At 66.8% G+C, this 55,128-nt stretch carries 55 protein-coding genes and 3 tRNA genes (2 of these 58 running past the window's edge); 25 read left to right on the top strand and 33 right to left on the bottom strand.

All coding sequences use genetic code 11. The features are described from left to right. The 3 genes in view from F627_RS0106585 to egtC are tightly spaced (at most 15 nt apart) and all read right to left on the bottom strand, a layout consistent with a single transcriptional unit that may run on beyond the window. A protein-coding gene (locus tag F627_RS0106585) for an SIMPL domain-containing protein (protein WP_019583612.1) crosses the window boundary here: on the bottom strand, positions 1–45 show its 5' end (the start). Its footprint begins 708 nt before the window's first position; 45 of the gene's 753 nt are visible here — the first part of the coding sequence; it begins with the start codon at positions 43–45; its stop codon lies off the left edge, out of view. A gap of 10 nt (positions 46–55) precedes the next feature. Beyond that, positions 56–1,240, bottom strand: coding sequence for an SUMF1/EgtB/PvdO family nonheme iron enzyme (locus F627_RS0106590; RefSeq protein WP_026332045.1), 1,185 nt, complete (start codon positions 1,238–1,240; stop codon positions 56–58). A gap of 15 nt (positions 1,241–1,255) precedes the next feature. Then, positions 1,256–2,038, bottom strand: a complete 783-nt coding sequence (gene egtC / locus F627_RS0106595) for an ergothioneine biosynthesis protein EgtC (protein ID WP_018867345.1) — start codon at positions 2,036–2,038, stop codon at positions 1,256–1,258. An 83-nt stretch (positions 2,039–2,121) separates the two neighbouring features. Here egtC and egtD point away from each other — a divergent pair, with 83 nt between their 5' ends. The 4 genes from egtD (at position 2,122) to F627_RS0106615 (ending at position 6,051) form a co-directional block, all read left to right on the top strand. Then, positions 2,122–3,144, top strand: coding sequence for an L-histidine N(alpha)-methyltransferase (gene egtD / locus F627_RS0106600; RefSeq protein WP_019583615.1), 1,023 nt, complete (start codon positions 2,122–2,124; stop codon positions 3,142–3,144). A gap of 5 nt (positions 3,145–3,149) precedes the next feature. After that, positions 3,150–3,662, top strand: coding sequence for a histidine phosphatase family protein (locus F627_RS0106605; RefSeq protein ID WP_019583616.1), 513 nt, complete (start codon positions 3,150–3,152; stop codon positions 3,660–3,662). Between the two features lie 2 nt (positions 3,663–3,664). Beyond that, a complete protein-coding gene (gene ppx, locus F627_RS0106610; protein ID WP_019583617.1) occupies positions 3,665–5,164 on the top strand; it encodes an exopolyphosphatase in 1,500 nt (499 codons plus the stop codon). A 380-nt stretch (positions 5,165–5,544) separates the two neighbouring features. Then, positions 5,545–6,051, top strand: a complete 507-nt coding sequence (locus F627_RS0106615) for a hypothetical protein (protein ID WP_019583618.1) — start codon at positions 5,545–5,547, stop codon at positions 6,049–6,051. Positions 6,052–6,335: 284 nt separating this feature from the next. Here F627_RS0106615 and F627_RS0106620 read toward each other — a convergent pair whose 3' ends face one another. Together F627_RS0106620 and ppk1 are read right to left on the bottom strand one after the other, a co-directional pair. After that, positions 6,336–7,547, bottom strand: coding sequence for a response regulator (locus F627_RS0106620; protein WP_019583619.1), 1,212 nt, complete (start codon positions 7,545–7,547; stop codon positions 6,336–6,338). A gap of 128 nt (positions 7,548–7,675) precedes the next feature. Further along, the gene (ppk1, locus tag F627_RS0106625; protein WP_019583620.1) at positions 7,676–9,760 is read right to left on the bottom strand and encodes a polyphosphate kinase 1; all 2,085 of its coding nucleotides are present in this window, start codon (positions 9,758–9,760) and stop codon (positions 7,676–7,678) included. A 465-nt stretch (positions 9,761–10,225) separates the two neighbouring features. Here ppk1 and F627_RS0106630 point away from each other — a divergent pair, with 465 nt between their 5' ends. Further along, a complete protein-coding gene (locus F627_RS0106630; protein ID WP_018867352.1) occupies positions 10,226–10,843 on the top strand; it encodes a hypothetical protein in 618 nt (205 codons plus the stop codon). A 48-nt stretch (positions 10,844–10,891) separates the two neighbouring features. After that, positions 10,892–11,212, top strand: coding sequence for a DUF2007 domain-containing protein (locus F627_RS0106635; protein ID WP_081618338.1), 321 nt, complete (start codon positions 10,892–10,894; stop codon positions 11,210–11,212). 1 nt (position 11,213) lies between these two features. Here F627_RS0106635 and F627_RS0106640 read toward each other — a convergent pair whose 3' ends face one another. After that, entirely contained in the window at positions 11,214–11,933 is a 720-nt protein-coding gene (locus F627_RS0106640; RefSeq protein ID WP_018875338.1) for a lytic transglycosylase domain-containing protein, read from the bottom strand. 140 nt (positions 11,934–12,073) lie between these two features. Here F627_RS0106640 and F627_RS0106645 point away from each other — a divergent pair, with 140 nt between their 5' ends. The 3 genes from F627_RS0106645 to F627_RS0106655 are packed head-to-tail and all read left to right on the top strand — an operon-like array spanning position 12,074 to position 13,852. Further along, positions 12,074–12,880: a biotin--[acetyl-CoA-carboxylase] ligase gene (locus F627_RS0106645; protein WP_019583621.1), complete on the top strand. Its 807-nt coding sequence runs from the start codon at positions 12,074–12,076 to the stop codon at positions 12,878–12,880. Then, positions 12,873–13,652 carry a type III pantothenate kinase gene (locus tag F627_RS0106650; RefSeq protein ID WP_019583622.1) on the top strand — a complete coding sequence of 260 codons (780 nt, stop codon included), beginning with the start codon at positions 12,873–12,875 and terminating at the stop codon, positions 13,650–13,652. The genes F627_RS0106645 and F627_RS0106650 overlap by 8 nt, the downstream gene beginning before the upstream one ends. Then, positions 13,640–13,852, top strand: coding sequence for a hypothetical protein (locus tag F627_RS0106655; RefSeq protein ID WP_018867357.1), 213 nt, complete (start codon positions 13,640–13,642; stop codon positions 13,850–13,852). Before F627_RS0106650 ends, F627_RS0106655 begins: the two co-directional genes overlap by 13 nt. A 6-nt stretch (positions 13,853–13,858) precedes the next feature. Here the strand turns inward: F627_RS0106655 and F627_RS0106660 are convergent, their stop codons facing one another. The 12 genes from F627_RS0106660 to F627_RS0106715 all read right to left on the bottom strand — a co-directional run bounded on the left by F627_RS0106660 (position 13,859) and on the right by F627_RS0106715 (position 25,494). Continuing rightward, a complete protein-coding gene (locus tag F627_RS0106660) occupies positions 13,859–14,386 on the bottom strand; it encodes a DUF2062 domain-containing protein (protein WP_019583623.1) in 528 nt (175 codons plus the stop codon). Positions 14,387–14,399: 13 nt separating this feature from the next. Continuing rightward, entirely contained in the window at positions 14,400–14,753 is a 354-nt protein-coding gene (locus F627_RS0106665; protein WP_019583624.1) for an arsenate reductase, read from the bottom strand. Then, complete coding sequence (dapD, locus tag F627_RS0106670; RefSeq protein WP_018867360.1) at positions 14,746–15,567, bottom strand: 2,3,4,5-tetrahydropyridine-2,6-dicarboxylate N-succinyltransferase; 822 nt, start codon at positions 15,565–15,567, stop codon at positions 14,746–14,748. The genes F627_RS0106665 and dapD overlap by 8 nt, the downstream gene beginning before the upstream one ends. 20 nt (positions 15,568–15,587) lie before the next feature. Further along, a complete protein-coding gene (gene dapC / locus F627_RS0106675) occupies positions 15,588–16,793 on the bottom strand; it encodes a succinyldiaminopimelate transaminase (RefSeq protein ID WP_019583625.1) in 1,206 nt (401 codons plus the stop codon). An 84-nt stretch (positions 16,794–16,877) separates the two neighbouring features. Beyond that, on the bottom strand, positions 16,878–17,612 hold the full coding sequence (locus F627_RS0106680) for a glycosyltransferase (RefSeq protein WP_018867362.1): 735 nt from the start codon (positions 17,610–17,612) through the stop codon (positions 16,878–16,880). A 22-nt stretch (positions 17,613–17,634) separates the two neighbouring features. Next, the gene (locus F627_RS0106685; RefSeq protein WP_018867363.1) at positions 17,635–17,955 is read right to left on the bottom strand and encodes a rhodanese-like domain-containing protein; all 321 of its coding nucleotides are present in this window, start codon (positions 17,953–17,955) and stop codon (positions 17,635–17,637) included. Between the two features lie 165 nt (positions 17,956–18,120). After that, the gene (locus F627_RS0106690) at positions 18,121–18,447 is read right to left on the bottom strand and encodes a P-II family nitrogen regulator (RefSeq protein ID WP_018867364.1); all 327 of its coding nucleotides are present in this window, start codon (positions 18,445–18,447) and stop codon (positions 18,121–18,123) included. Continuing rightward, the gene (locus F627_RS0106695; protein WP_019583626.1) at positions 18,444–21,581 is read right to left on the bottom strand and encodes a DUF2309 domain-containing protein; all 3,138 of its coding nucleotides are present in this window, start codon (positions 21,579–21,581) and stop codon (positions 18,444–18,446) included. The genes F627_RS0106690 and F627_RS0106695 overlap by 4 nt, the downstream gene beginning before the upstream one ends. Further along, a complete protein-coding gene (locus F627_RS0106700; protein ID WP_026280431.1) occupies positions 21,578–22,327 on the bottom strand; it encodes a hypothetical protein in 750 nt (249 codons plus the stop codon). Before F627_RS0106700 ends, F627_RS0106695 begins: the two co-directional genes overlap by 4 nt. A gap of 1 nt (position 22,328) precedes the next feature. After that, entirely contained in the window at positions 22,329–24,011 is a 1,683-nt protein-coding gene (locus F627_RS0106705) for an NADH-quinone oxidoreductase subunit L (RefSeq protein ID WP_019583627.1), read from the bottom strand. A 617-nt stretch (positions 24,012–24,628) separates the two neighbouring features. Then, positions 24,629–24,705, bottom strand: a tRNA-Arg gene (locus F627_RS0106710). Positions 24,706–24,786: 81 nt separating this feature from the next. Next, a complete protein-coding gene (locus tag F627_RS0106715; protein WP_019583628.1) occupies positions 24,787–25,494 on the bottom strand; it encodes an MBL fold metallo-hydrolase in 708 nt (235 codons plus the stop codon). A gap of 72 nt (positions 25,495–25,566) precedes the next feature. Here F627_RS0106715 and F627_RS0106720 point away from each other — a divergent pair, with 72 nt between their 5' ends. Together F627_RS0106720 and F627_RS0106725 are read left to right on the top strand one after the other, a co-directional pair. Further along, complete coding sequence (locus F627_RS0106720; protein WP_018867369.1) at positions 25,567–26,187, top strand: methyltransferase domain-containing protein; 621 nt, start codon at positions 25,567–25,569, stop codon at positions 26,185–26,187. A gap of 159 nt (positions 26,188–26,346) precedes the next feature. Beyond that, on the top strand, positions 26,347–26,865 hold the full coding sequence (locus tag F627_RS0106725) for a DUF302 domain-containing protein (protein ID WP_018875348.1): 519 nt from the start codon (positions 26,347–26,349) through the stop codon (positions 26,863–26,865). Positions 26,866–26,951: 86 nt separating this feature from the next. Here F627_RS0106725 and F627_RS0106730 read toward each other — a convergent pair whose 3' ends face one another. Further along, positions 26,952–28,907, bottom strand: coding sequence for a DEAD/DEAH box helicase (locus F627_RS0106730; protein WP_019583629.1), 1,956 nt, complete (start codon positions 28,905–28,907; stop codon positions 26,952–26,954). Positions 28,908–29,366: 459 nt separating this feature from the next. On the opposite strand from F627_RS0106730, the gene F627_RS0106735 reads away from it, so the two are divergent. The 4 genes from F627_RS0106735 to F627_RS0106750 all read left to right on the top strand — a co-directional run bounded on the left by F627_RS0106735 (position 29,367) and on the right by F627_RS0106750 (position 32,885). After that, entirely contained in the window at positions 29,367–30,377 is a 1,011-nt protein-coding gene (locus F627_RS0106735; protein ID WP_018875350.1) for a multicopper oxidase domain-containing protein, read from the top strand. A 44-nt stretch (positions 30,378–30,421) separates the two neighbouring features. Continuing rightward, positions 30,422–31,480: a multicopper oxidase domain-containing protein gene (locus F627_RS0106740; protein WP_231366570.1), complete on the top strand. Its 1,059-nt coding sequence runs from the start codon at positions 30,422–30,424 to the stop codon at positions 31,478–31,480. Between the two features lie 86 nt (positions 31,481–31,566). Next, a complete protein-coding gene (locus tag F627_RS0106745; RefSeq protein WP_018875352.1) occupies positions 31,567–32,352 on the top strand; it encodes an ankyrin repeat domain-containing protein in 786 nt (261 codons plus the stop codon). Between the two features lie 179 nt (positions 32,353–32,531). Further along, positions 32,532–32,885 (top strand): metalloregulator ArsR/SmtB family transcription factor, encoded by a 354-nt coding sequence (locus F627_RS0106750; RefSeq protein ID WP_018875353.1) that lies wholly within the window; start codon positions 32,532–32,534, stop codon positions 32,883–32,885. 96 nt (positions 32,886–32,981) lie between these two features. Here the strand turns inward: F627_RS0106750 and F627_RS0106755 are convergent, their stop codons facing one another. Continuing rightward, on the bottom strand, positions 32,982–34,061 hold the full coding sequence (locus tag F627_RS0106755; protein ID WP_019583630.1) for a lipoate--protein ligase: 1,080 nt from the start codon (positions 34,059–34,061) through the stop codon (positions 32,982–32,984). A gap of 34 nt (positions 34,062–34,095) precedes the next feature. Beyond that, complete coding sequence (locus F627_RS0106760) at positions 34,096–36,222, bottom strand: TonB-dependent siderophore receptor (RefSeq protein WP_019583631.1); 2,127 nt, start codon at positions 36,220–36,222, stop codon at positions 34,096–34,098. Between the two features lie 144 nt (positions 36,223–36,366). On the opposite strand from F627_RS0106760, the gene F627_RS0106765 reads away from it, so the two are divergent. Next, the gene (locus tag F627_RS0106765; RefSeq protein WP_018867375.1) at positions 36,367–36,999 is read left to right on the top strand and encodes a MarC family protein; all 633 of its coding nucleotides are present in this window, start codon (positions 36,367–36,369) and stop codon (positions 36,997–36,999) included. Between the two features lie 66 nt (positions 37,000–37,065). Here the strand turns inward: F627_RS0106765 and F627_RS0106770 are convergent, their stop codons facing one another. After that, on the bottom strand, positions 37,066–37,566 hold the full coding sequence (locus F627_RS0106770) for a heme-binding protein (protein WP_018867376.1): 501 nt from the start codon (positions 37,564–37,566) through the stop codon (positions 37,066–37,068). A gap of 194 nt (positions 37,567–37,760) precedes the next feature. Next, positions 37,761–38,531 carry a hypothetical protein gene (locus F627_RS0106775; RefSeq protein ID WP_019557975.1) on the bottom strand — a complete coding sequence of 257 codons (771 nt, stop codon included), beginning with the start codon at positions 38,529–38,531 and terminating at the stop codon, positions 37,761–37,763. A 165-nt stretch (positions 38,532–38,696) separates the two neighbouring features. On the opposite strand from F627_RS0106775, the gene F627_RS0106780 reads away from it, so the two are divergent. After that, positions 38,697–39,752, top strand: coding sequence for an NAD(P)-dependent alcohol dehydrogenase (locus tag F627_RS0106780; protein ID WP_026332047.1), 1,056 nt, complete (start codon positions 38,697–38,699; stop codon positions 39,750–39,752). Here F627_RS0106780 and F627_RS0106785 read toward each other — a convergent pair. The 6 genes from F627_RS0106785 to F627_RS0106810 form a co-directional block, all read right to left on the bottom strand. Beyond that, complete coding sequence (locus tag F627_RS0106785) at positions 39,742–40,389, bottom strand: dienelactone hydrolase family protein (RefSeq protein WP_026332048.1); 648 nt, start codon at positions 40,387–40,389, stop codon at positions 39,742–39,744. The genes F627_RS0106780 and F627_RS0106785 overlap by 11 nt on opposite strands. Beyond that, complete coding sequence (locus tag F627_RS0106790) at positions 40,376–41,029, bottom strand: phosphoribosyltransferase (protein WP_026280539.1); 654 nt, start codon at positions 41,027–41,029, stop codon at positions 40,376–40,378. Before F627_RS0106790 ends, F627_RS0106785 begins: the two co-directional genes overlap by 14 nt. Positions 41,030–41,159: 130 nt before the next feature. Beyond that, positions 41,160–41,363 carry a DUF2892 domain-containing protein gene (locus F627_RS0106795; RefSeq protein ID WP_018867381.1) on the bottom strand — a complete coding sequence of 68 codons (204 nt, stop codon included), beginning with the start codon at positions 41,361–41,363 and terminating at the stop codon, positions 41,160–41,162. Positions 41,364–41,486: 123 nt separating this feature from the next. Further along, complete coding sequence (locus F627_RS0106800) at positions 41,487–41,690, bottom strand: DUF2892 domain-containing protein (RefSeq protein WP_018867382.1); 204 nt, start codon at positions 41,688–41,690, stop codon at positions 41,487–41,489. 206 nt (positions 41,691–41,896) lie between these two features. Further along, positions 41,897–41,972: transfer RNA gene (locus F627_RS0106805), tRNA-Thr, on the bottom strand. A 58-nt stretch (positions 41,973–42,030) separates the two neighbouring features. After that, positions 42,031–42,117 (bottom strand) — tRNA-Leu (locus F627_RS0106810). A gap of 258 nt (positions 42,118–42,375) precedes the next feature. Here F627_RS0106810 and queA point away from each other — a divergent pair. The 5 genes from queA to secF all read left to right on the top strand — a co-directional run bounded on the left by queA (position 42,376) and on the right by secF (position 47,829). Then, positions 42,376–43,452 (top strand): tRNA preQ1(34) S-adenosylmethionine ribosyltransferase-isomerase QueA, encoded by a 1,077-nt coding sequence (gene queA, locus F627_RS0106815; RefSeq protein ID WP_019583634.1) that lies wholly within the window; start codon positions 42,376–42,378, stop codon positions 43,450–43,452. Beyond that, positions 43,442–44,557 (top strand): tRNA guanosine(34) transglycosylase Tgt, encoded by a 1,116-nt coding sequence (gene tgt, locus F627_RS0106820; RefSeq protein WP_019583635.1) that lies wholly within the window; start codon positions 43,442–43,444, stop codon positions 44,555–44,557. Before queA ends, tgt begins: the two co-directional genes overlap by 11 nt. An 84-nt stretch (positions 44,558–44,641) precedes the next feature. Further along, positions 44,642–44,971, top strand: a complete 330-nt coding sequence (yajC, locus tag F627_RS0106825; RefSeq protein WP_018867385.1) for a preprotein translocase subunit YajC — start codon at positions 44,642–44,644, stop codon at positions 44,969–44,971. A 25-nt stretch (positions 44,972–44,996) separates the two neighbouring features. Next, on the top strand, positions 44,997–46,865 hold the full coding sequence (gene secD / locus F627_RS0106830) for a protein translocase subunit SecD (protein WP_019583636.1): 1,869 nt from the start codon (positions 44,997–44,999) through the stop codon (positions 46,863–46,865). 16 nt (positions 46,866–46,881) lie between these two features. Next, the gene (gene secF / locus F627_RS0106835) at positions 46,882–47,829 is read left to right on the top strand and encodes a protein translocase subunit SecF (protein WP_018867387.1); all 948 of its coding nucleotides are present in this window, start codon (positions 46,882–46,884) and stop codon (positions 47,827–47,829) included. Between the two features lie 97 nt (positions 47,830–47,926). On the opposite strand, the gene F627_RS0106840 is transcribed toward secF, so the two are convergent. The 4 genes from F627_RS0106840 to F627_RS0106855 all read right to left on the bottom strand — a co-directional run bounded on the left by F627_RS0106840 (position 47,927) and on the right by F627_RS0106855 (position 51,516). Then, entirely contained in the window at positions 47,927–48,454 is a 528-nt protein-coding gene (locus F627_RS0106840) for a DUF302 domain-containing protein (RefSeq protein WP_038035762.1), read from the bottom strand. Positions 48,455–48,559: 105 nt separating this feature from the next. After that, positions 48,560–49,114 (bottom strand): C40 family peptidase, encoded by a 555-nt coding sequence (locus F627_RS0106845; RefSeq protein ID WP_019583637.1) that lies wholly within the window; start codon positions 49,112–49,114, stop codon positions 48,560–48,562. Further along, positions 49,092–49,892, bottom strand: coding sequence for a hypothetical protein (locus tag F627_RS0106850; RefSeq protein WP_019557980.1), 801 nt, complete (start codon positions 49,890–49,892; stop codon positions 49,092–49,094). Before F627_RS0106850 ends, F627_RS0106845 begins: the two co-directional genes overlap by 23 nt. A 61-nt stretch (positions 49,893–49,953) precedes the next feature. Continuing rightward, complete coding sequence (locus tag F627_RS0106855; protein WP_019583638.1) at positions 49,954–51,516, bottom strand: bifunctional aminoglycoside phosphotransferase/ATP-binding protein; 1,563 nt, start codon at positions 51,514–51,516, stop codon at positions 49,954–49,956. 140 nt (positions 51,517–51,656) lie between these two features. Here F627_RS0106855 and mrcB point away from each other — a divergent pair, with 140 nt between their 5' ends. The 3 genes in view from mrcB to F627_RS0106870 are tightly spaced (at most 41 nt apart) and all read left to right on the top strand, a layout consistent with a single transcriptional unit that may run on beyond the window. Beyond that, positions 51,657–54,011 carry a penicillin-binding protein 1B gene (gene mrcB / locus F627_RS0106860; protein ID WP_081630728.1) on the top strand — a complete coding sequence of 785 codons (2,355 nt, stop codon included), beginning with the start codon at positions 51,657–51,659 and terminating at the stop codon, positions 54,009–54,011. A 41-nt stretch (positions 54,012–54,052) separates the two neighbouring features. Next, a complete protein-coding gene (locus F627_RS0106865) occupies positions 54,053–54,577 on the top strand; it encodes a tetratricopeptide repeat protein (protein ID WP_018867393.1) in 525 nt (174 codons plus the stop codon). Then, positions 54,570–55,128: the 5' portion of an ATP-dependent DNA helicase gene (locus tag F627_RS0106870; protein WP_018879024.1), read on the top strand. The gene runs 1,418 nt beyond the window's last position; 559 of the gene's 1,977 nt are visible here — the first part of the coding sequence; its start codon is at positions 54,570–54,572; its stop codon lies off the right edge, out of view. Before F627_RS0106865 ends, F627_RS0106870 begins: the two co-directional genes overlap by 8 nt.

The following is a 55,128-nucleotide window of genomic DNA, read 5'->3' on the forward strand; positions in this document are numbered from 1 at the left end:
GAGCCAGGATGTCCGGTGGGCAAGCGGGATGTGGTTCGGTCGCATGGGTGTTTCCTTAGAGGTCGCGGGCCAGGCGGATGCCGGCGAATACGTGGCGTTTATCGGGAGTGAAGAAATTGCGCAGGGTCGTCCGGGTGAGCAGCGGGTCGCTCCAGGCACTGCCGCCGCGCAGGACGTAGTGCTTCCCGTCGAACCAGGGCAGGGAGTATTCATCATAGGGGTAGGGCCGGAAACCCGGGTAGGGTTGAAAGGGGTTCGCACACCATTCCCAGACCTGCCCTGTACCGGATAGGCAGCGGGCCTGCGCGGCATGCTCCCACTCGTGTTCGTGGGGCAGGCGGGCGCCGACCCAGCGCGCGTAGGCCGTGGCCTCGAACCAGGAGAGGCCGACGGCGGGTGCCCGGGGCTCGAGCCGCTGGGTGCCGCCCGGCAGGGTCTGGACTCGTGTGCCGTCGGGCCGGCGCCCCCAGCCCAGCGGGGCAGTGACCCCCGTCTGTTCCAGCCACGCCCGGCCGGATTCGTCCCAGTGAGGGCCGGGGTGATACCCGTCGGCCTCGATGAAGGCCGCGACCTCGGCGTTGGTGACGGGGTGTGCACGGATGGCGTGGGGCGCGAGCCGCACGGTGTGTCGGCCGCGCTCGTTGTCGAAGGCGGTGATGGAATCGCTGCCGGCGATGTGTTCGCCCCCCGGGCACTCGATCCAGTCGTTGCAAGGCCGGTGCGCGGTCTCGGAGGTTTGTACAGGGCCGGCTTCGGGGTGTTGCAGGCGGGCAAACCAGCGCACCTGTTCGAGACTCTCCAGATGCATCGCGTGGTGCTGCGCGAGGAAACCGGTCAGGTAGTCGTTTTCAAGCAGGGGATGGCGGCGCACCTCCGGGTGGGCGCGCAAAAGCTCCAGGTGGTGCTGCTGACACGCCCGGCCCCACTCGAGCAGCGAGTGGCGGGGTGGGAGGCGCCCGCCGCGGCGCCATTTCGGGCTTTGCTCCGGGAAATACAGGTCGTGCCAATCCCGCCGTGCGAGCGGCGGCTCACCCAAAATCCGTTCGTGCAGCCAGACTGCCTCGATGAAATGGCAATGGGCGTAATGCCAACCTATGGGGCTGAGGTCCGGGTGGTACTGATTGCGCCACTCGTGTTCCGGGGTGGCGAGAAGCGCCGCGTTCAGGCGGTCGTGCTGGACGGACAGGCACTCCACGAGGTCCGGTTCGGACGCGTTCGATAGCGGATGGACGGCGTTCATATCCGGTGGAGCGCGTTACAAGGCCAGGAGTTCCGGCGGTTCGTCGGGATCCAGGATCAGCAGGTGGCCGGATGGCACCGGGCGCCAGCGCTCGCGATCCGTCAGCGGTTCCGATGCCACGACCACGCTGTCTTCGGGGAACGTCTCGTCATCGGTGGTGTAGTAGAGGCTGGGGCAGGGCGCGTTGATCGCGTGGCGGCTGGCGATGATGCGGCGTCCGTCGGACAGGATCACGTTCAGCAGGGCGGTATCCGTGCCCAGCCAGGCCTCGATGGTCGAGAACGCCTCGCCGAGGGCGCCTTCCAGCGTGGCGTTCTCGTCATCGGCCAGGTACTGCCGCACCAGCGCGAACAGGTGTTCCGAGTCGGTTGTGCCCTCGATGCTGGCTTCGATCTCGTGGCTGAGGATGTTCTGGATCTGGCGCCGCACATCCGGCCGGAAGCGGCTGATCAGGCCGTTGTGGCTGTACAGCAGGCCGTCCCGAGCGAACGGCTGGGCATTAACCGAGTCGCCCCCGAAGCCGGGGGTTGCGCTGCGGATGGCCGCAATCCAGAGGGGCTGGGTCATGTCGCTGGCCAGATCTTCCAGATTGGGATCCTGCCAGAGCGGGTCGGCTCGGCGGTAATGGCGCGCCATGCCCCCGGCCCCGAACCAGCCGAAGCCGAAGCCATCGGCATTGACCCGCGCGTACACCAGTTCCTGGGGCGCCATGGCCTGTTCGATCAGGTTGTGGGGGGGATCCAGGATCAGGCTGCGCAGCGTGATCGGAGGACCCAGATAAGCGAGGTGTCGGCACATTGATCCGGGCTTCCCTGGGGGCAGTTGGGACGTCGGTGGTTTCATGCTAGCGTGCCGCAAACCCTCTTGATACGGAAGCCCGCATGTCCGCCGACGCCTGCGCTGTACCCGTTTCCTCCCGTTACAGCCGCCGGGTGGTGGAAGAACGCGATGCCCACGCCGAGTTACTGGCCGATTTCCGCGCGGGGATGCTCGAGCCACCGCGATCCCTGCCGCCGAAGTACTTCTACGATGCACGGGGTTCGCAGCTGTTCGATGCGATTTGCGACACGCCGGAATACTACCCGACCAGCCTGGAGGCCGAGCTCCTGGAGCGTCATGCCGATGCGATCGTGGACGCATCCGGCGCCCGGACGCTGTTCGAGCTGGGCAGCGGGACCTCGCGCAAGACCGAATACCTGCTGGCCGCCCTGGAGCGGCGCCTGGCGGCGCCCCATTACGTCGCCAATGACGTGTGTAGCGAGATCCTGGACGAGGCGGGCGAGCGGCTCTTGCAGCGCTTCGATCAACTGCGGGTGGACAGTCTGTGCGGCGACTATGCGGCGGCCCTGGGCCACCTGGGCGAGGTCTCCGGCGCGCGCGGCGACGGTCCCCGACTGTTCGCCTTTCTCGGCAGCAGTCTGGGGAATTTCGAGGACCCAGAGGCCGCCGCCCTGCTGACCCGGATCCGCGCGACCATGAATGCGGAGGATCGCCTGTTGCTGGGGCTGGACCGGGTCAAGCCGCGTCCGGTGCTGGAGGCGGCCTACAACGATGCGGCGGGGGTCACCGCGGCGTTCAATCTGAATCTGCTGTCGGTGCTGAATACCGAGCTGGGGGCGGATTTCGACCCCGAGGGGTTCGATCACCGCGCGCCCTTCGTGGAAGAGCATTCGCGGATCGAGATGCACCTGGTGGCGCGTCGCGACCAGGTCGTGCAGGTCTCGGAGCCCGAGGCTCGCCTGGAGATCGCGGCAGGCGAGATTATCCGCACCGAGATATCGCGCAAGTTCAGCCGCGAGGCGGTCGATGGTCTGGTGGCGGCGGCGGGGATGGAACACGAGGCCGAGTGGTCGGCGCCCGAGGCGTGGTACTCCCTGTTTCTGCTGCGGCCCGGGGCGGCCTGATCGGCATGCGGGAACCGCGGCTGGTGCTGGTGCGGCATGCCCAGGCCGGTAATCCCGGCGACTGGGACGGGGCCGATCGTGACCGGCCGCTGACCGCAAAGGGGCAGGTCAGCGCGGTGCGCATGGCCCAGGCGCTGGGCGATCTGCTACCGGCTTCCGTGGAGCTCCTGTGCAGCCCCTATCTGCGCGCCCGACAGACGGCGATCCCCCTTTCCCAGGCGCTGGATGTACCGGTGCGACAGAAGAAATGGCTGGCTCCGGGACAACCCGCCGGGCTGGAGGTCGAAGCCCTGGCCCGGAACCTGCCGACGAATGGCGGGTTGGTGCTGGTGGGCCACGAGCCCGACCTGTCGCTCCTGGCCAGCTGCTTGCTGGGCGCGCCCGGAGGGCGGAGTCTGGTGCATATGGGCAAGGGCGATGCCTGCGGGCTGGCGGGTTCGCTGCCGGGACCGATGCGCCTTGTCTGGCACCTCCCGCGGCGGGTCCTCGAACGGCTGGCCGATGGGGAGGCGCATTAGGCATGCAGGAGGCTCACCATACGGAGACGGTTGCGGCCGTCGATCTGGGATCCAACAGCTTTCACATGATTGTGGCTCGGCGCCAGGATGGCGAGGTCCTGAAGGTGGACCGGCTCAAGGAGATGGTGCGGCTTGCCAGCGGCCTCGACGATCAGGGACAGCTGGATCCGGAGGTCGCCCAGCGGGCTTTGGACTGCCTGGATCGTTTCGGCCAGCGGCTGCGTCAGCTGCCGCGCGGTCATGTGCGGGTCGTTGGGACCAACACGCTGCGCCAGATGCATGACAGCCGGGCCTTTCTGCGGTCGGCGGAGCACGCCCTCGGACATCCGGTGGAGATCATCGCCGGGCGCGAGGAGGCACGGCTGATCTACCTCGGCGTGGCCCACACGCTGGCGGATGACAGTGGCCGGCGCCTGGTGATGGATATCGGCGGCGGCAGCACCGAGTTCATTATCGGGGAACGCTTCGAGCCGGTCCTGGCCGAGAGCCTCGAGATGGGGTGTGTGACCTTTACCCGGCGCTTCTTCGCCGACGGCAAGCTGAGTCGCAAGGCCTTCGATGCCGCCCGACTGCGAGCGGAGCAGGAACTGCAGCCGATTGCCAGCGCCTACCGGGCCGAGGGATGGAATCAGGCACTCGGGGCCTCGGGCACGATCCTCGCGCTGGATCGCATGGTGCAGGAGTCGGGCCTGGACCCGGCGCCGGGCATGGACCGGCAGGCCCTCGAGCGTCTGCGGGACGCACTGATCGAGCAGGGCTCGATCGACGGGCTGGAGTTCCCCGGCCTGGCGGCAGAGCGGGCGCCGGTCATCGCCGGCGGACTGGCGGTCCTGCTGGGCGCGTTCGAGGCGCTGGGCATCGAACGCCTGCATCCCTCCGACGGGGCGCTGCGCGAGGGAGTGGTGCATGACCTGCTGGGTCGCTTCCGGCACGAGGACGTGCGCGGGCGCACCATTCATCATCTGCGCCGGCGCTTTGCGGTGGACCCGGCCCAGGCCGAGCGCGTCCAGGCCACGGTGGCACGCCTGGTCACCGCGGTGCGCGCGGCCTGGGGGCTGGACGGGGACGACGCCGAGCGTCTGGACTGGGCTGCCGAGCTGCACGAGATCGGCCTCGCCCTGGCCCACAGCAAGTACCACAAGCACGGTGAATACATCCTCACATGGGCCGACCTGCCCGGGTTCTCGCAGCCGGAGCAGGCGGAGCTTGCACTGCTGGTGCGCCTGCACCGGCGGAGCCTGAAACCCAAGCTTCTGGGCGATGTGCGTGAGGATCGTGCGGGCGCCTTCCGGTATATGGCGGTGCTGTTGCGCCTGGCCGTGCTGCTGCATCGCTCGCGGGCACCCGATCCGGTGCCGCTGGAGCGTATCGAGGCGACGACGGACGGCCTCGCACTGAGCTTTGCGACGGGATGGCTGGATGCCCATCCCCTGACACGGGCCGACCTCGACGCCGAGCGCGAGGAATGGGCCCGCCACGCACTGCAACTCGAGTACGCCTGACGGCGGATTCGGAAAGGATGGATGCAATGCTGACGCTGGTGGTCTGGATCTAGGGCAACACTGATTAATGTGCACGCTCGCGCTCGAGTCGCTTTTGCGTGCGAACAAGGCGCGGTGACTGCCGTGCAGTCATTCTGCACAAGGGAGCCGCAACGCCGTTCCCGCGCAAAAGCGGCCGAGCCCCTTCGGGGTTGGCACCCCAGGTTCCCCGATCCTGCGTTGCGCCACTTGCGGGTAGAACCACTACCCGCTGCGCGACGCGCCTGGTCTCGGAGAACCTGGGATGCCAACGCGAGCGTGCACATTAATCAGTGTTGCCCTAGGTGCTGTCGGTGCCGTTGTGGATCGGCATCTGGTGGTCGGCTACGGGGTTCCGGTTGATGCGGCACAACCGGTTGCTGGCACTGCCCTTCCTGCTCAGTCTGGTGTATGTGGTCGGAAACGCCCTGCTGGTGGCCATGTTCGGCGGGCTCAGCGAAGCCACCTACGAGGAGGGCCGGTACGTGTTCATCACCGACCGGGCCATGATCGCGGTTCAGGCGCCGGCGAGTGTGCTGATCGTGGCCACCATCGTGTACGGCCTGAGCATACGGCGGGTACCGGTGCACTTTATCCGTTTCATGGTGTATGCATTCGTGGCGTTGCTGGGGGTGATGGCGCCGATCCTGTGGATTCCGGCGCAGGAGGCGGAGTTCTTCTTTGTGCTCCGCCATGTGCAGTCGATCGGACTGAACTTCGGGCTGTTCCTCTGCGTGGCCGGGATCGTGGTGCTGTTGCAGGACCTGCTGCGTCATGGCGACGCCGAGGTCACCCTGCTGGGCGGACTGCATGATGTGCCGCGCTCCGAGCGTCAAAGTGAAGCGGATACAAAAAACCACGGGAGCTGAGGCGCTTACCAGGTGTGTTGTGAACGGGTAGGGAACCCAGCGACCCTCTGCATCGGGAACAAGAGGATTGGGTTCAGGAGCGCCTCGGTTCCGGGAGGGTGCCGCACGCGTGTGCGGCCCGATGGTGTGCGGCGCATGTGCCCCTGTATTCACTCACGTTTGGGGCTTGTACTCCAGGTTCCCCGACCCTGCATTGCGCCCCGAGGGTTTATAGAACGGGGGTGGAGGCGCTAACGGCTGTGTGACCCCTGCCTCGGGGGCTCGGGGTGCCCACGCGAGCGTGTTCACCCATCAGCATTTCTCTGGAGCGAGACCTGCTGAGCGGGTATGCCGCCTGTTGTGTCCTGGTCCGACAGACCAAGGCGCCCCAGTAGCTTCTGGCATTCGGCGGAGTCCGCCGCCCCATTGGTCAGCAAGAAGGCGGTGCGCATGATGGGGAGATGAATGTGGCCGCTGCCCAGACCGAAGCCGTGGGCGGCCCCAATCATCTGCTTTAACGGGAGAGAAAGGCGCAGACGCGATTTCAGCGCTACGGCCATTCGAGCGGGCCAGTCCCCCGCAAGCGCCGTATCCAGGGCGGCTGGGTCGAGGGTGCAGCCCTGAAGGACGCAGCGCTGTGCCGTGGCGATGACCGCGAGCTCGCCCAGGCGATGCATCAGTCCGGCGGTAAAGCAAAGGCTGGCGTCCGCCCGCAGGCTGCGACCCAGGGCCGCGGCCTGGTGGGCCATGCGCTCGCTCTGTTCCTGGTAATGCCGGGCGCGGGTCTGGAGGTTGGGGTCCTGAAGTGTGGTGGTGAGATCGAGGGCCATGGCCATTGCCAGATTCAGGGCGGTGGGGATGCCCAGAACCTGCAGGGCGTCGCGTAGCGAGGTATTGGGGGTGTCGGTGCGCCTCAGAGCACTGCCGTTGGATGCATCGATCAGGCGCGTGACCAGGGATGGAATGTCCTGCCAGGCCTTCTCCAGTTCGGACAGCGAGAGTGTGTCGGCCCGCGCCCTCAATTCCCGCAGTGCGTCAAGATCGATCGGTGTAGGCAGTCTCAGCTCACCGGATTCGGCCTGTTGCAGGGCGTTTTCCAGGGCGGGCGCCTCCGGCTCGCCCTCGGCTTCTTCGCGGGACTCGGCGGTAGTCGCTCCCGTAGCCAGTATCGCTTGCAGACGGTCATGCACCAGTTCCGCCTCGAAGGGCTTGGAGATAAAACCCCGGACGCCGTAGCGAGCGGCGCGCTGGACACTCTTACGGTCCGGGTTCGCGGTGATGATGACGATGGGCGTGACGCGGCCATCGATGGCCGCCCGTCGCAGGAAGTCCAGCCCGTTCCCGTCGGGCAGCGACAGGTCCGACAGCACGAGGTCGTGGTGTTTCTCGCGCCAACGTCGCAGGGCCTCGGTAATGGAGCGCGCGTGGAAGATGTCGGAATCGGGATAAAGGCCGCGAACGAGCGTCTTCAGGAGATCCGCCATGAGATCTTCGTCTTCCAGTATCAGGATCTTCATAGGGGGTCCGGATGCTCGCGCCCACAGGGAGGTTGTGACCTTCAGGTTCGGTTGTCCGAAGGATGGGGTCAAGCGGGGACCGGCGAAGTCCCACGACCGGGTGCCCCGCGCCGGCCATGGGTGTCGCGTCAGCCGGCGGTAGACCCCGCCAGCCGGGCCGCCAGGACCTCCTGTGCGGAGTAGGGGGCCTGGTCGTTTGCGGGCCGAATGCGGGTGTAGCTGCCGTCCGGTTGCAGGGACCAGGCGGTGGCGGTGTCGCGCAGGTAGTTGAACAGGGATTCCTCGGCCACGCGGTCGCGCAGCTCCGGGTCGCGCACCGGGAAAGCCACCTCGACGCGGCGGAAGAAGTTGCGCGGCATCCAGTCGGCGCTGGAAAGGAACACCTCGGGGTTGCCGGCGTTCTCGAAGTAGAACACCCGCGAGTGTTCGAGGAAGCGGCCAAGTACCGAGCGCACCTCGATGGTTTCCGATATGCCGGGGACCCCGGGGCGCAGGCTGCAGATGCCGCGCACGATCAGCTGGATGAGCACACCGGCCTGCGAGGCCTGGTACAGGGCCTGGATGATGGTGGCCTCGTTCAGGGAGTTCATGCGCGCGACGATGCGCGCCGGTTTGCCGGCCCGGTGGTTCTCGATCTCGCGCTCGATCTTCTCCTGCATCGCGTCGTGCAGGCGGAAGGGGGCCTGGATGAGCTGGCGCAGCCGGGTCACCTTGCCGAGCCCGGTCAGCTGGAGAAACACGCGGTGGACGTCCTCGGTCAGCACGGGGTCGGCCGTCAGCAGGCCGAAATCGGTGTAGGCCTTGGCAGTGCCCGAGTGATAGTTGCCGGTGCCGAGGTGGGCGTAGCGGGTAATCTGGTCGCCATCCCGGCGCACCACAAGGGCCAGCTTGGCGTGGGTCTTGTAGCCGACCACGCCGTAGGTCACATGCACCCCGGCATCCTGCATGCGGTTGGCCAGCTCGATGTTGTCGGCCTCGTCGAAGCGCGCCCGCAGCTCGATCACGACGGTGACCTCCTTGCCGGCCTGCGCCGCCTCGATCAGGGTCTCGACCAGGGGCGAGCGGGTGCCCGTGCGGTACAGGGTCTGCTTGATGGCCAGTACCCGCGGGTCGGCCGCGGCCTGGCGCAGGAAATCCACCACCGGCATGAACGACTGGTACGGATGATGCAGCAATAGCTCCTGCTCGCGGATGCAGGCGAAGATGCCGCTGCCGCTGGCGTCCACGCGAGGCAGGGCCGGGACCAGGGGCGGGAACTTGAGGTCCGGGCGGTCGACCAGTTCGTGCACCGCCATCAGCCGGTTCAGGTTCACAAGGCCGGTGACCTGATACAGGTCGTCGGGGTCCAGATGGAACTGCTGCAGGAGGAAATCGGCGACCTCCTGCGGGCAGTTGTCCGCGACCTCCAGCCGCACGCCGGCGCCGTAGTTGCGCTGGGGCAGTTCGCCCTCCAGGGCGTTCAGGAGGTCGTCGATCTCCTCTTCCTGCACGAACAGGTCGGAGTTGCGGGTCAGCCGGAACTGGTAGCAGCCGGTCACCTTCATCCCGCGGAACAGTTCGTCGACATGGGCGTGCAGGATGGACGACAGCAGGACGAAGTCGTTGTCGCCGCTGGCGACCTCCCGCGGGAGGCGCACCAGACGCGGGAGAGAACGCGGTGCCTGCACCACGGCGCGGCCGGACTCGCGGCCGAAGGCGTCCTTGCCCTTCAGCGTGACGATGAAGTTCAGGCTCTTGTTCAGGATGCGCGGAAAGGGATGCGCCGGGTCCAGGCCGATCGGGGTCAGGACCGGCTGCAGCTGTTCGCGGAAATACTGCAGCACCCATTCCTGCTGCGCGGAGCTCCAGTGGGTGCGACGCACGAAGTGGATGCCCTCGGCTGCCAGCGCCGGGATCAGTTCATCGTTCAGGGTGCGGTACTGCTCCTCCACCAGGTCGTGCGCACGCGGGGCGATCTGGCGCAGCTGCTCGGCAGCGGACAGACCATCCGGACCGGGGGCCTGCACGTTCAGTTCGACCTGCTGGCGCAGCGAGCCCACGCGGACCTCGAAGAACTCGTCCAGGTTGGTGGAGGAGATGCTCAGATAGCGCAGGCGTTCGAGCAGCGGGAAGGCGGGGTCCTGGGCGATCGCGAGGACCCGGCGGTTGAATTCCAGCAGGGACAGCTCGCGATTGAGGAACAGATCGGTCTGGGTCACGTCGGCATCCGGCATGCACGACTCGCGGCAGGAATGGACCCGCGAGTCTAGGGGAACACTGGTTAATCTACACGTTCGCGCTCGAGTCGATTTTGCGTGCGAACAAGGCGCGGTGACTGCCGTGCAGTCATTCTGCACAAGGGAACCGCAACGCCGTGCGCGCGCAAAATCGGCCGAGCCCCTGCGTTCAATAGTTTGTGGGGTTGGTGCCCCATGTTCCCCGATGCAGCGTTGCGGCGCTTACCGGTAGCCCCACTACCGGCTGCGCACCGCGCCTTGTCTCGGGAAACATGAGGCACCAACGCGAATGTGTAGATTAACCAGTGTTCCCCTCCGACATTATGTCAGTTCCGTGAATGGGGGGCAGGCGTGGCCGAAGTCCCCGGGCGACGTGCCTGAACTGCGGCGGGTGGGTACAGGCGACTATAATCCGGGCCTTGATCATGCAGCGCGAGTGGCGCTGCCGTAAGGAGAAGTCCGTTGGCCGAATTTACCCTGACACTGCATGCGCGCGACGAATCGCAGCCCGAGCTGCGCAAGGTCTCGCTGGCCGTCGAGGGCGAGCTGCCCGAATACGGCCAGGTCTGGGTGTGGGATATCGTTTACGCCCAGCAGTTGTTCGCCCTGGGCGAGGTGCAGGCGGCCCAGGACCTCAAGGAGACCATGGAACTTTGGGCGGTCAACATGTCCAGCAAGGTGTTCCAGCCGCATGGGCATATCCTGTCCAAGGGGTACCTGGACCTGTCGGAGAACCTGCAGCTGGTGAACGGAGATTCCGTGCCGGCCGCGGCCGACGGGGATCGCCAGGTGGTCGTATCGGTCGACGGCCAGGCCGGGCAGCTCCCGGATGTCCGGGTGTCCCCCGAGAGCCTGACGGCCGACGAGCGCCAGGATCTGGTGCTGGGGCTGGGCCAGTACTTCAACTTCGAAAACCCGATGTTCGCGCGCGAGCTGCCGATTCATGTCCTGGCCATGCGCAAGTACCACGCGGACATCAACCTGCCGCACACCCGTACCGCGCTCGAGGAAGCCCCGTTCTTCGCAATCCAGAAGGCGATGGAATACTTCCAGGCGGCCAATCAGGGCACTGTGCAGTAGGGGTAGGCCCGCTGCGTCGGATTTGCCGCGCGTGCTACGGTCGCGGCCATGAGGACTGTCTATTCCGCCGCCGACCCCGTGATGGCCGGGTTCATCGAGGACCTGCTGAAAGAGGCCGGCATCCCGGCGTACGTGAACCAGGCCGGGCTCATGGGCGCGGCGGGGGAGGTCCCGCCAACCGAGACCTGGGCGCGCATCATGGTGGTGCACGAGGAGCAGGCCGAGGAGGCGCGAGCCCTGATCCTGGAGTACCTGGAGGGCGAGCCGGAACACGACGGCCGGGACTGGAAGTGCCCGCGCTGCGGCGAGGTGATCGAGCCGCAGTTCACCCAGTGCTGGAACTGCGGGCGCGACAAGCCCAAAGACTGATTCAGTTCGGTCGTCCGTTGCCGGTGTACTGCGAGCGGATGCGCTGGATGTAGGTCTGTGTCTCGCGGAATGGCGGGACGCCGCCGTGGCGCTCCACCGCGCCGGGGCCGGCGTTGTAGGCGGCCAGGGCGAGATCCAGATTCCCCTCGAAGCGCTCGAGCATCGCGGCCAGATAGCGTGTGCCGCCGTTGATGTTCTGGGCCGGATCGAAACGGTCGGTGACCCCGAGATCGGCCGCGGTCGCGGGCATCAGCTGCATCAGGCCGTGGGCGCCCACCCGCGAGACCGCCTGCGGATCGAAGCAGGATTCCACGTGAATGACCGACTGGACCAGCGCAGGGTCGAGGCCCTTGCGGGTGGCGGCCGTACGAATCAGGTCCGCGAACTCGCCACCGCCGGTGGCCAGCGCCTGGCGGGCGCGCTCGCCGCAGCGGGCGCGCGCGGTGGGGCGGCCGTAGGTGGCGACCAGTTCCATGCCGCTGTCCTGGCGATGCTGGTTGGTGACCAGGCGTTCACCGCCCGGGCCCTCGAACACGAAGATCTGGCTGGGAGACCAGTCGCCGCCCGTGGACGGGGTCCCCGTGCCCGTGCTCGCGGGCGAGCGGATAGTTTCGTACGGGATACCCTGGGGCCGTTCGTCGGTCAGGACGCGGGCACCGGAGGCATCGCGGTAGCTGTACAGCTCGGCCGCGCTGGTTCCGCCCGCGACCAGCCCTGCCACCAGTACCAGCAGTAGCAGCGCCGTCCGGGCGGAATGCTTACCATGGTGCCTGGCTTTGCTCTGCGTATCCCTGGTATCCAACCCTGTCCCCTGGCCGAGTACCGATCCCGATGACCGAGACTTCGTTCACAGTCTGCATTATGGCGCCGGAAAGTGCATGGCTGAAAGAGCGCGTCGATGGCCTGCTGGCGGGCAGCGACGTCGCCGCACCTTGGGTCGAGGTCCTGGAATCGGTCGATTCGACCAACCGCTATCTCCTGGAGGCGGCTGCCACGGACGATGAGCGACCGCTTGTCTGCGTGGCACGCAGCCAGACCGCGGGTCGCGGCCGGCGGGGTCGGGCCTGGCAGTCGCGGCCCGGCGCCAGCCTCGCCCTGTCGCTGGCGTGGCCCATCGCGCGGGGACCGGTGCCGCCCGCCTATCCGGTGGGGGCGGGGATCGGGGTAATCCAGGCCCTGGAGGGGCTGGGTCTGGAGTCCGTGCGGCTCAAGTGGCCCAATGACCTGATGATCCAGGGCGCCAAGCTCGGCGGAATCCTGATGGAGCAGCGGGCACCCCGTCGGGAGCGGCCGGGCCGGCTGGTGGTCGGGATCGGGATGAATCGCGAGGCCGCGGATACACTGGAACTGGACCGCACGGTTACCGATCTTGCCAGTCATTGTCCGGGTGGGGCGCCGGACGGCCTGGAACTGGCCGCGCGGGTGGTCGACCGGCTTTGCCGCCTGCATCCCGTTATGGTGCGCGAGGGCGTGGCCCCGCTGGAGTCCGAGCTGGAGCGGCTCGATCTGTTGCGGGGGCAGGCCATCGAGCTGCTGGACGATGGAGCGCAGGCCCGGGCGCAGGGGATCGATCCGGCCAGCGGCTGCCTGGTGGCGGCGTTCGCGGACGGATCGGTGCGGTATCTGCACTCGGGCGAGGTTTCGGTACGGAGTCGTGAACATGTCTGACGTTGCGCTGGTGGATATCGGCAGTAGCCGGGTGAAATGGCAGGTGCGCAGCCGGGATGGCGACGTGCTGGGCTCCGGCGCGGCCCGGGAGCCCGCGGGCTGCGCCCGCGCCCTTGCATCCATGACGCAGGACTCGACCATCGACGCCGTATGGGTCTCGCGGGTGGCGGGTGATCGCGGGGCGGCGTTCGCCGAGGAATTGGACAGCGCCGGGCTGGCGGCCTCGGTCCACGCGGTCCGGGTTGCGGCTGCCGGGCCGAACGGCCTGCGGACCGACTACGCAGCCGGCCAGCTGGGGGTGGACCGGTACTGCGCGCTGGTCGCGGCGCGGGCCGTTGGCGATATGCCGGTCATCCTGGTGGATGCCGGAACCGCGGTCACCGTCGACGTGTTGCAGGCGGGCGGGTGTCATGCAGGCGGCTACATACTGCCGGGGCGCCAGCTCGGCTGGGAGGCGCTGCAGCCCCGTCTGGCCGATCGTATCGCGCCGCGCGAGGCGACGCAGTGGCCCGAGGACCTTGACCCGTCGCCCGGGCTGAACAGTGCGGATGCGCTGGAGCGTGGCTGGGGTCTGGGGCTGGCCGGGGCACTGGACGGGCTGATCGCGCGCTCCCGCGACGTGCTGGGCGAGGAGGCCCCCTGCTGGCTGACCGGCGGGGATGCCTACTGGCTGGCGCCGCTGTTGCGCGAGGAATCTCGGATCGTGCCCAACCTGGTTCTGGACGGGCTATGGGCCCTGTCGCTCGCGGAGGATGCCGGATGCGCTGGCTAATCCTGGCGCTCGCGCTGCTGAACCTGGGGTACTTCGTGTGGGTGTGGCACGACGGCCGGCTGGATCCGGACCCCTACGCCGACGTACCGCCCCTGGAGCGCGACCGGGGCACGGTGGAGTTGCTGGATGTCCGGCTGGAATGGCCGGAACCCAGTGGCGCGCCGGCAGGGGAAGGGGTCGCCGAGGAGGCGACCGAGTGACGAGGCTTAGGGGCCGCGGCGCCGGGCCCGCTCGGCGCGCCGCCGGTCCCGGTGGCGCTGCCAGGCGGCGGACAGTTGATGGGAGATCCAGTAGCCGGACATAGCGGTGGGCGTGGCGATCAGCAGACTGCCCAGTAACGTGAAGGTAATCTCGTCGCCGATCCCCTGCAGGTACCAGGCGTCCGGGTCGTGGGTGAGCAGGGGCGTGTAGCGAAAGACTGCCTCGCCCAGCGAGTGGTAGCCCCAGTACAGGGGGGCCGTGGTCAGGGGGTTGCTGACGAACGAGGCCACGAAGGCCGTCGGGAAATTCCCGGCCAGCGCGATGCAGAGGACGATCATCAGCACGGTCTGGAAGCCGACCGTCGGGGTGAGGCCAATGAACAGCCCGATGGCAACCCCGCGGGCCATGGCCTCCGGGCCGCTCTTCATGCTCCCGGCGGCATGCAGGCCGGTGTGCAGTCGGGGATGACGGGCCAGCCAGTGGTGGGCGCGCCAGCGCAACGCCCGCCAGCGAATACCGGCCCGCCTCAGCATGCCGCCGAGGGCCTCAGGCAGCCCCCCAGCGGGCCGCGATGTCGGGGGTCCAGCCAACCGTGATCGCGTCCCCCTGTTCGATCACCGGCCGCTTGATCAGGGCTGGGTGTTCGAGCATCAGGGCGATCGCGCGTTCGCGGTCCAGCCCGTCGCGCTGTTCGGCGGGAAGCTGGCGCCAGGTCGTGCCGCGCCGGTTGACCAGGGCCTCCCAGCCAAGCGCCTCGACCCAGGCGCGCACCCGGGCTTCCTCCAGTCCGTCCTTGCGAACGTCCACGAAGCGAACGCTCACGCCGGCCGCGTCCAGCGCCCGGCGAGCCTTGCGGACGGTATCGCAGTTGGCGATCCCGAAGAGCGCGATCTCAGACATCGCGCAGCAGGGCGTTCAGACCCACCTTGGCCTTGGTCTTCTCGTCCACGCGCTTCACGATCACCGCGCAGTACAGCGAGTACTTGCCGTCCTTGGAGGGCAGGGTGCCGGAGACCACCACGGAGCCGGCCGGTACGCGGCCATAGAGGATCTCGTCGTTCTCGCGATCGTAGATCCGGGTGGACTGGCCGAGATACACGCCCATGGAGATGACCGCGCCTTCCTCGACGATCACGCCCTCGACCACCTCGGATCGGGCACCGATGAAGCAGTTGTCTTCGATGATGGTCGGGGCCGCCTGCAGCGGCTCCAGCACGCCGCCGATCCCGACGCCGCCGGAGAGATGCACATTCTTGCCGATCTGGGCGCAGGAGCCGACCGTGGCCCAGGTATCGACCATCGTGCCTTCATCCACATAGGCACCGATGTTCACGTAGGACGGCATCAGCACCGTGTTGGGGGCGATGAAGCTCCCGCGGCGCGCGGTGGCCGGCGGCACGACGCGCACGCCGGCCTCGCGGAAGTCACGGCTGGAGGTGTCGGCGTACTTGGACGGGACCTTGTCGTAGTAGTTGGTGAAGCCGCCCTTGATGAACTCGTTCTCCGAGATGCGGAACGACAGCAGTACGGCCTTCTTCAGCCATTCGTTCACCACCCATTCGCCGCCCTTCTTCTCGGCGACTCGGGCACGGCCGGTGTCCAGCATCTCCAGCGCCTCGTTCACCGCATCGCGGACATTGGTCTCCACGTTGCGCGGGTTGATCTCGGCGCGGCGTTCAAAGGCGGTTTCGATGGTGCTCTGGATATCGGACATGAGGTTTTCCTTGCAACGTATTAATAGGTAATGGATTCATACAGGCTGGCAATGCGCTCGGCGGCCTCGACACAGGCGGCCGGCTCGGCGACCAGGGCCATGCGGACATGCCCGGCACCGGGGTTGTGCCCGGAGGTCGGGTCGCTGCGCGAGAGGTAGCGCCCGGGCAGCACGGTCACCCCGGCCTCGGCGTACAGGCGGCGGGCAAAGGCCTCGTCGTCGCCATCGGGAACCCGTGGCCAGAGGTAGAAGCCGGCGGCCGGCGTGGTGACCTCGAGAATCGGCTGCAGACGCGGGACGACCGCCGCGAACTTCTGCGCGTACAGGGCGCGATTGTGCTCCACATGGGCCTCGTCCGCCCAGGCCGCGCGACTGACCGCTTGGGTGGGCGGCGGCAGTGTGCAGCCATGATAGGTGCGGTACAGCGCAAAGCGGTCCAGCAGCCCGGCATCGCCGGCCACGAACCCGGAGCGCAGCCCCGGGAGGTTGGAGCGCTTGGACAGGCTGTGGAACACGATGCAGCGCTCGAACCCGGTATTACCCATACGCGCCGCGGCACCCAGCAGGCCGGCGGGTGGGGTGGCCTCCGGGTGATAGATCTCGGAGTAGCACTCGTCGGCCGCAATTACGAAGTCATGGCGTTCGGCCAGACGGATCAGGTCCTGCATCGCCGCCTCGGACATGCAGGCGCCGGCCGGGTTGCCCGGGTTGCAGATGTAGACGAGCTGCACCGCATCCCAGGTGGCGACGTCGATCGTGGAGAAGTCGGGTAGATAGCCGTTCTCCGGCGCCAGGTCGTAGAAGGCCGGTTCTGCCCCGGCCAGCAGGGCCGCACCCTCGTAGATCTGGTAGAAGGGATTCGGCATCAGCACGCGCGCCCCGGGCTTCTCCGCGACGACGGCCTGGCCGATCGCGAACAGGGCCTCGCGGGTACCGCTGACCGGCAGCACCTGGCGCTCGGGCTTAACGGTATCCAAGTTGAACCGGCGTTGCAGCCAGGCGGCGATCGTCTCGCGCAGGGCCGGTTCGCCGCGAGTGGTGGGGTAGTGGTTGTAACCCTGTACGGCGTCGCGCAGGGCGGGTTCGACGAAACTCGGCAGCGCATGGCGCGGTTCGCCGATCGACAGCGCGATGGGCTCCAGCCCTTCCGGCTGGCGCAGGTCCGCGAACAGGGCCCGCAGGCGTTCGAACGGGTAAGGCTGGAGCCGGTCGAGGCGGGGATTCATGGCGTCCGGGGGTTCCTCTGCAGGGCGCGAACCGAAAGACCGCGCAGTATACCGAACCCGACGGGGCGACGGCACCGCGATCGTTCAGTCGCGACTGCCCGGACGGGTATACCAGAACCAGCTGAGGCGGCGGGAGCGCAGGCTCCAGGGGAACAGCAGGACCTGCAACACGACCAGGAGGTGGCGCGCGGGGTTGAACCAGTCCGCCTTGCGCCCGGAGGTCAGGACCGGCGTGTCCAGGATTTCCACGCGCTGGCCGTGTGCCCGGCCCCAGCGGCGCAGGGCGCGGGACAGGAACACCTCTTCCCCGGCGTACACGCGCTCGCTGAACCCGCCCACCGCCGTGAACGCCTCGCGGGTGGAGAAGACGTAGCAGCCCGCGGCCAGCCCCAGGCGCGCGGAGAGCGTATTCCATGTACGCGCGCCCCAGCGGTAGATGCGGTGATTCAGGTGGTCGAACGCCACCCGGGCACCGCCGCCGCAGACGCGGCCGCTGTCCAGTGCTTTCAGGGTAGCCTGCAGCAGGGCGCCATCCGGCCAGGTGTCGGCGTCCACGAACAGCAGGTAGTCCCCGCTGGCGGCCTCCGCGCCGGCATTGCGGGCGCGGCTGATCCTGCGTTCCGGCTCGAAGACGACGCGACAGCCGGCGCGCTGCGCGATCTGCGGGGTCGCGTCCGTGGAGGCGTTGTCCACCACGATGATCTCGCTGGGGCGATCAAGGCCCGACAGGGCCTCCTGGACGGCCGTCAGGGTTCGTGGCAGCCACTCGGCCTCGTTCCAGGCCGGGATGATGAACGACAGGGTGGGTGCGCGTCTCACGCAGCGGCCAGGGGAGCTCTGATCAATAGGTCGCCATGTGGGGATCGACCTCGCGTGCCCAGGCATCAATGCCGCCGGACAGGTTGATCACGTTGTTGAACCCGACCCGCTGCAGAAAGCCGCAGACTTGCTGGCTGCGGACGCCGTGGTGACAGATCACCACGATCTCGTCCTCCGGATTCAGGTCCTGGTACGCCGTCGGGATCTGGCCCATCGGGAGCAGTTGCGAGCCCTCGATGTGGCAGTGCCGGAATTCCCAGGGCTCGCGCACATCCAGCAGCTTCGGCGGGCTCTTTGCCTGCGAGAGATAGTCGTGCAATTCCCGGGGGGACATCTGGCGCATGGTGGTGAACCGTGACTGGGGAGTGACTCAGGCTGGCCTCGGGAGTGGCGCATTGCAAGAGGCGGGATGCACGCCAGGGATTGGCATGTTGCCTGTGAACCGGCCACCCCCGGCCGTCGAACAGCAGGTGTTCCCGGGAGCGCCGCAGCCGCCCGGGGGTGGATTTCAGCCCTTGAATTTCACCAGACGACTGACCTGGATGTCGGAGATGAAGATCACGCCACTGTGCTGGTTGAAGAAGGGGGTGAAGCCCTCGAGGATCGGCTCGACCAGTTCCTCGGGTACGGCGGCGATGATCATGATCAGCACGTCGTCCTCGTTGAACATCAGATGGCCTTCGTGGAAGCCCTGGCTGCCCTTTCCCGAGAGGTTGCCCATGATGGTGTAGCCCTTGACGCCGGCTCGGTCGAGCAGATCGGTGGCAAAGGCCTGGTGTTCGCCCTCGAGAATGATCTCCAGCTTCTTGAGGGGATTCAGGTTCACGTCGTTCATGCGCGGGTCTCCTCCGCAGCCGTTGGATCGGTTTGCCCATGAGCGGCCCCGGGCAGCGGCTCTTCCAGCCACTGGCCGTCCGCGAAGCGATGGATCCGGTGGGTCTCGGGGTCGAGGATCACTACCAGGATCCATCCGTTGGTGACCAGGCTCCGGACCTTGGCGACGCCGTCGATCGCCGCCTGGGCGTGTTCAAAGGGCGCCTCGATGACCGCCAACAGGCGGATCGGGTCATGGTAGGGCCGGCCGTCGCGCAGTACGGTCTGGGCGGGGAGGCCGGTTCGCAGGTCACTGAGGTTGCCGGTGATGACACCGAGGCGGCACGCCACGTTGTGGTAGACCTTGCTGCCGCTGCCATAGTGTTCGTTGTCGACCGTGGAGAAGTAGTGCTCCATGTTGATCCACTGGGCGACCACCAGTGGGCCGGTCAGGATATTCGCGAGCAGACGCCCGCGCGGGTCGAGGCGATAGTCGTAGGAGTGCAGGAAGGTACGGCCCTCGAGGTCGCTGCCCTCGGTCAGGTGGCGGCGCCCGATGATGAAGCCCGCGTTGCGCGCCAGGCCCCATTCGGGCCGCACCTGGGTCCAGTCCACCGTGTTGCGCTGGGCCATCCGCGCGGCCTGGATGGGCTCGAGTTCCGGCCCGCCCTCCGGCGGCAGGGTCTGCAGCCGCTCCGCGGCGGTGCGGCGCCGCGCTGCCTGCAACCCGTTGCGCAGGCGCTCGAGGTAGACGAGATGACTGGCCGGGAGCAGATCCAGGTCGTGCAACTCGATCGCGTCGCTGGTCGTGTTGTGGAATGCCGGCAGGAACCAGGCATCGTCCGGGATGTGGATGCCCTCGTGCCGCAGGCGCCGGCGAACCTCCGGCTTGTTGCCCATATGCGCCAGGACGCGGGCACTGACGAGGCCGTGACTCCCGCCGCAGGCACCGCAGTCGAGGGCGGACTCGTAGGGATTGTTGTGCGACTGGCTGCCGTGCCCCGTCAGGATGACGAAGCGGGAGAACTGTTCCGTGAGCCCGATGGAGCGCAGCGCCTGGGCGACGAAGTAGGTCTGCTCGTCGAGGGAGAAGCCGATGCGCCCAAGGCGTTCGAGTTGCATCTGCGCATACGAGCGATTGATGCGGTAGCGCTGTTGCAGGGTCTGGATAAAATCCGCCTCGGCGCGTTTGCCAAGGGCGAACGCCTGCGCGAAGTGGGTCTGCCCCGTGTGGCGCCCCAGGGCCGCCTCGCGCAGTTCGCGGATGATCGCGTCGGTGATCGATTCGCGCTCGATGCCGAACTCCTTGTGAATCGCCTCCACGATGATGACCCGCTGCAGCGCGCGAACGACCGAGTCCGCCTGTTCGCGGGTGAGCTTGTCGACCAGCAAACGGGTGGACGGCTTGTCCGATTCGATGCGGTGGCGCCAACGATTGTAGAGCCGCGGCGCGAGGGTCTTGCCGACCATGTCGAAACCGAAGAGCAGGCCAATGGCCTCGACCGTGAAGTAGGGCGACAGGACCGAATGCTTCAGGTCGTGCAGCAGGTGTTCCGCCGAGGAATACAGATCCGTCTCCAGTTTCTCGGCGCCGGTCGTCACCTCGAGGACCAGGTTCTTCGGGGTCAGCAGCACGGGACACAGGTGATCCTCGCTGCCCTTGCCCAGCGCGATAAAGCTGACCGGGACACCGAAGAATCCGGCGATCCCGTAGGTCTGGTAGTCGCCAAGCGTCTCGAGCTGGCGGCGAATGCGCTCCGAGCGTACATCGATACAAAACAGCATCTGCGCAAAGGGGCGCTTTTCGCGGGGTGGCGCGGGAGTCGGGTGAAGGCGTGACAGCAGCGCGCGGCGGTAGGTTGTCTCCATGGCCTCCAGCCAGATCATGCCCTCGCGCCGTTCGAATGCCTCCAGTTCCGTCAGCACCTTGGCCAGGCGTTCCGGCGAGAGCTCGCGGAAGGCATTCGGTGTTCCGGCGCGCTCTGCCAGCTCCTTGAGGGCTCGAGCCTGGGTCCCGGCTTCAGCCTGGCGCTTCTCGGGGATGTAAGCCCCGATGAGCCGGGCGATTTCGGCCGGCCGACCGCGCGCCACTGCGTCCTCGACGGACTCGGCCCGAGTGGGCAGCACGGCGCCGGTGAACAGTTCGTGGCGCAGGAAGGATTCCGCCGGGCGCTCGGTAATCCGGGCCTCGAGTTCGAACCGGTTGCGTGGCATCCGACGGCGCCGCGCGTGTTCGCGGACCAGGGACAGTGCCAGCACCAGGCGAATCGCCAGGAAGTCGACCAGGTCCGCTGGATATTCGCGGGCCCAGTGATAGCGAGGCGCCCGTTCGCGCCAGCGGATAAAGCCGGCCCAGCCGTGCAGATGGGTGAGTTCGCGCACGATCAGCCCGGGCCAGGACGACTCGGGGATGCCGAGTTCGTCGAGGACGAAGGCGATGATGCCCTCCGGGGTGTCGCTCTGATCCAGGATGTTCTTGATGTGCAGGCCGCGCAGGAACAGCCGCAGGTTGCGCTGTGCAAGCTGGCTCCAGGCGGCGAACAGGCCCTGTTCGCGCCCGGGCATGGGCCAGGCGGACTGGCCCTCGTCGAAGAAGTCGAGGCAGGTCTTGATCAGGAGCTCGTCCAGGGTCTCGCCGATGCGGGTGTCGTAGAGGTGGTCCAGCGCCTCGTAGAGTGGTCGCTCCGGCGGGAACGCTCGGCGCAGGATGTCCTCGATGCGTTCCACATCCACGCCGTCCCCCGCGGATGGAACACCGCCGGCGAGGATGGCCGCCACGTCCTCCGCCGCGGCCAGCACGCACGGTCGACGGGCCGGTTCGCGACACCGCGTGAGCAGGGTATGGATCAGCGCGTGGCCACCGGTGGCCTGCAGGGCTGGATAGCCACCAAGCGCCCGGTCGATCGCTGTGTCCAGCGCATCCGGGTCGATGCGGCCATCGGCGAGCAGCCACTGGTAGTCGGCGCGGGCCAGGAAGCCGCGCCCGTGGAACAGGGCCCGGCCACGCTCGATCGCCTCGGGGAAGGGGTGGTCCTCCAGCCCGTGCAACGGGTTGTGGTGGATGAAGGTGCGCATGGGCCAGAAGTTGGGGATCGGCTCGGCGGCCATGTGCACCATCGAGCGGATCTTCAGCTGGCGGCCGAGGGAAAGGGTCACAGCGCACCTCCGGTCCAGATGAGCCCGGCGCCTGTCAGGGCCACGACGAGACCGGCGAAGCCCCATGCGCGGGGGGCGGTCAGATCGGCAGCCACGGGTCCGCTGCGCGGACCGAATACCGTGCCCTGCAGCAGACGGGCCCCCGCCCAGCTCCATAGCAGCCAGATCAGCAGGATGCCAATGGCGAAGCCGACGGGCGCACTGCCCAGCAGGGTCAGCAGGGCGAAGAAGCCGGGGAACAAGGGCAGGGCCATTGCCGCGAGCGTTGCCACCACAATGATCCCCGAGAGGCGCGGCAGATCGCGTGCCAGACCGCCGTGGAGCCCCGTGTAGGCGGCTCCCAGGCGTCCGACGAGGGCTTCGTGCACCACCAGCATCAGGACCGGGGCGGTGGTCAGTGCCAGCGTCACGGCGACGAGATCAACCGGCGCGGGTGTTTGCAGGGCGTAGAGCCAGACCAGGGGCCAGGCGGATACGGCCAGCATGGCGTTCCAGCGCCCGACCTCGCGCACGGTCAGCATCCGGAAGGCGTAGAACAGCGCACTCATCACGGCCCAGGTCGCGAGAATCGGACCTGGCTCCAGTTCGCCCCAGAGGATCAGGACGACCCCGATCTGGGGCCAGAAGACGACGAGTGCGAGCCGTACCGGCAGAGGCTGGGTGCTGACGGCGAGCCGCGTGAACAGCATCGTGGCCGGGAAGAGCGGCAGGAAGAACGCGGCGAGTATCAATAGAAACACTGACATGTCAGCGCCACCTCAGCCAGATATTGAGGCGTCTGGACAGGGCCAGCAGCCGGTCCGTGACACGTTCGTGGACGTCGGCTACATAAAGCTCGCGCGACAGAAGCGAGTACAGCATCAGCCGTGCGCCGGCCGGCAGCTTGTCCATCGGGCGCTGGCGCGTCCGGCTCAGGTAGGCCCCGATCCAGCCGAGGACGAACACCACGGCCAGCAGGACGACCAGGACATCGAAGGTGAGCTTGTCGATACCCGCCGACGAGTAGAGTGCGTCACGGAATGCGGCATCCGGGTAGAGGAAGGCCTCGAAGCTGTGGCCCACGAGCACGTAGCCGATCACGATCACGGCGAAGGACAGGATGATCAGGGCCATCATGCGCAGCGGATTCTCGGTATCGAGCCGCTGGGCGGTGAAGAGCACCTGGACCCCGGTGATCCAGCCGAAGAACAGCAGCACGATCGCGCCCTGTTGCTGGAAGAAGCGCTCCGCAACCCAGGCATGTGCGCCGACCAGGATCACCAGCGGCACGATCAGCGTGACCGCCCCGATGATGAACCAGGGCACGCGTGCGGGGGCCGATTTGCGCTCCACGAGGAAGTCGTAGAGGGGCTCATTGGGAACCCCGTCATGGCGACGCGCGGCCCCGATCACGTTGCCGGCTCCGAGGAACAGGGTGCCCTTGAACAGGCCGTGGGCGATCAGATGAAAGATCGACAGCGCGAAGGCGCCGGCACCGGTTTCCATCACCATGAAGCCCATCTGCCCCATGGTGGAGTAGCCCAGCGACTTCTTGATGTCGTTCTGCGAAAGCATCATCAGCGAGCCGATCACGGCGGTCAGCAGGCCCACGATGAAGAGCAGATGGAGGACCTCGCTACTGTGGACGAACACCGGGGCGAAGCGGTTGATGATGATGCCGCCGGCGTTGACGATCCCCGCATGCATCAGGGCCGACACGGGCGTGGGCCCCTCCATGGTGTAGGGCAGCCAGGTGTGCAGCGGGAACTGGGCCGACTTCGCGAAGGCGGCCAGCGCTACCAGGAAGGCCACCGTCCCGGTGACGGGCAGTCCCATGACGGTGCGGGCGTCAGGGCTTTCAGCGATGCGGTCGAAGAGGGTGGGGAGATCGAGTACGCCGTAGGTCTGGAACAGCATCACCGCGGCCAGAACCAGTGGCAGGTCCCCCAGGCGGTAGGTGATGAACGTCCAGAAGGCATAGCGCTGCACGCGGGGCGGTTCGGTGTTGTGCGTGAGCAGGAAGTAGAGGACCACCCCGATCAGGTGCCAGGCGATCAGGAGGGTGATCAGGTCGCCGGCCATCACCATCAGCAGGATGGACCCGGTCATCAGGTCCAGCAGCATGAAAAAGCGGGCGTAACCGGGCTCCTCGAACATGTAGCGGATCGAGTAGACGTGCACCACCAGGCTGATGGCGGCGACGACCAGCGCCATGATGGCGCTGAGCGGGTCCAGTTGCAGGCTGCCCCAGCCGCTGGCCAGGCCCATCCAATGCGGTCCGGTGTCGCCGGCGATGTAGTGCGCCAGCTGGAACCCGGCGATCCCCACGACGATGACGTTGATCCCCACGCTCAGGCGCGCGACCCGATGGCCCAGCCGGCCCGCCAGGAAGTGCACCAGCAGTGCTGCCAGAAAGGGCAGCAGGGCGATCAGCCACTGCAGTTCCATCATCGTCCCACCCCGCTCTTTCGGGTAACGCCCCGCGTGTGGCGGGTCGTCCACCTCCGATCGCGTACTGCCCGAGGCCTGCACGGCGCCCAGCTTGGAAAAACGCCGGGAGCACTACCGAGGCGTCATCGAAACCCGGTTGCTACGCCAAAAGTACGGGGCGAGGGCATGATTGCGCAAACGGCGCATTCCCGGGAGCTGGCCCGTGGAAAATATAGAAGGAGATGCGTTGCGCCGCACCTGAGGGCTGGCTGTAGGGGCGCGACCGAAAGGGTTCCCACGAGCACGAGGTACGGAGTGACTCACGAAGCCAGGTAGTCAAAGGGCACGAGTAGGCCAAACGGCGTGATTCAGGTTTGCCACAGAAGTGGCACGAGCCCTGACCCAGAACAAAAATGGGATCAGCGACTGTAAGTCACGGATCTCTTTCTTTGGAATATGGCGCGCCCGGAAGGATGGTCGCTACGCGGTGTGTCTTGCCCTTCCGGGTGTCGGCCCGGTGGCCGACACGTACCTCGCTGCGCTCGGGATCGAACCGGATTGTCTGACGGAGGTTCGAATCCTTTGGGGACTGGGAACGAAAAAGGGCACCCGAATGCGGGTGCCCTCTCTCAGGAATATGGCGCGCCCGGAAGGATTCGAACCTCCGACCACCTGGTTCGTAGCCAGGTACTCTATCCAGCTGAGCTACGGGCGCATCGTCTGAAGGCGCGCATTATCGCGATTGGTCCCGGGGGATGCAAGCCATCGGGACGGATTCTTTGTTATTACGCCCGTCTCAGCCCCGGGGGATGGGGTGGTAGGGCGTGCTGCGCACCCGGTCGTGCTCGACCATGCGGTAGTGGACGAAGTCGTCCTTGTCGTGGAAATGCAGGAACGGGTTCCCGGCGTCCTGTTCTTCCAGCGTGGATTCGGCCTTGTCGGCGTAGTTGTGGCCCGGGTGGATGCAGGTATGGGCCGGCAGGCCTTCGCGCAGCCCGTTCAGGGTGTGGAACATCTGTTCCGGGTCGCCGCCGGCCAGGTCGCAGCGACCGCAGCCGAAGACGAACAGGGTGTCCCCGGTGATGAGGTCGTCGCCCGCGGGCATGTGAAAGCAGGCAGAGCCGGGCGTGTGGCCGGGCGTATGCAGGAAGCGGATCTCGGTATCGCCCAGGCGCATCGCATCGCCGCCGTGGTGCAGCTCCGGGCGTTCCAGTTGCTTGCCCCAAAATTCGGCCTCCGGCTTGAGCAGGTGCAGCCGGGCATTCGGGTATTGCTCCAGGATGGCCTCGACGCCGTTGATGTGATCGTGATGGCTGTGAGTCAGCAGGATGTCGGAGATCTCGACGTCGTTCTCCCGTGCCTGACGGATGATCGCCTCGGGCTCCCAGGCGGGGTCGACCACGGCGCCGCGGTGACTGGCGCGATCCTCGATCAGGTAGACGAAGTTCTCCATGGGGCCGAGTTCCTGGCGGTGGATGCGGTAGGGCAGTTGGTTCCGGTCCATCGGGCTCTCCGTGAGTCGTTGGCGCTTTGGTATGGTCTATCGGGTTCCTATCCTGTGCCGAGAAGGAGTCCGATGCCAAATTCCGAAAGTTCCCCTGCCGATTCCGCTTCCGTCGATGCGGAGGCGGACTGGGAGGCCCGCTATCAGGCGGGCTCGACCCGCTGGGATCGCGGTGGGCCCAGCCCCTCGCTGGAGCAATGGTTGCAACGCACCGCCCTGAAGCCGGGGGCCCGTATCGTGGTGCCCGGCTGCGGGTTTGGCCACGAAGTCCCGACCCTGGCGGCACGGGGCTTTCGCGTGATTGGACTGGACGTGGCGCCAACGCCCGTCGAACAGCTGCGGAGCGATCTGGACCATGCCGGCCTGGAAGCCGATGTGGTTCAGGCCGATATGCTGTCCTGGCGGCCGGAGGCACCGGTAGACGGGGTTTACGAGCAAACCTCCCTGTGTGCCCTGCCGCCCGCTCAGTGGCCGGCCTATGAACGCCAGCTGCACGCCTGGTTGCGCCCGGGCGGTGAGCTGTTTGCGTGCTTCATGCAGACCGGCCGGGAGGGTGGGCCGCCCTTCCATTGCGCGCTGCCGGCCATGCGGGAACTGTTTCCGGCGGATCGCTGGGACTGGCGTGACGAGGCGGGTCGCACCGATCACACCAACGGCAAGTACGAGCTTCTGCACCGCCTGATCCGGCGTTAGTGCAGTCGGGGCAGATTGCTTTGATCGCGGGGTATCTCCCGTCGTCCAGTGCGGGAGAGCGGGTGAAGCGCGCCAGCATGATCTAGATTTCGGTAAGGAAGGATTCACATGCCGCCCCGGCCGGCGGACCCTTCCGTCCACCCGAATCAGGAGAGCGCGATGAAAGTCTGGATGCTGGTGTTGCTGTTGATGCTGCTGCCGTTGCCTCTGGCTGCGTCGGATTCCACCGATGTGGAGGAGCTGGATCGCGAGACCCTGCAGCAGATGGTTCGACACAGCGTGGAGCTGGTGCGCATCGAGGATGGCGTAAGCATTGATGACGCTATCGAGTCGATGAAGCTGCGGGCCAACCTGCGCAATTTCCAGGAGGTCGCGGATCTGCCGCTGTCCGAGCAGGTGCGGGCAATGGGGGGCGAGGGCAACTACATGCGCATCCTGGCCTTCTGTGATGCGCTGATTGCCAACCAGATGGTGCAGCACGACATCATCTTCGCCAGCTTTCTGCCTTGCCGCATCGCGGTGGTGGAGGACGACGAGGGGCAGGGCTGGATCGTGACCACCAACATGGACATGATGCTGCACGCGACGGACTTGCCCGAGGACCTCGAGGCGACCGCGCGCGAGGTCCGCGACACGATCTACAGCATCGTCGAGGCGGGCCGTACCGGCGATTTCTGACGCTGTAAACGAAAAAGCCCGCGACACCCAGAGGTGTCGCGGGCTTCTGGCTTGATCCAGCGGGCGTCTTCGCGGGTTGGGGCGGGTTAGCCGTTCGCAACCTTGCGCTTGATCATCAGCGTGCCGTCCGCGCGCGGACCGGAGGCCTTCGGGGACCCCGTGCCCTTGCCGGCGGGGCGTTTGCCCGGCGCCGCATAGGCCGGGCGCTTGCGGTTGGCCGGGGCCGGGCCGCGCTTGGCGGGTGCCGGCTTGCCCATGGGCCGCGACTTCCGGGCCGCCGGCTCGGACCGCTCATCGCGGGATTTGCCGGGCTTGCGCGCGGGGGCGGGCCGTGCGTCGTCCTGGTGGGCCGACTGGCCGGGGCGGGGCGCCTGGCGGGTCAGCTCCAGCTTGCGATTCGCGACGTGGATGTTGCCCAGGCGGCGAATGGCAGCCTCGTCCAGCGAGGCCGGCAGATCGACATGGCTGTGGTCGTCGCGCAGCCCGATGCGGCCGATGTCGCGGCCGTTCAGCCCGCCCTCATTGGCGAGTGCGCCGACGATGGCGCCCGGTGCCACACCGTTGTTGCGGCCCACGGGCATGTAGTAGCGCACCATATCCGCTTCCGGCTCGCGATCCTTGCCGCGTGAGGGGCGCTCGCCCCGGGGCTTCGCGTCGCGACGACTGTTGCCGCGGTCGGTATGGGGCGCGCGGGCGGCGGCCAGCAGCGGGTCGGTACCCTGACGGGCGTTGGCATCCAGCGGGCTGTCGGCGGTGGCGAGGGCGACCAGGGCCAGGGCCAGGTCGCGTTCGGATACCGTGCCGTCGGCCAGCAGGCGCTCGACCAGGGCGTCGTGCGCGCTGGCCTGTTCACTGCCCAGCAGGGCCTGGACTTGTTCCGCGAAACGCGCCTCGCGACGGGCCTGGACGGCCTGGCGATCGGGAAGCGGCTGCTCGCGGACCGGCTTGCCGGTCAGGCGTTCGATGTCCTTGAGCATGCGGCGCTTGCGCGGCTCCAGGAACAGGATCGCGCGGCCCTTGCGCCCGGCACGGCCGGTACGGCCAATGCGGTGCACATAGACCTCGGCATCGCCGGGGGCATCGAAGTTGAAGACGTGGCTGATGCGCGGCACATCGATGCCGCGGGCGGCGACATCGGTCGCAACGATCACGTCCAGGCGGCCGTCGCGCAGGTCGCTGACGACGCGCTCCCGTTCGCCCTGTTCCATGTCGCCGTTCAGGGCCGAGGCCTTGATGCCGGCGAGGCCGAGGGCGTCGGCGATCTCCACCGTGGAGGCCTTGGTGCGGGCGAATACCACGGCGCCGTCGAGGTCGTCCTCGGTTTCCATCAACCGAGTCAGGGCCTCCAGCTTGTGGCGGGCGTCGACCAGGCAGTAGCTCTGGTCGATGTCGGTGCCGGCCTCGTTGCCGGCACCAATCTTGATCTCTTCCGGCTCGCGCATATGGCGATGTGCGATACGACGAATCGGGCCCGGCATGGTGGCCGAGAACAGGGTCGTCTGACGCGCTTCCGGGGTCTGCTCCAGGATCCACTCGATCTCTTCGACAAAGCCCATGCGCAGCATTTCGTCGGCCTCGTCCAGTACCACGACCCGCAGGGCCTCCAGGCTCAGCGTGCCCCGCTTGATGTGGTCCACCACGCGGCCAGGGGTGCCGACCACGATCTGCGGGCCCTTGCGCAGGGCGCGCAGCTGCTCGCCCATCGGCTGACCGCCGTAGACGGGCAGCACGTCGATGCCATCGAACCCGGCGGCGAATTCGGTCAGTGCGCCCGCGACCTGATTGGCCAGTTCGCGGGTCGGGGCCAGCACCAGTGCCTGGGGCACGCGCTCGCCGGCATCGATCAGGTCGATCAGCGGCAGGCCGAAGGCGCCGGTCTTGCCGGTGCCGGTCTGGGCTTCGCCCAGGACGTCGCGGCCTTCCAGCAATGCAGGGATACAGGCGGCCTGAACCGGGGTCGGGGTGGTGAAGCCCATATTCGACAGGGCACGAACCAGCGACTCGGAAAGCCCGAGCTGGGAGAAGGAGGGGGAATCGGACATTGGGGGTACTCACACAGGCCGGAAACAAAGGCCCGGCGAAAATCGGATGGCAACTGCCAACCCGGCATCATACACGAATCGGAGCCCTAACAAGCGAAAACTTCGGGGTTTTTTGTGCCAGACCAGCGAAGAATTAGAGGCATTCAATATAAATATTCGGTAATAACCTTGTTGTAAAACCGGAGTTTTTCTCTATCTTCGCCCGCTGTTTGGCCAATAGTTCCTGAACAAATACAGGAACGCCAGACGTAGACGCAGAAGGGGGCGGGGAGGTTCCCGTGCCATGTCGGTTCGGTAGCCGCCACACCGAGGTTGGTACATGCGGCCCGGTGACTGCCTTTCGTGATCGGCGGGAGTCGCGACGTCACGGGAACGCGATCACGGAAGACTTCTGCGCACTCCCTTGTTCAACACGGAGGTAGCACGCGCATGCATCGAAGAAATTTCTTGAAGGGCGGGATGGCGCTGTCCGCCGGGTTCGCGATTCCGGGCACGATGGGCCTGCTGGCCTGGGCGCCCCGGGCGCACGCCGAGGAGCTCAGCATTGATCTGACGGCACGGCGAGGCGACGTGACCATGATCGATGGTACGTCGGCGCGGATTTTCGGCTTTTCTGCCACGGGGGCGATGTCCTGGCCGGGTCCGACCCTGGTGTGCCAGGAGGGCGACACCATCACGGTCAATCTGCAGAACACGCTGCATACGCCGGTGGTGTTCCATGTCGGGGCCACCAATATTCGTTATCAGGCCAGTGCGCAGAACAACATCTCGTTCTCGTTCTCGGCGCCGCCGGCGGGTACGTACCTGTACTACGACGATCAGAACAATGGCGTCAACCGGATCATGGGCCTGCACGGGGCACTGGTGGTGATGCCCGCGGGGATCAAGGATCGGCCGTTCATTGGCGGACCGCAGTTCGTGCGCCAGTACAAGTGGCTGTTCAGCAATGTGGATCCGGCGTGGGGCGAACAGGTCCGCAACCTGGGGGATTACCAGGTCAGCTCCATCGACCCGGACAGCTTCGATCCGCGCTATTTCACGATCAACGGGCATGCGTACGAGAACACGCACGAGTACAACACCGAGTTGATGGGCCACTACGACGAGGCGGCCTATGTGCGAATGCTGAACGCTGGCGGGATCGTCCATGCCCCGCACTTCCACGGGAACCACGTGGAAATGGTGACGATCAACTACGAGCGCTTCAGTGCCCCGTTCAAGAACAAGGATGCTGTTTCCATGTTCCCGCTGGACGTGCGCGACGTGATCTATCCGTTCAAGGCTCCGCCGGATGCCTATCCGCCGGTCTCCGCCAATCAGATCCAGCACTTCCCGATGCACTGCCATTCCGAGATGTCGCAGACCGCGGGCGGGGGCTCTTATCCCCACGGCGCACATGCGCCGATCGTGATGGGGGCGGCGCCGTCGATGGAATCGGATCTGACCCAGAAAGTGGATGACCTGTCCTGATACAAGTTCGGCGCAACCAACGGATTGAAACGGAGCACAAGATCATGAGCAGAAATCGAGACGGCGGTGGCATGGGTGGCGGCGGTATGGGCGGTGGCTGCGATGCCGGTATCACCGGCAATTGCGGCCTGCATATCGACGCCCCGAATACCCCGAACCGCGTCACGCCCGATGTGGAATTCTTCCTGAACACCTTCATGCAGGGCAGCCAGATCATCAATGGTGTCGAGGTCCCTATCTGGGGCTTCAACATGGATGGTGGTATGGGTGGTGGCGGCATGGGCGGTGGTGGTGGCGGCATGGGCGGTGCCATGCCGTCCCCGCCGATGCGCGTGCGCCAGGGGCAGATCGTGCACACCCACCTCAATGCGATGGCGATGATGGCGCCGCACACGGTCCACCACCATGGCATCGAGCCCGATACCTTCAACGACGGGGTCGGTCACTACTCGTTCGATGTACTCGGGGAGTACACCTACCAGTGGCGGGCGTCGCAGGCGGGTACCTACTTCTACCACTGTCATACCAACACCGTTCTGCATGCCGAGATGGGGATGTACGGTGCCCTGATCATCGACCCCCCGAGCGGTCCCGGCACCGTGTACGAGGGTGGACCAAGCTACACGGTGGAGGCGATCTGGGCCGTGGACGACATCGACATGAACTGGCACTGCCTGCCCTGGGATTCCGCTCTCTGCGGGGGCGACGCGGGGTTGAATGACTTCAACCCGGAGATCTTCTGCATCAACGGGATTGGTGCGGATCTCAGCGAGACCGATCCCTCTGTGGTGGTCAACGCAAGTCGCGTGGACCGGGTCCTGCTGCGCTACATCATGGCGGGCTATGTCCCGCAGCGAGTGCGTTTTCCGGCCGAACTGGGCCCGATCCAGGTGGTCGCGGAGGATGGCCGGCCGCTGCCGCAGATCGAGACCATCCCGGCGGGCGGGGAGATCCTCATGACCTCCGCGGAACGTTACGACCTGATCTTCGAGCCGCAACAGGCGGGCTCGTTCCCGGTCGATATCGATTTCTTCGACTATCGGGCCGCGAACGGCATGCTGAAGCCGATCGGGTCGATCCGCACGCGGTTCAATATTTCCTGATGGAGGGGCCCACGAAACGTGGGCCTCGGGTTGGTAATACCGCCCCCGGCGATCGAGGGATCGCCGGGGCATTTTCTGGAGAAGCCATGCGACAGTTTTACAAATGCCTGGTCATGGCGGTCTGCCTTTCGGGTATGGCGGGCCCCGGCCTTGCCGATGACAGCGACAAGCGAGCGGAAGCCCTGTACCAGGCGGTGGCCAGCGGTGACACGGAACGGGTGCGTGATCTGATTGACGGCGGCGCCGATGTGAATCGCGCCCAGCGGCCCTGGGAACTGACCCCATTGCTCGTGGCGGTCGGCCTCGATGCGGAGCTGACGGACCTGCTGATCCGTGCGGGGGCGGACGTGAACGCGCGCGAGCGCGAGGGGGTAACAGTCCTGATGAAGGCCGTGCACGGCGGTGATGCAGCCGTGGTCCGGCGGCTCCTGAAGGAGCCGGCTCTGGACGTGGATGCAAGGGGCCCGAGGGGTAATACCGCGCTGACTTACGCCGTCCTGTATGGATATGCGGACATGGTGGCGGCACTGGTGGAGCAAGGGGCGGATGTGGATGTCGTGCGCGCCGATGGCACTACGCCGAAAGGGATTGCGCGGCACATGTACGCGCTGGCCGAGGCCATGCCCGGAGAAGAGGGGGAGGATGCGTCTCCAGGCGGTGCCCACGCCCATCATGGGCGCGGGACGCATGAGGTCCGCCATGATCCGCCGCATGAGGGTCCCCATGATCATCACCGGAGCCGCGCCGAGGCGGTGTCTTCCCATGGGCGCGTGCTCGGGATTCTGGTCGAGGCGGGGGCCTCGGTCGAGGGGGAGAAGGACACGCCGGCCGAGAGCCGAGGCGCTGGGGGGCATGGCCATCACCATCATTGAATGCGGCAGGGCTTTCGTTCCGTGCGGGAATGATGCCAAGCGAAGGGACGTCTGCTCTGAACCCCCGCCCGCGTGGCGTTGCCCCTAGCCTGCGTCTTTGAGTTGCTGGAAACGAGGGCTTCTTGTCGCGATCGCGGGCCCGGTATACGGTTCGCAAAAGGAATTTAGCTGGATTCGATATGTCGCTTAAACCAACGGATTTGTTCAACCTGCTGGCGGACGAGACACGGCTGCGTTCGCTGTTGCTGATGCAGGCGGAAGGGGAGCTTTGTGTGTGCGAGCTGACGCATTCTCTGGAGATGTCCCAGCCGAAGGTGTCGCGTCACCTGGCGGCCTTGCGTCAGCACAAGGTGGTGCGGACGCGGCGGGAGAGCAACTGGATCTATTACCGGATTGCGTCCGATTTGCCGGAGTGGGCGGGCGCGACCCTGCAGGCTGCCGAACGCGCGGCGGCGGGAGCGGAGCCCTATGCGGGGGACCGGGCGCGGCTGGCTACCGCGCCCAGCCGTGCCGAGTTCCTCGACTCGGCTTGATCAGCGCACCACCGGGATACGCGGCATGACAAAACGGCCGGCGCCCCTTGCAGGACGCCGGCGTTTTCGTTTGCACCTCCGGTGGAGCGGAGGTGATCAGTGCGGTTCGCGGTGGACGCAGGCCAGGATCGCGGTGGCGATGTCGCCGGGTTCGATACCCGGGGCATCCAGGCCGATCTCCTGCATGCAGGCGGTCGCGGCGGTTTGCAGGGCCTCCTGGTCCAGCGGCTGGCCGTGCAGGGCGTCGGCGATGCGGTCCATGCCGTCTTCCGGGAAGACCGTGAAATCGCCGGACAGCAGGAGATCCGCGATGTGATCGTCCTTCTCCATGAGCTGGGCCCGGATCAGGCCGCCGGCGGCCTTGTGGGCCCCCTCGGTCAGGTGGGTGCCCGCGGCGATCTTGACGCCCATCTCCACGAATTTGCGGCCCTTGCGGTAGGTCCATTCAGGGTCCGTGAGCTCGGCCATCTGTTCCTCGATGGCGGCGGTTTCCTCGGCGGTGGGCTCGCTCATCTCGACCTCGACGTCGAGATCGCTGGCCACCCGTTTCAGGAAGGCGTCGCGCACGGTCTCGCGGTCCGGCATCTCCCCGAGTTCGCGGGACAGCGTGGTGATGTAGTCCTCCATGCCGGCGCGCAGCTTGTCGCGGAACTTCTCCGACGGCACCTTGAGGCAGCGCGCCATGGTGGCGGTGTCGAAGTCGAACATGAAGCTGCCGACCATCACGGTGGCATTGCCAATGCTGGCGGCACCCGTGCCACCGATCTTGCGGCCGTCCACGTGGATGTCGTTCACCGGACGGAAGGTCGCGTTCACGCCCAGGTCCTGATAGGTGTTGATCACCGGGTCAATGAACTTCTTGTAGATGTCCGAGACGATCCGCGGCGCCTTTGACGATGGATAGATGAAGTGGAAGAACATCTGGTTGTGGTCCAGATAGACCGCACCACCGCCAACGTGACGGCGGATGATGGGCAGGTTCTGTTTCTTGCAGAAGTCCTCGTCCGCCTCCAGGGCGATCTCCTGGTGCAGGCCCACGCAGACGTAGGGATCGTCCGGGTTGACCAGGGTGAGCACCGGGTCGTCGTCCTTGCCCATGGCCTCGGCGATGCCGTGGTAGACGGCCTGGGAGCGCACGGCCGGCTGCTGGCCGAAGTCGATTACGCGTAAACGCATAGCGGTTTCCTTGTCTTGTTCGTGAGGCAGTCGCTCAGAATTCTGCATTCCAGGTGAGGCCGAAGCTGCGGCCCGGGGCCCAGATGTCCTGGACACCGTTGGCCGGGTCCAGGCGGGCTTCGGTCATTTCGTTGACATGCTCGCGGTAGGTCTTGTTCGCGATGTTGGTCACGCTGAAAGTGATCTCGTTGGAACGAAAGCCCGCGCTCGGCCCGAAGCGGTAGCCTACGGCGAGGTCGGCGGTGGCGAACCCGGAGGTGCTGCGCTCGGTTCCGTCGGTGAACGTGTCCGCCGTGCGGCTCTGAGGCGCTACGGCGCGCACACGCGCATCCCACTGCCAGCCCTGGGCCACGGTGTGGCTCAGGCCGATGCTGGCCTCCGGCGGCGGCATCTGGGTCAGCGGTTCGTCGAAGCGGCTGTCGCGGTTCTCGCCGCGGATCCAGGTGCCGCTTGCGTAGCCGGTGATCGCGTCGCTGAAGGCATGCTCCACCAGCGCCTCGACGCCATGGATGCGGGCCTCGTCGAGGTTGATGGTTTGCTTGATCGGAAATGGATCAAGAGCAACCACGCTTCCACCAATGTAGTCGCGGATCCGGCTCTCGTAGGCCGCGACAGTGTACGAGGTCGCGCCAATGTGGCCGCGGGCGCCCACCTCGAAGGTGCGGTTGCGTTCTGGGTCCAGCTGCGGGTCGCTCTGCCAGGTAAAGCCGTCGCTGTAGGGGTAGGTCAGGTAGCGCTCGAGCAGGCTGGCGGAGCGGTAGCCCTCGGATAGGCTGAAGTAGGGGTTGAAGGCCTCGTCCAGGTGCCAGGTGAGCCCGGCCGACCAGCTGAAGTTGCGATCGGTCTTGTCCAGAGGCCCAGGCACGTTCGCTGCGGCGTCGGCACTGCCGCGTACCTCGTCATAGCGGGCGCCAAGGTTGACGGTCGCCCAGTCAAGGTAGGTCTCGTGCTGGACGAAGACCCCTGCGGATTCAATTCTTCCATTCTCGACCAACGGGGTGGGCGCGGCATTTTCCGGTCGGAACCCGTTGGCCTCGGTGCCGATGAACGAAACGGGGCTTGCACGAAGGCGCCAGGCCTCGGCACCGACCAGGAGGATCTGGTCGTCGGTGGGGACGAGTTCGGTCTGGACGCGCAGGCCATCGGTGGTGAAGTCGGTATCCGAGGTTCGGTAGTCGCGGCCCAGTTGCGCGTTCCAGTCGTAGTTGCCCCGCGTGAGTTCGTGTCGATAGACAGAGGCCTCGACGCGCGGGGCCCAGGCGCCGGACAGTTCGCCCTCGTAGCGGAGTTCGAAGAGATCGCGTGTCTGGCGCGGGGTGTAGTGGGTGTTGGGTCCCAGAGGGGGCGCGCCAGCGGGTAGTCCGCTGGGATCGTTCTCGTTGAAGTTGCGCGAGGCGAGGTACCAGACGTCCTTGCGTTCGTCGCGCTGGGCGCGGAACTGGACCTCGTGGCCCGGCGCCAGCTTGCCGCGATAGCGCAGGTGGTAGGCGTTCTGTTCGGTGCCGGAATCGCGCAGGCGGTCGCCGTCGCCGTTCTTGTAGTCGTCGGTGTTCAGATACGCGGTGGACAGGTCCAGCACGTTGCGGTCGTTGGAGACGGTTACGCCGACCGCGCCGCGGATGCCGTCATCCACCGAGGTGACACCCAGGCGCGAGAAACCACGGGTCTCGGGCTCCTCGGTGAAGTCGCCGCCGCGGGTGATGATGTTGATCACGCCGCCCATGGCGCCGGCGCCATAGAGTACGGAGCCCGGACCGCGCACGATCTCGATGCGTTCGATCAGGTCCACGTTCACGTAGGACGCCAGTGAGCCACGCGCCGGCGGCTGCATGGCGTTGATGCGTACGCCGTCCACCAGCACCAGGACCTGGTCGCGCTTGAGGCCGCGGATGATCGGATCGGAGCCCACCGATCCGTCCACCGCGGTGGCGATGCCCGGCTGGCCCCGCAGCAGATCGCCCAGGGTGCGCGCCTCGCGGTTGCGGATCTCGCTGGACTCGATCACGGTGACCGAGGCGGGGGTCTCGTCGATCAGCGTCTCGTAGCCCGTCGCCGTGACCGACACGGTGCCCAGAGTGTGCGCGGCGTCCTGGGCGTGGGCAAGGGCGGGTGACGCAAGCAGACTGGCCAGCGTCAGCTGACCGACAACACGACGTTTCATGGCTGGATGGCTCCCCAATCGGTATTTCAGAGCGCGCTAAAGTAGGTTCGTGAAACACGAAGGGCAACTTACACCTCGAAGTGTCGGGCTCATTCAGGTTTGTGCCATGCCCCCCGGAAGGGGCCGCGAGAGGAGGGATCCGCCATGCTGGAACTGGGAATCGTCGCACTGACCACGTTCTTCGTGACCATCGGGCCGGTGGATGTGGCGGTGGTGTTCGCCGTGCTCAGTCAGGGCATGAGCCCGGCCCAGCGGCGAGCTATGGCGATTCGCGGGGCGCTGGTGGCCGGCGGTATTCTCCTGCTGTTCGCGCTGGTCGGAGAGGCGCTGCTTTCGATTCTGGGCATTTCGCTGGCGGCGCTGTATACCGCAGGCGGCATCCTGCTGCTGCTGATCGGGATCGATATGGTGTTCGCCCGCAGTTCCGGCGGCGTATCGGCGACGGCGGCGGAGACGCAGGAGGCCCGGACGCGCAAGGACCTGTCGATCTTCCCGCTGGCGACGCCGTTGCTGGCCGGCCCCGGCGCGATGGGAGCCGCCATTCTGATGATGAGCCGGGCCGAGGGCGATCCCGCCGCTCAGGCGGTGGTGCTGGGCGCGCTGGTCGCCGTGATGGTCCTCGCGTTGGTGTGCCTTCTGGTGGCCTCGCGGCTGCAGCACTGGCTGGGCGTGACCGGGGCGCATGTGCTGACGCGCATCCTGGGGGTCCTGCTGAGCGCGCTGGCCATGCAGTTTATCTTTGACGGGCTGCAGCGCAGCGGTTTGCTGGGGGCATGAAGGGACCGAGGGGATCCCGAGCGGGGGCCTGTCGCCTGTGGCGGCAAGGCCCCCGCGTCGCGTAGATCAGAGCAGGTCGTCGGCGATCGCGTCCATGCCGGCGGCCGCGCATTCATCGTCGATCTGACCGCTGGGCGCGCCGGAGATGCCGATGCCGCCGATAATGCGGCCCCCGGCCATGATCTGCTTGCCCCCGCCCAGGATGCTGACCCGGGGCAGATGCTGGATCCCGTAACCGGCCGCGCCGGGATCGGTCATTTCGCGCAGTTCCAGGGTGTCGGTGCGGAAGCTGACGGCCGTCCAGGCCTTGCTGATAGCGGTGTCCACGGTATGTGGCCCGGCGAAGCGATCACGCTTGAGCGCCTGGGGCGTCCCGTGGCGGTCGACCACCGCCGCGGTCACCTGGGTGTCGCGATCACGGCAGGCCTGTACCGCCGCCTCGGCGGCCTTGACCGCGAGTTCGGGGATCAGGGTGGGGGTATCGAACGTCCCCTCGCTGGCATGCAGTGGCGCGGCAGCCAGTACGAGGGCGATGGGGGCGGCAAGAGCGTAGCGCAGAGTCTTCATTACGGGCCTCCAGGGAGCCGGGGTTTCGCACCCTGATCACTAGATCGCCCGGTCGTGCCCTTCAAGCGGTCCACGATGCGCGCGGACCGGCTGCTCAGCCTGCTTGAAGAAACGATCCGTTTCGCCGGTAAGTTACTGTGTTTTCTTTATAAAACGCATCAAATAACGCTGGCGCGAGTGGTCGTCGAGCTGGCTCAGGCCGCGCCGCTGGCGACTTCGCGATCACGGCGGGCGAGGTCGCGCAGGGCATGGCGCAGGGCGGGCCGAAGCGGGGTATTCAGATGGGCGCGGGCGCGTCCCGGCGGTATCCCCTGAGCGCGGCAGAACAGACCCAGGGCATAGGCAAGATCATCGCGGGACAGCGCGGCTTCACGTTCGGCAGACGGGCCCTTGCAGGCACCGCACTGATTCACGCGGACCTGAAAGGCGGTATTGGCCAGCATTACGCCGAAGCCCATGCGGGTGGCCAGAAGCTCCGCGATGTGCGCCTCGTTGCCTTCCAGGGCCGGTGGGGTCTGGCGCGCCGTGGCGAGCAGACGCAGGGCGATCTCGCGTGCGAAGTGGGCGATCAGGGCCTGGGAATGGGGGACCAGTTCCGGATCGTAGGGGATACCCACTCCCGCGCTCTGGGCTGTCGTTCCGTTCGGGGCGGCGCGGGCTGTGCCCATGGCGTCCCACGGGACCGGGGCGTCCATCAGGTTGCCGGGATGCGAGAGCCGAAACGGGCCGTCGGCGAGCCCGGCATGCTCCAGAACGCGATCAAATACCAGCTGTGCCATCGCCTGCCGGTTGTCCGCCTGGCCGGGGAAGTGCTCGGCCGTGGGCAATACCAGATGCGCTTTGCGCAGAAGCGGGCCCAGGTGGGGTTCGTTCCCGGCCCAGTCGGAGATCGCGTGGATCCAGGCACGGCTTTCCGGGTCGAGGGCCGGCGCGCGTTGAAACAGGCGGGGGATGAGCGAGATCACATGAGATCCTGAACGGCGGATGTAGCCTTATTGTACGGCAGGCGATCGTCGGGTCGCGATCGCAAGGCGTGGCCCAAGTGACCAGGCGGACGGCCTGCTATGTTCGATAAACAGGTTGCGCATGAAACCGGATGCAGCAACCGGCCACAACCCGTGGAGGCGAGCATGAGTACGATGAAGGCGGCGGTTTTCGTCGAGCCGGGTCGGATCGAGATTCAGGATCGGCCCATCCCGGAGATCGGGCCGACGGATGCCCTGCTGCGGGTGACGACCACCACGATCTGCGGGACCGATATCCATATCCTCAAGGGCGAGTATCCCGTGGAGGCCGGGCGCATCGTCGGGCACGAACCCGTCGGGGTGATCGAACAGCTGGGCAGCGCGGTGACCGGCTACGAGGTGGGCCAGCGTGTGATCGCGGGGGCCATTACGCCCTGCGGGCAGTGCCATTCCTGTCAGGAAGGCATCTCCAGTCAGTGCGGTGGCAAGGCCATGGGGGGCTGGCAGCTTGGGAACACGATCGATGGCTGCCAGGCGGAGTACGTGCGTATTCCCAACGCCCAGGCCAACCTGACCCCGGTGCCGGACGGGCTCAGTGACGAGCAGGTCCTGATGTGCCCCGACATCATGAGCACGGGTTTCGGCGGTGCGGAGAGCGGGCACATCCATATCGGCGACACGGTGGCGGTGTTCGCGCAGGGCCCGATCGGCCTGTGTGCCACGGCGGGCGCCAAGCTGATGGGCGCGACCCGGATCATCGTGGTCGATGGCGTTCCGGAACGCCTGGAGACCGCCCGCAAGCTGGGCGCGGATGTGGCGATCAACTTCCACGAACAGGACCCGGTCGAAGCGATCATGGACCTGACCGGGGGCCGCGGGGTGGATGTATCCATCGAGGCCCTGGGGCAGCAGGAAACCTTCGAGGCCTGCCTGCGCATACTGAAACCGGGCGGGACGCTATCCAGTCTCGGGGTTTACTCGGGCAAGCTATCGATGCCGCTGGACGCAATCGCGGCCGGACTGGGCGACCACACCATCGTGATGACGCTGTGCCCCGGCGGGAAGGAGCGCATGCGGCGGCTGATGGAGGTGGTCGCTTCGGGGCGCGTGGACCTGACGCCGATGGTGACGCACCGCTACAAGCTGGCCGATATCGAGGCCGCCTACGACCTGTTTTCGCATCAGCGCGACGGCGTGCTGAAAGTGGCGATCACGCCGTAGGGAGCCACTGACGGAACCAGGCCGCCGCGAGGTCTGCCGCCTGCTCCAGCGTGTCGGGTTCCTCGAACAGATGGGTGGCGCTGGGGATGATCTCCAGATCGCAACGGGCGTGCATCAGCGCCTGCGCCTGGCGATTGAGCTGGATGACGGTGGTGTCGAGGCCGCCCACGATCAGCAGCGTGGGGCTTTCCACCCGTTCCAGGGCGTTACCCGCCAGGTCCGGACGGCCGCCGCGCGAGACGACCGCCCGGATCGCTTGTGGCGCGGCCGCGGCGGCCCGCAAGGCAGCGGCCGCGCCGGTGCTCGCGCCGAACAGTCCCAGCGGCAGGGCCGCCAGGGTGGGCTGTGCCGTCGCCCATTGGCAGGCCTGCACCAGCCGCCGGCCGAGCAGCTCGATGTCGAAGCGATTGGCGTAGGTCCGGTCCTCCTCCTCGGTCAGGAGGTCGAACATCAGGGTGGCCAGGCCGCTGTCCTGCAGGGTGCCGGCGACCTGGTGATTGCGGGGGCTCAGGCGGCTGCTGCCGCTGCCATGCGCGAAAATGACCAGCCCAATGGGCGACCCGGGCAGGTCGAGGATGCCCTGGTGGGGATCGCCATCCAAGACGAGGCTTACGTTACGGTCCTCAGCGGGAGACATCGGGGCGTTGCGACTGGTGGACCGAGGCGAGCAAGGCGATCACTTCGTCATCCGAGGTCTGCTCGAAGTCTTCGTAATAAGCTCCGACCGACCCGCGGAAATACTCTGGGATATCCAGGGTGACCAGTTCGTCTGCCTCGGTTTCTAGCAGCGCGGCGGTCTCCGCCGGCGCGACGGGGATGGCCACGACGAGCTGGCGGGGCCGGCGCTGGCGGGCGTCGCGGATCGCGGCCCGCATGGTCAGGCCAGTCGCGATCCCGTCATCGACGATGATGGCCATTTTGCCGGTCACCTCCGGCGCGGGTGCCGTGCAGTACAACTCGCGCCGGCGCCGGGCCTCCGAGCGCTCGCGCGCCTCGGCCTGCTCCAGCCAGTCGGGATCCACGCGCTCCGCCTCGCGCGGATTGCAGACCCGTTCGCCGTGTTCCGGTACGGCACAGATGGCGTACTCGGGGTGGAACGGGTGACCGATCTTGCGCGGGATCAAAAGGTCCAGGGGCATGCCCAGATGCCTCGCGACCGCAGCGCCCAGCGGCACCCCGCCTCGTGGCAACGCATAGACGACCCCGGGCTGACCTCGATAACGGTCCAGGGCGCGGGCGAGCCGCTCACCGGCTTCATTGCGGTCTCGGAAGCGCATGCGGGCACCTCGCGCAGGGGGTTACTCCCGTGAGTGTAGGCCACCGTATCGCGCACCGGGGAACGCCAAAAGGAAAGGCCCGGGGCCAATGGCGCCCGGGCCTCGCGAGGAGATGGTCTGGTCGAGGGGCTTAGTTGAAGGCTTCCCCGGGCTTCACGCCCATGGCCTTCAGGATCATCGCCAGCGGGCAGAAGCCGGTGAAGGCGGACTGCAGCAGGTTGAAGCCAACGAACAGGGTCAGGATCAGCCACATCGGGGTGAAGAGCCAGGCGAGGATGGCGCTGATGATCACGACGGTGCCGGCAAAGGCGAGGACGATGCGGTCAATGCTCATGGATGATGCCTCCGGGTTTCGTATTAGTAATCGCTAATATGTAGTCTGTCGCCCGTGATTACAAGGGGTGCGGGGCGGTCGCACCCTACGGGGAACGTTGAGCCCAAAGTGGCCTGTAGGGACTCAGCGGAAGATCTCGCCAGGCTTCAGCCCCATCGACTTCAGGATCATGATCAGGGGGCAGAAGCCGGTAAACGCGGCCTGAATCAGGTGGACGCCGATAAAGGCCGCGAGCAGCAGCCACCAGGGGCTGACCAGCCAGGCGAGCAGGGCACTGACCAGGACCACGATCCCGGCGAACAACATGAAGAAACGGTCTGTGGACATGATGACTCCTCCTTGTGTGTGGAGCCTTGGGGTTCTGTCCATGGGCCTTCCGGAGACTGTTCCGCCAAGTAGAGTTCGCGATCATTCCGCGAGAGGGCGCTGGACAACAACCGATAGTTCGAGATTACACCCAGCAGGCGGTCCGTCAAGGCAGCCCGACATCGGTGGCGGTTGTGTATTCAGCGAGAACCGGGGAGTCCGAAAAATGGAGCCGGCGACAGGAGTCGAACCTGCGACCCTCTGATTACAAATCAGATGCTCTACCAACTGAGCTACACCGGCCTGGTGTCGGGGAGTCGTGCGCCCCGGGCGGGCCCTGGCGGAGGGCCCGAGAAAATGATGGTGCCGGGAGCGAGAATCGAACTCGCACTCTGTTGCCAGAACCGGATTTTGAGTCCGGCGCGTCTACCAGTTCCGCCATCCCGGCTTGTGGGGTGCCGGAGAGATGCCGATGGGTCGGCGTCTCCCCGCGGCACACGGATGTGCCGTCGGAATCGCCCTCAACGGGGGTGGATTCCAAAGCAGGCTGCAAAACGCGTTTGCAGCGCTGCGCGCGCTGAAAAAGCCAGGTCGACTTTGTTCAGCGCGACCGTAGTGTAGCGCAGGTTTCCCGTGGCAGAAACGGGCTTCGCGGGCCGGGGCATGCCGCGCCGCGCTGGCGTGGCGCGTGGTAGCATCGCGCGCCATGCGTGTTGCCGACTTTGATTACGAGCTCCCGCCGGAGCTGATTGCCCAGTATCCGCTGCCGGACCGTGTGGGGTCGCGCCTGCTGGTGCTGGAGGACGAGCGCCCGCGGGATGCCGGGTTTGCGGAGATCGAGAACCTGCTGCGCCCGGGCGATCTGCTCGTGCTGAACGACACCCGAGTGATACCGGCGCGGGTATTCGGGCAGAAGGAGAGCGGGGGCCAGGTCGAGGTGCTGGTCGAACGCATCGAATCGACCGGGCAGGTGCTGGCCATGGTTCGGGCCAGCCGGGCGCCAAAGGTGGGAACCCGCCTGCGGCTCGCGGATGCCTTCACCGTTGAAGTGACCGGGCGCGAGGGGCCGTTCTTCCGGCTGGTTCTGGTTGAGGCCGGGGACGTGCTGGCTCTGTTGCGCACGCACGGCCATGTGCCACTGCCGCCGTATATCGAGCGGGCTGACGAGGCCCATGACGCGGATCGCTACCAGACGGTGTTCGCCCGCCGCGAGGGTGCGGTCGCCGCCCCCACCGCGGGGCTGCATTTTGACGACGCGCTGCTCGCGCGGCTGCGGGAGGCGGGGGTGGAGACGGCGACGGTGACCCTGCATGTGGGGGCCGGGACCTTCCAGCCAGTCAAGGTGGAGGACACCGCCGCGCACGAGATGCATGCGGAGTGGCTGGAGGTCTCGCCCGAGGCCTGCGCCGCCGTGGCGGCGTGCAAGGCCCGCGGCGGGCGTGTGGTGGCAGTGGGCACGACATGCGTGCGCTCGCTGGAGACCGCAGCGGCCGGGGGCGCGCTTGAGCCGTTCCAGGGCGAGACGCGGCTGTTCATCCAGCCGGGCTACACGTTCCGCGTGGTGGACCGGATGGTGACCAATTTTCATCTGCCACAGAGCACGCTGCTGATGCTGGTGGCTGCGTTCGCGGGCTATCACCGGATCCTGGATGCCTACGCCCATGCGGTCGCGCAGCGGTACCGGTTCTTCAGTTACGGCGATGCGCTGTGGCTGGCGCCGGGGCGGGCCGATGACCTCCCGCCCAGCCTGAGCGCTGATACCGGAGGCTCCGATGGAGTTTGAAAACCTGGCCGCCGATGGCCCGGCGCGGCGCGGCCGCCTGCATTTTCCGCGCGGGACGGTCGAGACGCCCGCATTCATGCCGGTGGGGACCTACGGCACGGTCAAGGCGATGACCCCCGAGGAGCTGCGCGAGCTCGGGGCGGAGATCATCCTGGGCAACACCTTCCACCTGATGCTGCGGCCGGGCACGGAGGTGATCCGGGCGCATGGCGATCTGCACGACTTCATGCACTGGGAGGGACCGATCCTGACCGATTCCGGCGGCTTCCAGGTGTTTTCCCTCGCCGAGATGCGCAAGATCAGCGAGGAGGGCGTGCGCTTCCAGTCGCCGGTGGATGGCTCGAAGGTGCTGATGACGCCGGAGTCGTCGATGCAGGTGCAGCGCGAGCTGGGCTCGGACATCGTGATGATCTTCGACGAGTGCACGCCGTACCCCGCCACGGAGGTCGAGGCGCGCCAGTCCATGGAATTGTCCCTGCGTTGGGCGGCACGTTCGCGCGCGGCGCATGGCGACAACCCGGCGGCCCTGTTCGGGATTGTGCAGGGCGGGATGTATCCGGAGCTGCGCCGGGAATCGGCGGAAGGCCTGCAGGCGATCGGCTTTGACGGCTATGCGATCGGGGGATTGTCGGTGGGCGAGCCGGAGGACGAGCGGCTGCAGACCCTGGACGTGACCCTGCCGCTGTTGCCGCCGGATCGCCCACGCTACCTGATGGGCGTGGGACGCCCGGAGGATATCGTCGAGGCAGTGCGTCGCGGCGTGGACATGTTTGACTGCGTGATGCCCACCCGCAACGCGCGCAACGGTTTTCTGTACACCCGCGAGGGCGTGCTGCGCATACGCAATGCCCGTTTTCGCGAGGATACCGGGCCGATTGACCCGGAATGTGGCTGCTACACCTGTCGTCACTATTCGCGGGCCTATCTCAAGCATCTCGACAAGTGCAACGAGATCCTCGGCTCGCGCCTGGCGACCACCCATAATCTGCATTACTACCAGGACCTGATGCGCGGAATGCGCGAGGCAATCGCGGCGGGGACGCTCGATGCGTTCGTCGCCGATTTCTATGCGCGGCGCGGCATGGCCGTCCCGCCTGTGCCATAATCCGCGCGTTATTTTTCGTGCCGTCCGGCTGCGGTTTTCGCGGCGGGGCGGGGCTCGACCCGAACCGACAGACGGAGTGTTTCGATGGACTTTCTGATTTCTGCAGCGCATGCCCAGGAAGGCGGAGCCGCCGGCGGCGGCATGATCGAGTTCCTGATCATGATCGTTATTTTCTTCGCGATCATGTACTTCCTGATCATCCGTCCGCAGAGCAAGCGCGCCAAGGAGCATCGCAACATGGTCGAGGCGCTGTCCAAGGGTGACGAGATCGTCACCAACGGCGGTGTGGCCGGCAAGATCACCGAGGTCAGCGACGACTTCATCAAGGTTGATATCGCCGATGGCGTAAACGTGGCCGTGCAGAAGCAGTCGGTCGCCTCCGTGATGCCCAAGGGCACGCTCAAAGACCTTTAAACCCCGCCCTTCAGGGTCTCCGAATATGCGCAATTCCTATCCGGCGTGGCTGTACGCCCTGATCGTCGTGGTCGTTCTGGGTGCGGGGCTGTACGCCGCGCCCAACCTGTTTCCGGAGGACCCGTCGGTCCAGATCGGGAATCCGATGACCGGCGAGATCGACGAGAACATCCGGGACCTCATGGGCACCATCCTGGGTGCCCAGGGCGTGACGCCAAAGCAGGTCGAGGAGCAGGACGACGGTCAGATACTGCTGCGCTTCGAGACCACCGACGAGCAGTCGGCCGCCGCCGAGATCCTGCGCAACGCCCTCGACGACAACCATACGGTGGCCCTGAACCTGGCCCCGGCCACGCCGAACTGGCTGCGGGCGATCAATGGCCAGCCGATGGCCCTGGGCCTCGACCTGCGCGGCGGGGTGCACTTCCTGATGGAGGTGGATCTGGAGGCGGTGATCGGCACGGCGATGGAGCGCTACGCGAACGAGTTGCGCGGGCGCATGCGCGACGAACGGCTGTCCTTTGACACGATCGAACGCAGCTCCAGCGACCTCACCGTGATGTTCGGCAACGAGGCGAACTATGAAGCGGCCGAAAGCTGGCTGACCCGCGAGTACCGCGGCGAACTGGAGTGGGACGTCCGCGGCTCCGGCGACTCCATCCGGATGGTGGCGACTCTGGACGACGACCACCTGACCGAACTGCGGCGGCAGGCCCTGCAGCAGAACATCTCGACCCTGCGTTCGCGCGTGGACGAACTGGGCGTGGCCGAGCCGATCATTGCCCAGCAGGGCGAGAACCGCATCGTCGTGCAGCTTCCGGGGGTGCAGGACACCGCCCGGGCCAAGGAGGTGCTGGGTGCGACGGCGACGCTGGAGTTCCGCCTGGTTTCGGAATCCGGGGACCCGATGGAGGCGGCGGAGTCCGGCCGTGCGCCGTCGGGCACGCGTCTGTATCGCGAGCGTGACGGGACGCCGGTGCTGCTGCAGCGCCAGGTCATGCTGACCGGTGACTACATCACCGACGCCTCTTCCGGTATTGCGCAAGACACCGGCGGGCCGGCCGTGTTCATCAATCTGGATGGCCAGGGGGCGCGGATCTTCTCGCGGGTGACCTCGGACAACGTGGGGCGCCTGATGGCCTCGGTGTTCATCGAGACGACCACCGAGACGGTGGAGGAAGACGGTGAGCAGGTCCTGCGGACCTCGCGCAGCGAAGAGGTGATCAACGTTGCGCGCATCAACGAACCGCTGGGTCGGCGCTTCCAGATCTCGGGGCTGGACAGCACCCGCGAGGCACGCAACCTCGCGCTGCTGCTGCGTGCCGGGGCGCTGGCCGCGCCGATGTCCATCGTGGAAGAACGCACGGTCGGGCCAAGCCTGGGGCAGGAAAACATCGACCGCGGCATGCAGTCGGTGGTGATCGGCTTTATCGTCGTGATGATCTTCATGATCCTCTACTACCGCGTGTTCGGCCTGATCGCGAACGTGGCACTGGCGCTGAACCTGATCTTCATCGTGTCGGTGCTCTCGATGCTGCAGGCGACACTGACCCTGCCGGGGATCGCGGGGATCGTGCTGACGGTCGGTATGGCGGTGGACGCCAACGTGCTGATCTTCGAGCGCATACGCGAGGAGATCCGCAACGGATTGTCACCGCAGGCGGCGATCTCGTCCGGCTATGACCGGGCCTTCACGACTATCGCGGACGCCAACGTGACGACGCTGATTGCGGCCCTGGTGCTGTTCCTGTTCGGTACCGGTCCGATCAAGGGCTTCGCGATCACGCTGTCGATCGGGATCATCGCTTCGATGTTTACCGCGATCATCGTGACCCGCGCCATCGTCAATCTGACCTACGGGCGCCAGCGCCGGCTGACGCGCCTGGCCATCTGAGCGCCGGGAGACCCGCATGCTTCCGCATCTGAATTTCGCCGAATCGAATATCGATTTCCTGGGCAAGCGCAAGATCACGATCGCCATCTCGCTGATCCTGATCCTGGCTTCCATCGCCATGCTGGCAACCCGCGGCCTGAACTTCGGGATCGACTTTACCGGGGGCACCCTGGTGGAAGTCGGCTACCCCGAGGCGGTCGAGCTGGATCCGATCCGCGAGACCCTCGCGGCTGGTGGCTTTGCCGGGGCCCAGGTGCAGACCTTCGGGACCTCGCGCGATGTGCTGATCCGTCTGCCGCCAAGCGAAGACGACGACGATCCGGCCATGCTGTCCAACCGGGTGCTGAACACGCTGCAGGATGGTGGACCGCAGGACCCGGACCTGCGGCGGGTGGAATTTGTCGGCCCGGCGGTCGGGGAGGAGCTGCGCGAGCAGGGCGGCCTGGCGATGATCTATGCCCTGGCGGGCATCCTGATCTACGTGGCGGTTCGCTTCGAGTGGCGGTTCTCCATCGGTTCGGTGCTGGCGCTGGTGCACGACGTCCTGATCACCCTGGGGATCTTTTCGTTGCTGCAGCTGGAGTTCGACCTGGGCGTGCTGGCAGCGGTACTGGCGGTGATTGGCTACTCGCTGAACGACACCATCGTCGTGTACGACCGAATACGGGAAAACTTCCGGGTCCTGCGCAAGCAGGGGACGGAGCAGGTAATGAACAACGCCGTCAACAAGACCCTGGCGCGTACCATCGTCACCAGTATGACAACCCTGCTGGTGCTGTTCTCGCTCGCGTTCCTCGGTGGGGCTGCACTGCAGAACTTCTCGATCGCCCTGATTATCGGGGTCATTGTCGGGACCTACTCGTCCATCTTCATTGCGGCGACGGCGGCCTTGATGCTGGGCGTTGACCGTCAGGTCCTGCTGCCGGTGAAGAAGGAAGGGGCCGAGGAAGATCAGACGCCCTGAGGGGGGCGTCACACCGGGTTGCACGTTGCGGCCCGGAAAGAAAAAGCCCGGAGCCGCAAGGCCCCGGGCTTTTTTCGTGTCGGACAGGCCGCCTGGTTCAGAAGGACAGGGCGTTCTGCACGATGCGGTCGACCAGTTTGTTGACGTCGCGCAGGGCCTCCGCGGAGGCCTCGTCGCCGATCTCCGGGACGCGCTGGTAGCCCACGTAGATGGTGCCGGGCTCGTCGGAGAGTTCGTAGATTGCGATCACGTAGGGGCAAAAGGTGATGTTGTGAGGGTCCGCATCCATGGTCGCGCGCGAGTAGGTGGCGCTGCAGAAATCGACGGACATGCCGTTCAGGTACAGGCCTTCGCCACTTTCCTGGTCGGCGGTGCGGTCCAGCATGTCGGCAATGTAGCCGCGATTGTTGATCACCAGTCCCTCGGCGGCGATGGCGTCCTCGATCATCTCGTAGTAGAAGTCGAACTCGCCCTCGATGCTGTACACCACGCGTTCCTCGGTCTCGATCACGGTCTCGGGGCCGAATGCGTGCGCGGTGCTGGTGGCGAAGCCGACGCCAAGCCCGAGGGTGATGGCGAGGGCCGAGGTCCGCAATGCGCGTGTTACGGGGTTGGTCGTTTTCATGGTTCCTTCCTCAGGTAGCGGGTTCGAAGGCTGGATGAGCGAGGGCGGGTGTCGCCGCCAACGCCCCTCGGGGCGGCCGGCACCGCGTTTTCCGGGATGCCGGGTTCAGTCGAAGAAATGACCGGCAAACCGGGTTCGAGGGGCCCAGTAGGGGTTGTCCAGTTGCTCGATACGCACCTGGCCCCGGGAGCTGGGTGCATGTACGAAACGTCCGTCTCCCACGTAGACCCCGACGTGATCGATTTGACTCCCGTTGATCGCGAAGAACACGACGTCACCCGGCGTCGGGGCGCCTTCTCGCCGCGTGGCGGCCCGGGCCTGGTCGCGAGTGGTGCGCGGCACGCTGCGACCGGCCTCGCGGTAGGCGCGCTGCACCAGGGCGGAACAGTCGAGTCCGGAGGCGTCGGTTCCCCCGTAGCGATAGGGCGTGTCCAGGTGCCCCAGGGCCGTGAGGACGACCTCCGAACGCTCCAGACCGGCCTCGGGCGCGGGACTCATCGGCCCCTGCGGGAGCGGCTGGGGGGTGGCGATGGTGGTGGCGGTCTCCGTGCCGCGCGGCTCAGGGCCGGCGCTGCAGGCCGCGAGGAACAGCAGGCCGCTGCCCACCAGAGCGAGGGGCAGGAAGCGCGGGACGGTGTCAGAAAAGATCGCGTTCGGCATAGCGGTCGGGGACAGTGAAGAGCTCGGGACTCAGGTCGTCGGTGGAGATGCCCGCGAGGCGAGTGGTCACGCCGTCGTGTTCGCTGACCTCCAGGGGGATGCCATCCACGCGCGGCAGCAGGGACGCGCCCATCTGCGAGGCCATCGGGCCACCGGCCTCGAGGGCGCTGAGGGACAGCTCATACAGGCGATCCATCAGGGCGCCCAGGGTGGCGAAGTCGTGTTCCTCCAATCCCAGACGGGCCGGGTCCGACACGCAGACCGTACTCTGCACCTGACCGTCGATCAGGACCTCGTGCTCGTCACAGACGAAATCGCCGATCTCGCGCTGCTCGCCGGTGGTCCGGGTGCTGATTTCGGCATCGAAGCCTTCCGCGCCGATGCCCAGTTGCTCTTCCAGTTGCTGGCGCACCTCCGGCGGAAGCTGCTCCATCTGGCGACGCAGATCGCTGACCATATCGGTCATCGCGCGCATTTGCTGGTCCATAACCTCGCGGGTCAGCGGGGTGTAGGTCTGTTCGGTATCGTCCACGACGGTCAGCTGGTCGTTGGTGGCGTCGAACAACATATAGCCGGAGGTGCCGCTGATCGCCTCGTTCAGCTCCATGCGAACGATGTCACCGCGCACCAGGATCTGGCTCTCCAGCCCCTCGTCGTCCACATAGTGGAGCAGGGCATCGGCCTGGGCCGCAGAGCCCAGCGCCAGCAGCCCGCAGGCGGCGAGCGGTGTAAGGGCCTGGCGGAGGCGGTCGAACGGGCCAGTACGGCAACGATGCATGGGGGTGTCTCCGGTTTCCGGGCGGACTGTGGTGCTCGTGGGCCTCATTGTAGCGCGTTGCTCAGGTTGCGACGGGCTGGAGCAGGCGGTGCGCGAGGGCATCGGGGTCGAGCGGTGCATCCGGGGCGACCTCGATGCAGCCTTCGGCATCGGTCGGCCATTCCTGTTGGGGCTGCTGCTGTTGCATGACCTCGATACCGGCATCCGAGGCGTCGGTGCCCGCGCGGGCGCGGCGCTCCAGGCGCTCCCGCAGAACGTCGTCGCGCGCCTGGCAGGCGACCACGGCGAACCCGGCCGCATGGCGCCGGGCCAGGGCCTGGAACGGAGCACGTTGCTCGCGGGTGAGGAAGGTGGCATCCACGACGACGGTCAGTCCGAGCGACAGCAGGCGTTCCGCGCGCTGTAACAGGTGTTCGTAGATCCGGGCGCGCCCGGCAGCGCTGTAGTCCACCGGCTCCTCCATCCGCTTGCGCTCGATGTCGGAGCGCAGCCGGATCGCCCCCAGGGCCTCCAGCACCTGGGTACTGACGACGGTCTTGCCACTGCCGGAGACGCCGTGCATCAGGACGAGGCGCGGCGAGCCAGCCTCGGTCAACCGGTCCGCGAGGGCGAGGTAGCGACTCATCTCCGCCCGGTGGGCCGCTTGTTCATCGGACGGCAGCTGGGGCTCGGCTCCGTGTATGCCCTGGACCTTGGCCCGGATCAGGGCACGGTAGACCTGGTACAGCGGCAGCAGGGCAAGACCATCGAAGTCTTCGCGCCCCTCGAGATAGGCATTCAGCAGCCGCCAGGCATGGGCGCGGGAGCGGCGGGCCAGGAGATCCATGGTGGTGAAGGCGATCTCCGACATCACGTCGATCCAGCGCAGGGCGGGGTCGAATTCGATGGCGTCGAAGGCGACCGGGACCTCGTCGCCATCCTCGTTCGTGACGTAGACCAGGTTCCCGAGGTGCAGGTCACCATGGCCGTGGCGCACGAACCCGGCATCATGTCGTTCCTGAAGAAGGGGCCACAGCCGATTGATTTCCGTCCGGGTCCATTGTTCCAGGCGCTCGAGGCGCGCCCGATCCGAGGCGCCGTTGACCGATTCGGAGAGGGCCGGGAAGTTGTCCAGCATGGGCTGGGTCGCGGCCTCGGCGGTCCCGTACTCGGATTGAGCATCGGTCCGCTCGGTGCGCTCATGGAAGGCCGCGATGTAGTGACCGAGCGCATCCATGGCCGCCGTGGGGAGCCGGTCCCGCTCCAGTAGTCGGTCGAACTGGCGCTCGCGGTCGAAGCGGCGCATGCGCACGGCATAGTCGAGCACGGGGCCGGCGCCATTGATGACCGGATGCGCGTCGTCACCATTGAGGGTCACGACCTCCCGATAGAGCTGGGGCGCCAGGCGGCGGTTAATCTCCAGCTCGGTCTCGCAGTAATGGCGGCGGGCGTCCAGCGTGGTGAAGTCGAGAAAGCCGAGATCCAGCGGTTTCTTGAACTTGTAGGCCTCGTCGCCGGCGAGGATTACGGTGGAGATATGGGTCTCGATGGTCCGAACCGCTCCGGTGTCCGGCAGGGGCGTCGGGAAGCCGTTGCCCTGGACCAGTTGGCGCAGGCGTTTCTGGTGCTGTTCCAGTTCGGTCATGGGGGCTCCGCTTGGAGGTTCAGGCGGGCGAGCGTCGGCGCCGGATGTTTTTCCCGGAATCGCCGGGCATGCACCCGTTTTTGCTTGTCGGTCAGGTTACCATTGCAGCCGTTCCGGTCACGTCGCCCCCCAGCCAGTCCATGCCACGAAAGAGCCGCCAGCGTCCCCGTCATCGAAACGCGCCCCGCAGGGGGCGGGTCCGGCGCCTGCTGGGCGCGGGGGGCTGGACCCTGGCCGGCCTGCTGCTGGCCGCCGTGGGGATCGGGGGGCTCTATGTCCATCATCTGGACCGCGAGATCCGCGAACGGTTCGAGGGCCAGCGCTGGGCATTGCCCGCCCGGGTGTATGCGCGGCCGCTGGAGCTGTTTGCCGGCCGCCCGCTGACGGCGGATGCGCTGGAGATGGAGCTGCGCGCGCTGAATTATCGCGAGACGCCGGAGGGTTCGGGCCCGGGCGAGTTTCACGTCAGAGGCGGTACCGTGCGGCTGACCACCCGGCCGTTCACGTTCGGCGACGGACGGGAGCCGGCCCATTCGGTACGCGTGCGCCTGGCCAACGGCCGGGTGCAGTCGGTGGCGGAGCAGTCCGGGGGCCGCAATGTGGACCTGATGCGGGTGGAGCCGTTGCTGATTGGCAGCATCTATCCGACCCATGGTGAGGATCGCATCCTGGTCGATATCGACGAGGTACCGCGCGAGCTGATCGGGGCGCTGCTGGCGATCGAGGACCGGCGGTTCATGTCGCATCGCGGGATTGATCCGGTGGGCATCGGGCGGGCGGCGGTCGCCAACCTGCGTGCCGGGCGCACGGTCCAGGGGGGCAGCACGCTGACCCAGCAGCTGGTCAAGAACTTCTATCTGACCCGCGAGCAGACGCTGAGCCGCAAGCTGAATGAAGCGGTGATGGCCCTGTTGCTGGAACACCGCTACGACAAGCGGGAGATCCTCGAGGCGTATCTGAACGAGGTGTTCCTCGGGCAGACCGGCGAGCGGGCGATCCATGGCTTTGGCCAGGCGGCCCAGTTCTACTATCAGCGTCCATTGAACGAACTGCGCCTGGATCAGCTGGCGCTGCTGGTCGGTCTGGCGCGGGGAGCGAGTTATTACGATCCGCGCCGCTTCCCGGAGCGGGCCACGCAGCGCCGCGACCGGGTCCTGGAGGCGATGGCGGAGACCGGTCTGGCGAGTCGCGAGCGCGTGGATCGGGCCCTGGCAACCGCACTTGATGTCTCCCCGGTAATGCCGGAGGGGCGCAGCCGTTTCCCGGCCTTTCTCGACCTGGTGCGGCGTGAGCTGCGGGCCGACTACGCGGACGAGGACCTGCGCAGCGAGGGCCTGCGGATCTTCACGACCATGGATCCGGTGGTGCAGATGCGGCTGGAGGATCGCCTGGTGCGGGGTGTGGACGAGCTGGTCCGGAGCCGCGGGGGCGGTTCCGACCTCGACAACCTGCAGGCCGCGGCGGTCGTGACCGATCCGCAGGCGGGCGAAGTGCTGGGGGTGGTGGGGGATCGCAACCCGCGCTATCCCGGGTACAACCGGGCCGTGGAGGCCCAGCGCCAGGTGGGGTCGGTGATCAAGCCGTTCGTCTATCTCGCGGCCCTGACCAACCCGGATCGTTACACCCTGGCGACCCTCCTGGATGACAGCCCGCTGACCCTGCAGCTGCCGCACGGGGAGCCCTGGACGCCGCGCAATTTCGATCGCGAGAACCGGGGGACGGTCACGGCCTGGGAGGCCCTGGTGCAGTCCTACAACGTGGCGACCGTCCGCCTGGCGGAGGAGATCGGTATTTCCCAGGTGGTCAACCTGCTGCAGACGCTGGGGCTGCAGCGGACGCCGACCCCGTTGCCCTCGCTGGCGCTGGGCGCGATCGAGCTGTCACCGCTGGAGGTGGCCGGGCTCTACCAGGCGCTGGCGAACGGCGGCTACGCGACGGGTACCCGGGTGATCCGGGATGTCCTGGACCAGAACGACGAGGTCCTGTCCCACTACGGCCTGTCGCTCCAGGGGGCGGTGTCGGATGGTTCCGTGCGCGTCCTGACCCATGCCCTGCACGACGTGACTCGCGAGGGGACCGGGCGGCGGATCGCGGCGCGGCTGAGTGGTCAGGTGGTGGCTGGCAAGACCGGTACCACGAACAACTTTCGGGACAGCTGGTTCGCCGGCTTCGATGATCGGCATGTGGCGGTGGTCTGGCTGGGGATGGACGACAATCGCCCGACTGGACTCACCGGTGGCGTCTCCGCCGCGCCGGTCTGGGCGGAGATCATGGCGGGGGTAGGCGTGCAGTCCCTGCGGCTGGAAGGCCACCCCGGCGTGGGCTATCAGGAGGTGGACCTGGCCTCCGGCCTGCGGGTGGAAAACGAGGACCATGCCTGCGAGGCGGTGAAGACGCTGCCGTTCTGGCAGAATTCGGGGCCCGAAGGGCGCGCCGAGTGCGACCTGGGCAGTGATTCCGGCTCGCAGGGCTGGTTCGAGAGGTTATTTCGTTGAAGATGTTCCGTATTGCAGAGGACCGGTCCCGGAAAGCGCGGATGGCCAAGGGCGGCTGGCGGGCGGTACAGGGCGCGGGTGTCGTCGCGCTGGCGCTTGTACTGGCGGCCTGCGCGACCCCGGCGCCGCGCGATGCCGGCGCGCCCGCGCCCGACGCGACCGAGAGGGCCGTTTATGAGGATCCGGCGCAAGAGGAGCGTGATGCACCCGAGCCGGAACGCGACCCGACCCCTGGCGCGGCCCTGCAGCTGGCCCAGCAGGCCGAGTCGGCGCGCGAGGCCGGGGATACCGCGCGGGCGGAACAACGCCTGGAACGGGCCTTGCGCATCGCGCCACGGGATGCGGGCCTCTGGCATCAGATGGCCGCGCTGCGTCTGGAACAGGGTCGCCACGAACAGGCCGAGCGCCTGGCGGAGCGTTCGCTGCGGCTGGCGGGTGGGACCGACCGCGAGCTCGGGCTGAAAAACTGGCGCGTGATCCTCGCGGCGCGCGAGGCCCTGGGCGATGCCGCCGGTGCCGAGGAGGCCCGCGAGGCGATCCGCCGTCTGGAAGCCGGCGTTGTCTGACGCGGCGGCGGGATCGGCGGCCGTTCACGCCCTGAGCCCGGGGGGCGACCTGGCGGAGGCCGTTGCCGGCTTTCGCCCGCGCGAGCCGCAGCAGCGCATGGCCGTGGCGGTGGAGGAGGCCCTGGCCACCGCACCCACCGCCCTGCTGGTCGAGGCGGCCACCGGGGTGGGCAAGACCTTCGCCTATCTGGTGCCGATCCTGCAGGCGCGCCGCCGCGCCCTGATCTCCACCGGTACCAAGACCCTGCAGGACCAGCTCTTCGAACGCGACCTGCCGGTGGTCTGCGAGGCGCTGGGCTATCGTCCGCGCGCAGCCCTGCTGAAGGGCCGGGCCAACTACCTTTGCCACTATCGCCTGGAACTGGCAGCGGCCGAGGCGGGCGGCGCGACCGGTGGCGGAGTACGCCGTGACCAGTTGCCGGTGATCGAGGCCCTGCAGCGGTTCGCGCGCACTAGTGACACCGGGGATCTGGGGCTGGCCGGGATCCTCGCGGAGGACTCGCGACTCTGGCCGCAGGTGACCTCGACCGTGGACAACTGCCTGGGCGGGG

This window comes from Thioalkalivibrio sp. ALE16 (assembly GCF_000381305.1).
In the GTDB taxonomy this organism is placed as follows: Bacteria; Pseudomonadota; Gammaproteobacteria; order Ectothiorhodospirales; family Ectothiorhodospiraceae; genus Thioalkalivibrio.

Excerpts from the sequence above, each read along its gene's own strand:
- F627_RS0106590 (WP_026332045.1), bottom strand. The coding sequence starts at position 1,240 with ATGAACGCCGTCCATCCGCTATCGAACGCGTCCGAACCGGACCTCGTG.
- egtC (WP_018867345.1), bottom strand. The coding sequence starts at position 2,038 with ATGTGCCGACACCTCGCTTATCTGGGTCCTCCGATCACGCTGCGCAGC.
- egtD (WP_019583615.1), top strand. The coding sequence starts at position 2,122 with ATGTCCGCCGACGCCTGCGCTGTACCCGTTTCCTCCCGTTACAGCCGC.
- F627_RS0106605 (WP_019583616.1), top strand. The coding sequence starts at position 3,150 with ATGCGGGAACCGCGGCTGGTGCTGGTGCGGCATGCCCAGGCCGGTAAT.
- ppx (WP_019583617.1), top strand. The coding sequence starts at position 3,665 with ATGCAGGAGGCTCACCATACGGAGACGGTTGCGGCCGTCGATCTGGGA.
- F627_RS0106615 (WP_019583618.1), top strand. The coding sequence starts at position 5,545 with ATGCGGCACAACCGGTTGCTGGCACTGCCCTTCCTGCTCAGTCTGGTG.
- F627_RS0106620 (WP_019583619.1), bottom strand. The coding sequence starts at position 7,547 with ATGAAGATCCTGATACTGGAAGACGAAGATCTCATGGCGGATCTCCTG.
- ppk1 (WP_019583620.1), bottom strand. The coding sequence starts at position 9,760 with ATGCCGGATGCCGACGTGACCCAGACCGATCTGTTCCTCAATCGCGAG.
- F627_RS0106635 (WP_081618338.1), top strand. The coding sequence starts at position 10,892 with ATGAGGACTGTCTATTCCGCCGCCGACCCCGTGATGGCCGGGTTCATC.
- F627_RS0106645 (WP_019583621.1), top strand. The coding sequence starts at position 12,074 with ATGGCGCCGGAAAGTGCATGGCTGAAAGAGCGCGTCGATGGCCTGCTG.
- F627_RS0106650 (WP_019583622.1), top strand. The coding sequence starts at position 12,873 with ATGTCTGACGTTGCGCTGGTGGATATCGGCAGTAGCCGGGTGAAATGG.
- F627_RS0106655 (WP_018867357.1), top strand. The coding sequence starts at position 13,640 with ATGCGCTGGCTAATCCTGGCGCTCGCGCTGCTGAACCTGGGGTACTTC.
- F627_RS0106660 (WP_019583623.1), bottom strand. The coding sequence starts at position 14,386 with ATGCTGAGGCGGGCCGGTATTCGCTGGCGGGCGTTGCGCTGGCGCGCC.
- F627_RS0106665 (WP_019583624.1), bottom strand. The coding sequence starts at position 14,753 with ATGTCTGAGATCGCGCTCTTCGGGATCGCCAACTGCGATACCGTCCGC.
- dapD (WP_018867360.1), bottom strand. The coding sequence starts at position 15,567 with ATGTCCGATATCCAGAGCACCATCGAAACCGCCTTTGAACGCCGCGCC.
- dapC (WP_019583625.1), bottom strand. The coding sequence starts at position 16,793 with ATGAATCCCCGCCTCGACCGGCTCCAGCCTTACCCGTTCGAACGCCTG.
- F627_RS0106685 (WP_018867363.1), bottom strand. The coding sequence starts at position 17,955 with ATGCGCCAGATGTCCCCCCGGGAATTGCACGACTATCTCTCGCAGGCA.
- F627_RS0106690 (WP_018867364.1), bottom strand. The coding sequence starts at position 18,447 with ATGAACGACGTGAACCTGAATCCCCTCAAGAAGCTGGAGATCATTCTC.
- F627_RS0106700 (WP_026280431.1), bottom strand. The coding sequence starts at position 22,327 with ATGTCAGTGTTTCTATTGATACTCGCCGCGTTCTTCCTGCCGCTCTTC.
- F627_RS0106705 (WP_019583627.1), bottom strand. The coding sequence starts at position 24,011 with ATGATGGAACTGCAGTGGCTGATCGCCCTGCTGCCCTTTCTGGCAGCA.
- F627_RS0106715 (WP_019583628.1), bottom strand. The coding sequence starts at position 25,494 with ATGGACCGGAACCAACTGCCCTACCGCATCCACCGCCAGGAACTCGGC.
- F627_RS0106720 (WP_018867369.1), top strand. The coding sequence starts at position 25,567 with ATGCCAAATTCCGAAAGTTCCCCTGCCGATTCCGCTTCCGTCGATGCG.
- F627_RS0106725 (WP_018875348.1), top strand. The coding sequence starts at position 26,347 with ATGAAAGTCTGGATGCTGGTGTTGCTGTTGATGCTGCTGCCGTTGCCT.
- F627_RS0106730 (WP_019583629.1), bottom strand. The coding sequence starts at position 28,907 with ATGTCCGATTCCCCCTCCTTCTCCCAGCTCGGGCTTTCCGAGTCGCTG.
- F627_RS0106735 (WP_018875350.1), top strand. The coding sequence starts at position 29,367 with ATGGCGCTGTCCGCCGGGTTCGCGATTCCGGGCACGATGGGCCTGCTG.
- F627_RS0106740 (WP_231366570.1), top strand. The coding sequence starts at position 30,422 with ATGAGCAGAAATCGAGACGGCGGTGGCATGGGTGGCGGCGGTATGGGC.
- F627_RS0106745 (WP_018875352.1), top strand. The coding sequence starts at position 31,567 with ATGCGACAGTTTTACAAATGCCTGGTCATGGCGGTCTGCCTTTCGGGT.
- F627_RS0106750 (WP_018875353.1), top strand. The coding sequence starts at position 32,532 with ATGTCGCTTAAACCAACGGATTTGTTCAACCTGCTGGCGGACGAGACA.
- F627_RS0106755 (WP_019583630.1), bottom strand. The coding sequence starts at position 34,061 with ATGCGTTTACGCGTAATCGACTTCGGCCAGCAGCCGGCCGTGCGCTCC.
- F627_RS0106760 (WP_019583631.1), bottom strand. The coding sequence starts at position 36,222 with ATGAAACGTCGTGTTGTCGGTCAGCTGACGCTGGCCAGTCTGCTTGCG.
- F627_RS0106765 (WP_018867375.1), top strand. The coding sequence starts at position 36,367 with ATGCTGGAACTGGGAATCGTCGCACTGACCACGTTCTTCGTGACCATC.
- F627_RS0106770 (WP_018867376.1), bottom strand. The coding sequence starts at position 37,566 with ATGAAGACTCTGCGCTACGCTCTTGCCGCCCCCATCGCCCTCGTACTG.
- F627_RS0106780 (WP_026332047.1), top strand. The coding sequence starts at position 38,697 with ATGAGTACGATGAAGGCGGCGGTTTTCGTCGAGCCGGGTCGGATCGAG.
- F627_RS0106785 (WP_026332048.1), bottom strand. The coding sequence starts at position 40,389 with ATGTCTCCCGCTGAGGACCGTAACGTAAGCCTCGTCTTGGATGGCGAT.
- F627_RS0106790 (WP_026280539.1), bottom strand. The coding sequence starts at position 41,029 with ATGCGCTTCCGAGACCGCAATGAAGCCGGTGAGCGGCTCGCCCGCGCC.
- F627_RS0106795 (WP_018867381.1), bottom strand. The coding sequence starts at position 41,363 with ATGAGCATTGACCGCATCGTCCTCGCCTTTGCCGGCACCGTCGTGATC.
- F627_RS0106800 (WP_018867382.1), bottom strand. The coding sequence starts at position 41,690 with ATGTCCACAGACCGTTTCTTCATGTTGTTCGCCGGGATCGTGGTCCTG.
- queA (WP_019583634.1), top strand. The coding sequence starts at position 42,376 with ATGCGTGTTGCCGACTTTGATTACGAGCTCCCGCCGGAGCTGATTGCC.
- tgt (WP_019583635.1), top strand. The coding sequence starts at position 43,442 with ATGGAGTTTGAAAACCTGGCCGCCGATGGCCCGGCGCGGCGCGGCCGC.
- yajC (WP_018867385.1), top strand. The coding sequence starts at position 44,642 with ATGGACTTTCTGATTTCTGCAGCGCATGCCCAGGAAGGCGGAGCCGCC.
- secD (WP_019583636.1), top strand. The coding sequence starts at position 44,997 with ATGCGCAATTCCTATCCGGCGTGGCTGTACGCCCTGATCGTCGTGGTC.
- secF (WP_018867387.1), top strand. The coding sequence starts at position 46,882 with ATGCTTCCGCATCTGAATTTCGCCGAATCGAATATCGATTTCCTGGGC.
- F627_RS0106840 (WP_038035762.1), bottom strand. The coding sequence starts at position 48,454 with ATGAAAACGACCAACCCCGTAACACGCGCATTGCGGACCTCGGCCCTC.
- F627_RS0106845 (WP_019583637.1), bottom strand. The coding sequence starts at position 49,114 with ATGCCGAACGCGATCTTTTCTGACACCGTCCCGCGCTTCCTGCCCCTC.
- F627_RS0106850 (WP_019557980.1), bottom strand. The coding sequence starts at position 49,892 with ATGCATCGTTGCCGTACTGGCCCGTTCGACCGCCTCCGCCAGGCCCTT.
- F627_RS0106855 (WP_019583638.1), bottom strand. The coding sequence starts at position 51,516 with ATGACCGAACTGGAACAGCACCAGAAACGCCTGCGCCAACTGGTCCAG.
- mrcB (WP_081630728.1), top strand. The coding sequence starts at position 51,657 with ATGCCACGAAAGAGCCGCCAGCGTCCCCGTCATCGAAACGCGCCCCGC.
- F627_RS0106865 (WP_018867393.1), top strand. The coding sequence starts at position 54,053 with ATGGCCAAGGGCGGCTGGCGGGCGGTACAGGGCGCGGGTGTCGTCGCG.